The organism is Acetobacterium paludosum (assembly GCF_008086595.1).
In the GTDB taxonomy this organism is placed as follows: domain Bacteria; phylum Bacillota; class Clostridia; order Eubacteriales; family Eubacteriaceae; genus Acetobacterium; species Acetobacterium paludosum.
Window position 1 is genome coordinate 57,672 of record NZ_RXYA01000012.1, and the last position, 57,671, is coordinate 115,342.

50 protein-coding genes, 1 tRNA gene and 1 other annotated feature (1 of these 52 only partly in view) are annotated in these 57,671 nt (G+C 39.6%); of the genes, 41 read left to right on the top strand and 10 right to left on the bottom strand.

What is annotated here, in order from left to right; translation table 11 throughout:
* The 5 genes from FZC41_RS12500 to arsD form a co-directional block, all read left to right on the top strand.
* Nucleotides 1-318, top strand: the 3' end of a protein-coding gene (locus tag FZC41_RS12500) for an isocitrate/isopropylmalate family dehydrogenase (RefSeq protein WP_148567745.1). 885 nt of this gene lie to the left of the window's left edge; only the last 318 of its 1,203 coding nucleotides appear in the window; its start codon lies off the left edge, out of view; its stop codon occupies nucleotides 316-318.
* A gap of 84 nt (nucleotides 319-402) precedes the next feature.
* Nucleotides 403-1,884 (top strand): polyphosphate:AMP phosphotransferase, encoded by a 1,482-nt coding sequence (gene pap / locus FZC41_RS12505; RefSeq protein ID WP_148567746.1) that lies wholly within the window; start codon nucleotides 403-405, stop codon nucleotides 1,882-1,884.
* A gap of 179 nt (nucleotides 1,885-2,063) precedes the next feature.
* Nucleotides 2,064-5,588, top strand: a complete 3,525-nt coding sequence (gene nifJ / locus FZC41_RS12510) for a pyruvate:ferredoxin (flavodoxin) oxidoreductase (RefSeq protein WP_186855152.1) — start codon at nucleotides 2,064-2,066, stop codon at nucleotides 5,586-5,588.
* 289 nt (nucleotides 5,589-5,877) lie between these two features.
* Entirely contained in the window at nucleotides 5,878-6,867 is a 990-nt protein-coding gene (gene galE / locus FZC41_RS12515; protein ID WP_205737076.1) for a UDP-glucose 4-epimerase GalE, read from the top strand.
* 21 nt (nucleotides 6,868-6,888) lie between these two features.
* Entirely contained in the window at nucleotides 6,889-7,272 is a 384-nt protein-coding gene (gene arsD, locus FZC41_RS12520; protein WP_148567748.1) for an arsenite efflux transporter metallochaperone ArsD, read from the top strand.
* Nucleotides 7,273-7,375: 103 nt separating this feature from the next.
* On the opposite strand, the gene FZC41_RS12525 is transcribed toward arsD, so the two are convergent.
* The 3 genes from FZC41_RS12525 to coaBC are packed head-to-tail and all read right to left on the bottom strand — an operon-like array spanning nucleotide 7,376 to nucleotide 9,832.
* Nucleotides 7,376-7,864 (bottom strand): threonine/serine exporter family protein, encoded by a 489-nt coding sequence (locus FZC41_RS12525; protein ID WP_148567749.1) that lies wholly within the window; start codon nucleotides 7,862-7,864, stop codon nucleotides 7,376-7,378.
* A gap of 4 nt (nucleotides 7,865-7,868) precedes the next feature.
* Nucleotides 7,869-8,633, bottom strand: a complete 765-nt coding sequence (locus FZC41_RS12530) for a threonine/serine exporter family protein (protein ID WP_148567750.1) — start codon at nucleotides 8,631-8,633, stop codon at nucleotides 7,869-7,871.
* Nucleotides 8,633-9,832 (bottom strand): bifunctional phosphopantothenoylcysteine decarboxylase/phosphopantothenate--cysteine ligase CoaBC, encoded by a 1,200-nt coding sequence (gene coaBC / locus FZC41_RS12535; protein ID WP_148567751.1) that lies wholly within the window; start codon nucleotides 9,830-9,832, stop codon nucleotides 8,633-8,635. The genes FZC41_RS12530 and coaBC overlap by 1 nt, the downstream gene beginning before the upstream one ends.
* A 182-nt stretch (nucleotides 9,833-10,014) precedes the next feature.
* Between coaBC and FZC41_RS12540 the strand changes: the two genes are divergently transcribed.
* From FZC41_RS12540 to FZC41_RS12600, 13 genes are all read left to right on the top strand, one after another.
* Entirely contained in the window at nucleotides 10,015-10,644 is a 630-nt protein-coding gene (locus FZC41_RS12540) for an ECF transporter S component (protein ID WP_148567752.1), read from the top strand.
* Between the two features lie 233 nt (nucleotides 10,645-10,877).
* Nucleotides 10,878-12,734, top strand: coding sequence for a bifunctional metallophosphatase/5'-nucleotidase (locus FZC41_RS12545; protein ID WP_148567753.1), 1,857 nt, complete (start codon nucleotides 10,878-10,880; stop codon nucleotides 12,732-12,734).
* Nucleotides 12,735-12,762: 28 nt separating this feature from the next.
* Nucleotides 12,763-13,263, top strand: coding sequence for a nucleoside deaminase (locus FZC41_RS12550; protein ID WP_148567754.1), 501 nt, complete (start codon nucleotides 12,763-12,765; stop codon nucleotides 13,261-13,263).
* Between the two features lie 14 nt (nucleotides 13,264-13,277).
* Nucleotides 13,278-14,414: a DUF362 domain-containing protein gene (locus FZC41_RS12555; protein WP_148567755.1), complete on the top strand. Its 1,137-nt coding sequence runs from the start codon at nucleotides 13,278-13,280 to the stop codon at nucleotides 14,412-14,414.
* 100 nt (nucleotides 14,415-14,514) lie between these two features.
* Nucleotides 14,515-14,790: a binding site (T-box leader), on the top strand.
* A gap of 226 nt (nucleotides 14,791-15,016) precedes the next feature.
* A complete protein-coding gene (gene ilvC, locus FZC41_RS12560; RefSeq protein ID WP_148567756.1) occupies nucleotides 15,017-16,009 on the top strand; it encodes a ketol-acid reductoisomerase in 993 nt (330 codons plus the stop codon).
* A gap of 109 nt (nucleotides 16,010-16,118) precedes the next feature.
* Nucleotides 16,119-17,660, top strand: coding sequence for a 2-isopropylmalate synthase (locus FZC41_RS12565; RefSeq protein WP_148567757.1), 1,542 nt, complete (start codon nucleotides 16,119-16,121; stop codon nucleotides 17,658-17,660).
* Between the two features lie 15 nt (nucleotides 17,661-17,675).
* Nucleotides 17,676-19,274, top strand: coding sequence for a citramalate synthase (gene cimA / locus FZC41_RS12570; RefSeq protein ID WP_148567758.1), 1,599 nt, complete (start codon nucleotides 17,676-17,678; stop codon nucleotides 19,272-19,274).
* A 41-nt stretch (nucleotides 19,275-19,315) separates the two neighbouring features.
* Nucleotides 19,316-20,596 (top strand): 3-isopropylmalate dehydratase large subunit, encoded by a 1,281-nt coding sequence (gene leuC / locus FZC41_RS12575; protein WP_148567829.1) that lies wholly within the window; start codon nucleotides 19,316-19,318, stop codon nucleotides 20,594-20,596.
* Nucleotides 20,593-21,081 (top strand): 3-isopropylmalate dehydratase small subunit, encoded by a 489-nt coding sequence (gene leuD / locus FZC41_RS12580; protein ID WP_148567759.1) that lies wholly within the window; start codon nucleotides 20,593-20,595, stop codon nucleotides 21,079-21,081. Before leuC ends, leuD begins: the two co-directional genes overlap by 4 nt.
* 48 nt (nucleotides 21,082-21,129) lie before the next feature.
* Nucleotides 21,130-22,191, top strand: coding sequence for a 3-isopropylmalate dehydrogenase (gene leuB, locus FZC41_RS12585; RefSeq protein ID WP_148567760.1), 1,062 nt, complete (start codon nucleotides 21,130-21,132; stop codon nucleotides 22,189-22,191).
* 217 nt (nucleotides 22,192-22,408) lie between these two features.
* On the top strand, nucleotides 22,409-24,073 hold the full coding sequence (gene ilvD, locus FZC41_RS12590; protein ID WP_148567761.1) for a dihydroxy-acid dehydratase: 1,665 nt from the start codon (nucleotides 22,409-22,411) through the stop codon (nucleotides 24,071-24,073).
* 46 nt (nucleotides 24,074-24,119) lie between these two features.
* A complete protein-coding gene (gene ilvB / locus FZC41_RS12595) occupies nucleotides 24,120-25,781 on the top strand; it encodes a biosynthetic-type acetolactate synthase large subunit (RefSeq protein ID WP_148567762.1) in 1,662 nt (553 codons plus the stop codon).
* Nucleotides 25,782-25,934: 153 nt separating this feature from the next.
* Nucleotides 25,935-27,164 carry a chloride channel protein gene (locus FZC41_RS12600; RefSeq protein WP_243136716.1) on the top strand — a complete coding sequence of 410 codons (1,230 nt, stop codon included), beginning with the start codon at nucleotides 25,935-25,937 and terminating at the stop codon, nucleotides 27,162-27,164.
* A gap of 8 nt (nucleotides 27,165-27,172) precedes the next feature.
* Here the strand turns inward: FZC41_RS12600 and FZC41_RS12605 are convergent, their stop codons facing one another.
* The 4 genes from FZC41_RS12605 to FZC41_RS12620 form a co-directional block, all read right to left on the bottom strand.
* Entirely contained in the window at nucleotides 27,173-28,417 is a 1,245-nt protein-coding gene (locus FZC41_RS12605; RefSeq protein ID WP_243136717.1) for an MFS transporter, read from the bottom strand.
* A gap of 118 nt (nucleotides 28,418-28,535) precedes the next feature.
* Nucleotides 28,536-29,609, bottom strand: coding sequence for an HD-GYP domain-containing protein (locus tag FZC41_RS12610; protein ID WP_148567764.1), 1,074 nt, complete (start codon nucleotides 29,607-29,609; stop codon nucleotides 28,536-28,538).
* A gap of 88 nt (nucleotides 29,610-29,697) precedes the next feature.
* On the bottom strand, nucleotides 29,698-30,453 hold the full coding sequence (locus FZC41_RS12615) for a flagellar motor protein MotB (RefSeq protein ID WP_148567765.1): 756 nt from the start codon (nucleotides 30,451-30,453) through the stop codon (nucleotides 29,698-29,700).
* 19 nt (nucleotides 30,454-30,472) lie between these two features.
* Nucleotides 30,473-31,303: a flagellar motor protein gene (locus FZC41_RS12620; protein WP_148567766.1), complete on the bottom strand. Its 831-nt coding sequence runs from the start codon at nucleotides 31,301-31,303 to the stop codon at nucleotides 30,473-30,475.
* A 690-nt stretch (nucleotides 31,304-31,993) separates the two neighbouring features.
* Here FZC41_RS12620 and FZC41_RS12625 point away from each other — a divergent pair.
* Genes FZC41_RS12625 through FZC41_RS12635 form a run of 3 tightly spaced genes read left to right on the top strand, consistent with a single transcriptional unit; the run spans nucleotide 31,994 to nucleotide 35,118 of the window.
* On the top strand, nucleotides 31,994-32,251 hold the full coding sequence (locus FZC41_RS12625) for a (2Fe-2S) ferredoxin domain-containing protein (protein WP_279235185.1): 258 nt from the start codon (nucleotides 31,994-31,996) through the stop codon (nucleotides 32,249-32,251).
* Nucleotides 32,252-33,955 (top strand): [Fe-Fe] hydrogenase large subunit C-terminal domain-containing protein, encoded by a 1,704-nt coding sequence (locus FZC41_RS12630; RefSeq protein WP_148567768.1) that lies wholly within the window; start codon nucleotides 32,252-32,254, stop codon nucleotides 33,953-33,955.
* A complete protein-coding gene (locus FZC41_RS12635; protein ID WP_148567769.1) occupies nucleotides 33,955-35,118 on the top strand; it encodes a SpoIIE family protein phosphatase in 1,164 nt (387 codons plus the stop codon). Before FZC41_RS12630 ends, FZC41_RS12635 begins: the two co-directional genes overlap by 1 nt.
* 132 nt (nucleotides 35,119-35,250) lie before the next feature.
* Here FZC41_RS12635 and FZC41_RS12640 read toward each other — a convergent pair whose 3' ends face one another.
* The gene (locus FZC41_RS12640; RefSeq protein ID WP_148567770.1) at nucleotides 35,251-36,594 is read right to left on the bottom strand and encodes an APC family permease; all 1,344 of its coding nucleotides are present in this window, start codon (nucleotides 36,592-36,594) and stop codon (nucleotides 35,251-35,253) included.
* A 28-nt stretch (nucleotides 36,595-36,622) separates the two neighbouring features.
* Complete coding sequence (upp, locus tag FZC41_RS12645) at nucleotides 36,623-37,252, bottom strand: uracil phosphoribosyltransferase (RefSeq protein ID WP_148567831.1); 630 nt, start codon at nucleotides 37,250-37,252, stop codon at nucleotides 36,623-36,625.
* Between the two features lie 167 nt (nucleotides 37,253-37,419).
* Here upp and FZC41_RS12650 point away from each other — a divergent pair, with 167 nt between their 5' ends.
* Together FZC41_RS12650 and FZC41_RS12655 are read left to right on the top strand one after the other, a co-directional pair.
* Nucleotides 37,420-37,674, top strand: a complete 255-nt coding sequence (locus tag FZC41_RS12650; RefSeq protein WP_148567771.1) for a glutaredoxin domain-containing protein — start codon at nucleotides 37,420-37,422, stop codon at nucleotides 37,672-37,674.
* 14 nt (nucleotides 37,675-37,688) lie between these two features.
* Nucleotides 37,689-37,913 carry a YdbC family protein gene (locus FZC41_RS12655; protein WP_148567772.1) on the top strand — a complete coding sequence of 75 codons (225 nt, stop codon included), beginning with the start codon at nucleotides 37,689-37,691 and terminating at the stop codon, nucleotides 37,911-37,913.
* A 50-nt stretch (nucleotides 37,914-37,963) separates the two neighbouring features.
* On the opposite strand, the gene mog is transcribed toward FZC41_RS12655, so the two are convergent.
* A complete protein-coding gene (mog, locus tag FZC41_RS12660; protein WP_148567773.1) occupies nucleotides 37,964-38,467 on the bottom strand; it encodes a molybdopterin adenylyltransferase in 504 nt (167 codons plus the stop codon).
* Between the two features lie 266 nt (nucleotides 38,468-38,733).
* Here mog and moaA point away from each other — a divergent pair, with 266 nt between their 5' ends.
* The 18 genes from moaA to FZC41_RS12740 all read left to right on the top strand — a co-directional run bounded on the left by moaA (nucleotide 38,734) and on the right by FZC41_RS12740 (nucleotide 57,668).
* Nucleotides 38,734-39,693, top strand: coding sequence for a GTP 3',8-cyclase MoaA (gene moaA / locus FZC41_RS12665; RefSeq protein WP_148567774.1), 960 nt, complete (start codon nucleotides 38,734-38,736; stop codon nucleotides 39,691-39,693).
* A gap of 2 nt (nucleotides 39,694-39,695) precedes the next feature.
* Nucleotides 39,696-40,199 carry a cyclic pyranopterin monophosphate synthase MoaC gene (moaC, locus tag FZC41_RS12670; RefSeq protein ID WP_148567775.1) on the top strand — a complete coding sequence of 168 codons (504 nt, stop codon included), beginning with the start codon at nucleotides 39,696-39,698 and terminating at the stop codon, nucleotides 40,197-40,199.
* 189 nt (nucleotides 40,200-40,388) lie between these two features.
* Nucleotides 40,389-40,565, top strand: a complete 177-nt coding sequence (locus FZC41_RS17330) for a hypothetical protein (protein WP_170253980.1) — start codon at nucleotides 40,389-40,391, stop codon at nucleotides 40,563-40,565.
* 28 nt (nucleotides 40,566-40,593) lie between these two features.
* Nucleotides 40,594-41,844 (top strand): serine hydroxymethyltransferase, encoded by a 1,251-nt coding sequence (locus tag FZC41_RS12675; protein WP_420797224.1) that lies wholly within the window; start codon nucleotides 40,594-40,596, stop codon nucleotides 41,842-41,844.
* 162 nt (nucleotides 41,845-42,006) lie between these two features.
* Nucleotides 42,007-42,288, top strand: a complete 282-nt coding sequence (locus FZC41_RS12680) for a DUF1294 domain-containing protein (protein ID WP_148567777.1) — start codon at nucleotides 42,007-42,009, stop codon at nucleotides 42,286-42,288.
* A gap of 134 nt (nucleotides 42,289-42,422) precedes the next feature.
* Nucleotides 42,423-42,507 (top strand) — tRNA-Leu (locus FZC41_RS12685).
* Between the two features lie 213 nt (nucleotides 42,508-42,720).
* Entirely contained in the window at nucleotides 42,721-43,641 is a 921-nt protein-coding gene (locus FZC41_RS12690) for a serine/threonine-protein kinase (RefSeq protein ID WP_148567778.1), read from the top strand.
* Between the two features lie 278 nt (nucleotides 43,642-43,919).
* Nucleotides 43,920-45,881, top strand: a complete 1,962-nt coding sequence (locus FZC41_RS12695; RefSeq protein WP_170253981.1) for an Eco57I restriction-modification methylase domain-containing protein — start codon at nucleotides 43,920-43,922, stop codon at nucleotides 45,879-45,881.
* Nucleotides 45,882-45,888: 7 nt separating this feature from the next.
* Nucleotides 45,889-47,217, top strand: a complete 1,329-nt coding sequence (locus FZC41_RS12700) for a replication-associated recombination protein A (protein WP_148567780.1) — start codon at nucleotides 45,889-45,891, stop codon at nucleotides 47,215-47,217.
* 25 nt (nucleotides 47,218-47,242) lie between these two features.
* Nucleotides 47,243-50,197, top strand: coding sequence for an insulinase family protein (locus tag FZC41_RS12705; protein WP_243136718.1), 2,955 nt, complete (start codon nucleotides 47,243-47,245; stop codon nucleotides 50,195-50,197).
* A 17-nt stretch (nucleotides 50,198-50,214) separates the two neighbouring features.
* The gene (locus FZC41_RS12710; protein ID WP_148567781.1) at nucleotides 50,215-51,654 is read left to right on the top strand and encodes a D-alanyl-D-alanine carboxypeptidase family protein; all 1,440 of its coding nucleotides are present in this window, start codon (nucleotides 50,215-50,217) and stop codon (nucleotides 51,652-51,654) included.
* A 98-nt stretch (nucleotides 51,655-51,752) separates the two neighbouring features.
* On the top strand, nucleotides 51,753-51,911 hold the full coding sequence (locus FZC41_RS17335; RefSeq protein ID WP_170253982.1) for a hypothetical protein: 159 nt from the start codon (nucleotides 51,753-51,755) through the stop codon (nucleotides 51,909-51,911).
* Between the two features lie 24 nt (nucleotides 51,912-51,935).
* Nucleotides 51,936-52,955 carry an energy-coupling factor ABC transporter permease gene (locus FZC41_RS12715; RefSeq protein WP_148567782.1) on the top strand — a complete coding sequence of 340 codons (1,020 nt, stop codon included), beginning with the start codon at nucleotides 51,936-51,938 and terminating at the stop codon, nucleotides 52,953-52,955.
* 129 nt (nucleotides 52,956-53,084) lie between these two features.
* Entirely contained in the window at nucleotides 53,085-53,882 is a 798-nt protein-coding gene (gene cbiQ / locus FZC41_RS12720) for a cobalt ECF transporter T component CbiQ (protein ID WP_148567783.1), read from the top strand.
* Between the two features lie 11 nt (nucleotides 53,883-53,893).
* Nucleotides 53,894-54,643 carry an energy-coupling factor ABC transporter ATP-binding protein gene (locus FZC41_RS12725; protein ID WP_148567784.1) on the top strand — a complete coding sequence of 250 codons (750 nt, stop codon included), beginning with the start codon at nucleotides 53,894-53,896 and terminating at the stop codon, nucleotides 54,641-54,643.
* A 182-nt stretch (nucleotides 54,644-54,825) separates the two neighbouring features.
* The gene (locus tag FZC41_RS12730) at nucleotides 54,826-56,109 is read left to right on the top strand and encodes a 5-bromo-4-chloroindolyl phosphate hydrolysis family protein (protein WP_148567785.1); all 1,284 of its coding nucleotides are present in this window, start codon (nucleotides 54,826-54,828) and stop codon (nucleotides 56,107-56,109) included.
* A 10-nt stretch (nucleotides 56,110-56,119) separates the two neighbouring features.
* Entirely contained in the window at nucleotides 56,120-57,271 is a 1,152-nt protein-coding gene (locus FZC41_RS12735) for a toxic anion resistance protein (protein ID WP_148567786.1), read from the top strand.
* A 1-nt stretch (nucleotide 57,272) separates the two neighbouring features.
* Nucleotides 57,273-57,668 (top strand): hypothetical protein, encoded by a 396-nt coding sequence (locus FZC41_RS12740; RefSeq protein ID WP_148567787.1) that lies wholly within the window; start codon nucleotides 57,273-57,275, stop codon nucleotides 57,666-57,668.
* The last annotated feature ends 3 nt before the right edge of the window (nucleotides 57,669-57,671 follow it).

The window sequence follows — 57,671 nt, forward strand, 5'->3', positions numbered from 1 at the left end:
AACATTGGGAAACAATATGCAATGTTTGAAGCTGTTCATGGTTCAGCACCAAGGATGGTAGCGGAAGGTCGCGGCCAATATGCCGATCCTTGCAGTATTATCCGTGGCGCCGGCATGCTCCTGGGACATATTGGATATCAGGAAAAAGCGGATCAGCTTCAGAAAGCTTTGGATATTTGTGGCTTATATGAGAAAAAGTTAGTCCTTACTGGTCGGGATACTGGTGCAACCGGGGCAGAGTATGCGGATTATGTCATGGAAACTTTATCTCATCCTAATTTAGATGAGAGTTATGCAAAATGGTCAAAAACAAACTAATTTAATCTTACTTACAACAGGGTGTCTCTCAGACGCCCTTTTTTTCTAAAATTTATTCAAAATTAGATTTTACAGGAGGTTGTTATGCTGGAGAAAATTGATTTAGGTGTTACGATTGACAAAGAGACTTATCGTTCTGAAAAAGAACGGCTGTCGATACGACTGGGAGAACTGCAACGGACGGTTCATGATATGGGTATACCGGTTTTAATGATCTTTGAAGGGTGGGATGCGGCCGGCAAAGGGACCTTAATTAATGAACTCCTGATGCCGATGGATCCCCGTACATTCAGAGTTTATAATTTTAAAAAGCAGGAAAGTGAAGATGAAATATTTCGTCCGTTTTTGTGGCGTTATTGGACGAAAACTCCGGAAAAGGGACAGATCGCTATTTTTAATCAAAGCTATTATAGTGACCTTATTTACCGCAAATCCATTGATGACCTGAATTTGCGGGGACTGATGAGACAGTGCAATGAATTTGAACAAACCTTATCTGATGATGGTATGATTATTATGAAGTTTTTTATTCATATCAGTAAGAAAGAACAAAAAAAGCGTTTTACCAAATTGCTTGGAAATGATGCCACCGCCTGGAAAGTAACGCCCCGGGATAAAAAAGAGAATAAACACTACGAGGCGCTTTATGAAAAAGCGAATCGAGGGCTTGAACAAACGGATAGTGAGTGCGCCCCCTGGATCATTGTTGAAGGGGAACAAAAAGATTACGCTTTAATAAAGGTCTTAACTGCATTGGAAACCCGTTTGGAAAAAGCGATTGAAAAAGTTAACACCGAACCGAAAATAGAACTAAAACCACTGATTCATAGCGGTGATATGCCATTTCATTCCAAGGTGCTTGATGGGGTTGTTTTAGATCAAATCATCAGTGAAGAAGAGTATGAGAAAGAGATTAAGGACTGTCAAAAGAGAATCAGGCTATTGCAATATGAACTCTATAAAGAAAGAATTCCGCTGATTACTGCATTTGAAGGCTGGGATGCGGGTGGAAAAGGGGGCTGTATCAAGCGACTGACACGAAACCTAGATCCCCGGGGATATACGGTGTATCCGACCGCAAGCCCAAGTGATATTGAGCGGCAACATCATTATTTATGGCGGTTTTGGCGGGATATTCCTAAAAATGGACATTTGGGGATATGGGATCGTACCTGGTATGGTCGTGTAATGGTTGAACCAATTGAAGGCTTTTGTACACCGGAAGAGTATGACCGAAGTTACCGGGAAATCAATGAATTTGAGAAACAACTCTCTGATTGGGGCGCGGTGGTCATTAAATTTTGGCTGCAAATTGATCAGGATGAACAGCTGAAACGTTTTACTGAAAGACAGGATAACCCGCATAAAGGTTGGAAAATAACTGATGAGGACTGGCGAAACCGAGAAAAATGGGAAATTTATAAAATTGCTGTTGATGAAATGTTGCTGAAAACGTCAACCGTAAATGCGCCCTGGATTATTGTGGAAGCAAATAATAAATATTTTGCCCGGGTTAAGGTTCTGAAAGAAACGATTGCGGCGATTGAAAAACGTCTTAATGCTTAAAAAGTATAACATTAAAAAAGATTGGTTAAACAAATCCGATTTTTACAGTTTTATAGGCTAAAAATTACCTTTAATAAAGTGTATACACCCAAAAACTATTATGATATAATTCTGTTGATAAAATTTTGCTATTTTTCAACCAATAAAAATAATCTGTTTTAATTTCAAGGAGGAAAATCATGACAAAAAAAATGATGACAATGGATGGAAACAGCGCAGCTGCACACGTTGCTTATGCGTTCACAGAGGTTGCTGCTATTTTTCCAATTACACCTTCGTCCCCAATGGCAGAATATGCGGATGTTTGGGCTTCACAAGGTCGAAAAAATATTTTTGATGAAACGGTAAAAGTTTCTGAAATGCAATCTGAAGGTGGTGCGGCCGGAGCTGTTCATGGTTCTTTAGCTGCTGGTGCACTGACAACGACGTTCACCGCTTCCCAGGGATTGTTGTTAATGATCCCCAATATGTATAAAATTGCCGGTGAACTATTGCCTGGTGTTTTTCATGTAACTGCTCGTACGATAGCAGCGCATGCATTATCCATTTTTGGTGATCAGGGTGACGTTATGGCTTGTCGTCAAACGGGCTTTGCTTTATTGGCATCCGGCGGCGTTCAGGAAGTTATGGATTTAGCGGGGATTGCCCACTTGTCAGCCATTAAATCAAGAGTGCCTTTCATGCATTTCTTTGATGGATTCAGAACGTCTCACGAAATACAAAAAATCGAAGTGATTGACTATGATGTTTTCAAAAAATTAGTTGACTACGATGCGATACAGGAATTCAGAAATCGGGCCTTGAATCCTGAACACCCGGTCACTCGCGGAACAGCTCAAAATCCTGATATTTATTTTCAGGCCCGTGAAGCTTGTAATCCGTTTTATGAAAAAGTTCCTGGAATTGTTGCCGACTACATGGAAAAAATCTCTGCTGAAACAGGTCGAGAATATCATTTATTCGATTATTATGGTGCATCGGATGCCGAAAATATTATTATTGCAATGGGATCTGTAACAGATGCTATTGAAGAAACCATTGATTATCTAACTGCTAAAGGTGAAAAAGTCGGTTTAATTAAAGTACGACTTTTCAGACCTTTCGCACCGGAATATTTATTTAAAGTGCTGCCAAAAACAGTGAAAAAAATAGCAGTATTAGACCGAACTAAAGAACCTGGTTCTACAGGTGATCCTTTATTCCTGGATATTTGTACGGTTTTTTACGGAAAATCAGTTCAGCCACTCATTGTTGGGGGCCGTTATGGACTAAGTTCAAAAGATACAACACCAGCACAAATTAAAGCAGTTTATGACAACTTGAAATTAGATGTACCTAAAAATAAATTTACCATTGGAATCGTTGATGATGTGACCCATACAAACTTGGAATTAGGCGAAAATATCGATACCGTTTCAGAAGGAACAACTGCCTGCAAATTCTGGGGTCTTGGTTCTGACGGAACCGTTGGAGCGAATAAATCAGCCATCAAGATTATTGGTGATCATACTGATTTATATGCTCAAGGGTATTTTGATTATGACAGTAAAAAATCTGGCGGGGTTACCGTTTCACACTTGAGATTTGGTAAAAAGCCAATTAAATCGACCTATTTAATTTCTAATCCGGATTTCGTATCGTGTTCAACCCAAGCCTATGTCAATCAATATGACATGTTAAAGGGTCTGAAAAAGGGTGGAATCTTCCTGATTAATACCGTTTGGAGTGCTACAGAGTTAGAAGAAAAATTACCGGCTTCCATGAAAAAATACATGGCAGAAAATGATATTCAGTTCTATACCATCAATGCAACCAAAATAGCTGAAGAGATTGGCTTGGGCCGTCGAACAAATATGATTATGCAGTCAGCATTCTTTAAATTAGCCAAAATTATTCCGATAGAAGATGCCGTAACTTTCTCTAAAGCCGGCATCCAGAAATCGTATGGGAAAAAAGGCCAAAAAATTGTCGATATGAACAATGAAGCAGTGGATCAGGGAATTAATGCACTGGTCAAAGTTGAAATACCGGCAGCTTGGAAAGCGCTTAAAGCTGAAGAAGCGAAAGCAGAAAATGTACCGAAATTTATAAAAGATATTCTTCGCCCGATTAGCCGGTTTGAAGGAGACAGCATCAAAGTTTCGGCATTTACCGGAGCTGAAGATGGAACCTTTATGGCAGGATCTTCTGCTTATGAAAAACGCGGTATTGCAACGAACGTGCCTAAATGGATACCTGAAAATTGTATTCAATGTAATCAATGCTCATTTGTTTGTCCTCATGCAGCGATTCGACCGGTCTTAGTGGATGCAGACGAAAAAGCAGCAGCTCCAGCAGGATTTACAACTGTTGAAGCGAAAGGAAAACAACTTGAAGGGTTGGAATACCGTATCCAGGTAAGTACGCTGGATTGTACCGGCTGCGGTAATTGTCAGGATATTTGTCCGGCTAAAACAAAAGCACTGATGATGGAACCAATTGAAACACAAACAGCACAAATTCCATATTGGGATTATGCGATGAAAGTAAAAGTAAAAGATCGTTTATTGAACAAATCTTCTGTTAAAGGAAGCCAATTCTGCCAGCCGCTGCTTGAATTCTCAGGCGCTTGTGCTGGATGTGGGGAAACACCATATATCAAAACCATTACGCAATTGTTCGGAGACCGTATGATGGTGGCCAATGCAACCGGTTGTTCATCAATTTGGGGCGCATCTTCGCCATCAACACCTTATACTAAAAATGCCGAAGGAAAAGGCCCGGCTTGGGCAAATTCGTTATTTGAAGATAATGCCGAATTTGGATTTGGAATGCTCCTTGCCACTGAAAAAATGGGCGACACCATCGGAAATTATCTCAAGGAAATCATTGCGGGAGATTCTCCGGATGGCGTTAAAACGGCAGCTAATGCATGGATTGACGGCAGAAATGATCCGGAAGCTTCAAAAATAGCAGCTACTCAACTTATTAAAGCGTTAGCAGGATATTCTCCTGACGGACTGCTGGCAAAACGGGTTAAATTCATCCTTGATAATAAGGCTTACCTAGTCAAAAAATCCCAATGGGTATTTGGCGGCGATGGTTGGGCTTACGATATTGGATATGGCGGTTTAGACCATGTTCTGGCATCACATAAAAACATTAACGTATTTGTAGTGGATACGGAAATCTACTCCAATACCGGTGGTCAGGCTTCTAAATCGACACCAACGGCCGCAGTTGCTCAGTTTGCTTCCGCAGGCGAAAGAGTTAAGAAAAAAGATTTGGGTATGATGGCAGCTACCTATGGTTATGTCTATGTTGCCCAGGTTGCAATGGGCGCAGATAAAAATCAGTTTATCAAGGCAATCACTGAAGCAGAAGCTTATGATGGTCCTTCATTGATCATTGCTTATGCACCTTGCATCAATCATGGGATTAAAGGTGGCATGAGTCGAACTCAATCCCACGAAGCTTTTGCAGTGGAATCGGGTTACTGGCATCTATACAGATTTAACCCGACCTTAAAAGAAGAAGGAAAAAATCCATTTATTTTAGATTCAAAAGCACCGGATATGGATAAATTTACTGATTTCTTAGATTCAGAAGTTCGTTATACCTCATTAAAATTAACTTTCCCGGAAGTTTCGGCTACGCTTTATAAAAGAGCAAAAGAAGAAGCTTACGAACGTTATATGGGTTACAAACAAAAATCAGAAATGTAGTAAAAAAGAACAATCAATTTTGGAGCCCCTTTGGGGGTTCCTTTTTTTAAAGAAATATTTTAATCAGCGTTTGCAATTGTATTACCATGACAGAAATTTCAGTTGATGAGGTTGTTTTCCTAGTTATTGTTAGTCTGTTTTGATATAATCAACTATAATAATATTTGAGGCACCAATAACAAGAAAACAATTGGTCGGTCCAGTAGTTTTTGAAGTGCCGGAAAAAGATAGTTTGATTTAAAGATAAAAGCAGATGATTAAATTACATTCTGCTATAATAGGAGATATCATGAAAATACTAGTATGCGGGGGTGCCGGTTATATTGGCTCTCATATTGTCAGGGAATTATTGAATAAAAATTATGAAGTGGCGGTGTTAGATAATTTTTCAACTGGACATATCGGATCAGTTCCCAAAGCGGCGATAATTGAAACAGGAGACATTCGGGATAAGAATTTTTTAAAAGAAGTGTTTGAAAAACACCAGTTTGATTGCGTCATGCATTTTTGTGCCAATTCCCAGGTTGGCGAATCCATGGAACGGCCCATAAAATATTATAACAATAATGTCTACGGAACACTGTGTCTTTTAGAAACTATGGTAGAATTCAAAGTGAAAAATTTTATTTTTTCTTCTACAGCGGCAGTATATGGGGAACCGGAGGAGTTGCCAATTACCGAAGCAACAACAAAAAAACCGACAAATACCTATGGTGAGACAAAATTAGCAGTGGAAAAAATGTTGAAGTGGATTGGCGAAGCACATGGATTGAGTTATATGATTTTTCGATATTTTAATGCTTCTGGTGCTTACCCCTCTGGTGAAATTGGCGAGGATCACACGCCTGAGAGTCATTTAATTCCATTGATATTACAGACGGCCTTGGGACAGCGGGAAAAAATATCTATATTTGGTGATGATTACAAAACATTCGACGGAACGTGCGTTCGAGATTACATTCATGTGATGGACATCGCAGCGGCCCATATTTTGGGAATGGAAAAATTGTTCCAGGGTGGTCAAAGTGATGTGTTCAATTTAGGTAATGGCAATGGATTTTCGGTGAAAGAAGTGATTGAACGTGTGAAAAGTATTACCGGAAAAGAATTTGAAGTTGAAATGACTGGTCGGCGACCGGGTGATCCGGCGATGCTCATTGCTTCTTCAGCAAAAGCGCGGAATCAGTTGGGGTGGACGCCAGCGTATGCCGATTTAGATACCATCATTAAAACGGCATGGGAATGGCATCGAACCCATCCTCAAGGTTATGGAAAATAAAGAATAAAAAGGAGAATTGAAATGAGTAAAGTAGAAATATTTGAACCGGCAATGTGTTGTTCAACGGGAGTATGTGGACCGGGTGTGGATCCGGAATTATTGCGAATCGCGACATTTATCAGCGAGCTGGAAGGAATGGGCAAAAAAATTGTGAGATATAATCTTTCAAGTGCGCCGGAGGCTTTTGTTCAAAATATAAAAGTAAATGATGCTTTAATCAACGTCGGGATGGGAGCGCTTCCAATCACGGTGGTGGATGATGAAATAAAAAAAATGGGAGACTATCCAGCAAATTCAGATCTTGCCACCTGGGCCGGAATGACCAGAGAAGATATTATTGAGATGATTAAGAAATCACAAAGTTCATCAGGATGTGAAGGCTGTGGCGGCGGGAATTGCTGCTGATTTAAAAGAATGAATTTAAAGGCCCCTTACTGATCAGTGGATATCAGTAAGGGGCCTTTAATGAGGTCATTTAATTATTCCTTGTTGGGTATAAAAATTATAATCATGATAATGGTTCATTTTTATCCTGTTTAAATTGTTTTCTTACGGCAAGTTTTCTTCGAATCATAATCTTTCGTGTCAGCATCACTGAGGAGGAAACCAGGATAATGCCGACAGCTACGGCACCTGAGATAAGAAGGGTATGGATACCAGTTGAAAGCCCCAGATCAGCATCACCATTGATAAAATATAACATGGTATAGTACATGCCACCGCCCGGAACCAGTGGAATCAGGGCAATCGCAAGATAAATCGTCGTTGGTGAACTGGTCGCCCGGGCCATGATTTCGGCGTAGAGAGAGATGGCGATGGCAGCAAGCATCGATAAGATAATATCATTGCCAATGATTAATTGAAAGAGCGCAAAGGTCAATTGGCCGACAAAACCGCCAAGCGCAGAAAAAAGAAGTTTGTTTTTTTTGATATTAAATACAATTGCAAAAGCATAAGAGGCACCAAAAGCATAAAGACACGGTAAAAAATAAGTCATTGGATCATCCTCCCCAAAAAGGTCTTAGTAGACTAAGTGGTACGGCAACACCCGCTGCGATAGCTGCGGCAATAAGCAGAGCTTCGATACCTTTTGTCAAGCCGGCAAGGTAATCACCGGCAATAATATCTCGGATTGCATTGGTAATAACAAGTCCTGGTACAAGCGTCATGATCGATCCGATGATAATGGTATTCATATGGGTGGTCAATCCCAGTCCGGACGCAATGACTGCAACGGTGGCGGCAATGAATCCACCGACCATGTTAATAAAAAAAATGTTTGTCTCCAGACGAATCATAACATCCATTAATAGTTTAGTGCCGATTCCAATAATAAAACCAATGCAGCTGTCTAGAAAATTTCCGCCAAAAAATAAGGTGTACATTTGGGCAATAAAGGCAAAGGCTAAAACCTGCAAAAGGTATGGATAGGCAGGCGCATTGTTAATGCGCTTAATTTCCGAGAGTAGATCATCATAAGAAATGGCCTCGTAACAAATTTGCCGTGATAAATGATTTAATTCATCAACCTTTGTTAAATCCGTTACGCGGGTATGAATGCGCCGGGTTAGGGTAAGGGTTTCGATATCATCCATCGTGATTGAGATAATAATCGTTGTCGGAACACAAAAAATTTCAGCTTCCCGTGCGCCTAAAGCAATGCAGATGCGGTGCATCGACTCCTCTACTCGATAGGTTTCGGCACCGTTTGAAAGCAAAATCAAGCCCATTTCCATGGCAATATGACTGAGTTGCGAAATGGTCATTACAGTTCATCTATAATCGCATCGAGAACACGATGAGCCACATCATCCTTTGATAAGAGCGGAAGTTCTTCTACTCTATCCGGGGTTATAATCGTGACCCGGTTGGTGGATGTATTAAAACCAGCGCCTTTTTCTTTGAGGTTATTGGCAACCATCATATTGACATTCTTATGTTCAAGCTTTTCCTTGGTGTTTTCAATCATATTTTCGGTTTCCATTGAAAAACCGCAAATAAATTGATCAGACCGTTTTTTTTCACCGATCGTTTTTAAAATATCGATGGTGGGAGTTAACTGTATTTCCGGAAGACCAGCTCGCTTTTTCAGTTTTTCGTCAGAATAGGTTTTGGGCTTGAAATCAGCGACGGCAGCAGATTTAATGACGATGTCGGTTGCTTCAAAATGATCCATCACTGCTGCACACATTTCACTGGCGGAAAATACGGAGATGAGATTAACGAAAGCAGGTGGAACAAGAGCTGTTTTCCCACTTATCAATGTTACCTTGGCACCGCGAAGCATAGCCGCGGTTGCTAAAGCATAACCCATTTTACCGCTGGAGTGGTTGGTGATATACCGAATCGGATCAATCGCTTCGCAAGTGGGCCCAGCGGTAATCAATATATTTTTACCCGAAAGATCCTTATGATAGGCAATTTCACGGAGAATATGAGCAACCAGTAAATCTTCTTCGGGAAGTTTTCCAGTTCCAAAATCTTTACAGGCAAGAATGCCAACGGCGGGATCAATGATTTTATAACCAAATCCCTTTAATTGTACTAAGTTGTTTTGGAGAATGGGGTTTTCGTACATGGCCGTGTTCATGGCAGGAGCAATAAGTTTTGGACACCGACAAGCCATAATGGTGGTCGTCAGCATATCATCGGCGATACCATTGGCAATTTTACCGATGATATTGGCAGTGGCAGGTGCGATCATAAAGAGATCGGCCTTTTTTGCCAAACTAACATGGGCGATATCATAACTCATATTGCGGTCAAATGTATCGACGATGCATTTGTTCCCGGTCAAACTTTCAAAAACAAGAGGTGAAATGAATTCTTGTGCATTTTTTGTCATAATGACTTGCACATCACAGTCCATTTTTGCAAGGCGGCTGGCAACATTTGCCATTTTATAAGCGGCAATACTTCCGGTAATACCAAGTACCACCGTTTTATTCTTCAATAGTTTTTTCATCTAGATTCCTTTTTGAACTTTATTTAAGACAGTTCCGTTATTATTTGTATTTTATGGTTCTATTATATCAAAGATAAGTGATAAGAGTAAACACAAGTTTTCCTTGAATTTTAGTTAGAAAGAAGTTAGAATATAGATGCATTGTATCCGGCATGACTGGAACGATAGCGGGAGGTAATCAAATGAAAAACGTAAAGACCAACGATTTGGTCAAAGTATCCTTTTTTGTAGCGATCATTGTTCTTTTGGCCGCAACACCGTTTCTGGGGTATATCCCTCTGGGATTCACGCGGGCGACCATTATCCACATCCCGGTTATTATCGGTAGTATTCTTTTGGGACCATTTTATGGTGCTTTTCTGGGATTTGTCTTTGGCTTGACGAGTTTAATTAATAATACGTTTAATCCGACGGTCACATCTTTCGTATTTACTCCATTTTATTCCATTGGAACTAGTTCCGGAAATTTCTGGAGTTTAGTTATTTGTTTTGTACCCAGAATATTAGTGGGGGTTGTTCCTTATTATCTTTACAAAGGGATGAAAAAAATTAAAAATAATGATGTGTTGGCACTGAGTGTTGCCGGAGTGGGTGGATCGCTCACGAATACCCTGTTAGTTATGAATGGTATCTATCTGTTTTTTGGCCAAAGCTATGCTCAGGCTAAGAATGTAGGCTTTTCAACGCTCTATGGCGTAATTTTAACGGTCATTGGAATCAATGGGGTTCCGGAAGCGATCGTGGCAGGCATTTTAACCACCGCTATCTGTAAGGTTTTATTAAAATACACAAACCGGGCGCTATTGTCATAAACTGAAAATAATTAAGTTCAAAAAAATATTTGCTCAAAATATAGTATGGAAATTTAAGAAAAACTGTCTTCTGGTTTAAATCAGGAGGCAGTTTTTTATTTGATCGAAGGTTTATTGACAAGCGGAATATCAAAGGGTGTTTCTGATACTTTGAGCTTTTCAAAAAGTTGAAAAGAATATATAATGAACATCAAGATATAGGAATGTAAAAAAAGAAACATCAAGGAGAGAAGATGAGAAATTGCAAACAGGCCTTTAGTCTATTGCTGATGATTTTAATGGTTTTTGGACTATGGGGATCAACAGTTTTCGGAGCGACTGTAAATAATGATGAAACGATTACGCTTAAGATTATCCATACCAATGATACCCATGCCCGGTATGATTACAACATCGGTAAAACCATTGGGTATGCCAAGCTTAAAACCATCATCACCCAGGAGAGTCCGGATTTGACCGTGGATGCCGGGGATACCTTTCATGGACAATCCTTTGCGACCATTGAAAAAGGGGGAAGCATCGCTGAAATCATGGCGGCTGTCGGATTTGACGCCATGGCGCCGGGAAATCACGACTTCAATTATGGAAGCGCCAGGCTTTTAGAACTTGGAGCACTGGCAAATACAAAAATATTAGGCGCCAATGTGCGTTATACCGATTCCGGAGAGCCGTTTTTCAATGATTCATATCTGATAAAAGAAATAAATGTCAACGGAGAAATCATAAAAATCGGGGTATTCGGCTTGATCAGTCCTGATATTTATTCTGATACGGCTCCCAGTAATGTTGAAGGCCTAACCTTTGGAACTGAGGAATCGATTATTGAAACGGCCAAGACTTCCGTTGCGGCTCTGAAGGCTCAGGGCTGTGATGTGATTGTGGCACTGACCCATATGGGAGATTCTAATAATGGTGAATTGATGCGAAGTGAAGTTGTCGCTCAGGAAGTCCCAGGAATTGATGTCATTGTGGATGGACATACTCACGATATTGAGAATTCGGAAGTCAACGGAACCTTAATTGTTCAAACCGGTTGTTATTTCAGTGCGGTTGGTGAAGTTGAGATTACCTTAAAAGAACATGATCTTGAAGAAGCAGCGGTTAGTGGAGCTGAAGGTGATAAGGACCAGATTTCAGGACAAGCGGAAATTCCAACGAATGACACTGAAGGCGTCGTGACACAGGTGGATGAACCGTCATATACGGTCGAAAATAAGACCGAATCGCTGATTACGGCAAGTCAGGCAACGGATGAGCTCATTCCTGCAGATCCAACAGTAGCCAATCTAATCGCGACAATTGAAGCCCGGGAAGATCCGATAAAAAATGAAGTCATTGGAAATACGCCGGTAAAACTTGGCGGAAACAACGGGAATATCTGGGAAGATGTCCGTTTGGGAGAAGTGAACTTGGGACGCGCCCTTGCCGACAGTTATCTTTTTGGAACCGGCGCTGATGTTGCCATTGAAAATGCCGGTGGAATAAGAGCTGAAATAGCGGCAGGTGATATTACCAAAGGCCAGGTCATTGATGTCCTTCCTTTTGGCAACTATTTAGTGACTAAAAAAGTTTCCGGCGCCGATATATTAAGGATGATGGAGACCAGTATCGAAATTGGTGTCAACAATCAAGTTGCGATGGATAAAAATGACAACTCCTGGCCGGGTAATAGTGGCAGTTATTTGCAATGGGGGGGCATTAAAGCCCAATACGATCTTAGTAAAGCAAAAGGGAATCGCGTTTTTTCAGCAAAAATTGGCGGCGTGGATTTAGATCCCAATCAAATGTATACCATCGCCTGCAATAACTATTTAGCAACCAGCAGCGATTATCCAGAGTTAAAAACAGCCAGCATCCTTAATGAATATTCGGCATGTGATGAAGTATTTACGACATATTTACAGGAAGCTGGAAGCGAACGCTTTTTAGCGGCAGTCAACAATTTAAACATTACCGCAGGAACAACGCCGGAATCGCTATCGGATCCTCAGCCGATTGCAACGGCCCAGAAACAGTCTTCAAATAATCCTAAAACAGGTTATGGTGAAGGGGATTGGTTTAGAGCATTATTGGGAGTGCTTTGTTTTTGAAGTTGAAGATGACTGGCAAACTGAGTCAATGCGTTTGACCGATCATACAAATGATAAAGGAGGTGCCAAAATCTCTAGACATAAAAGATTTCAGGATTATATGGCGATGGCAATTGAGATCGCTCAGGCCGGGGCAGAAAAAGGAGAAGTGCCCATCGGGGCAGTTTTAGTATGCGAAGGAAAAATTATTGCCAAGGCCCATAACCAAAAAGAAACGCGGCCAGATCCAACTGCCCATGCAGAAATGCTGGTTATCCGGGCCGGGGCAGAAAAACTAAAACGCTGGCGTTTAAATGACTGTCAATTGTATGTAACAGCGGAGCCCTGCGTCATGTGCATGGGTGCGATTATACAAGCAAGAATACCAATGCTTGTGTATGGCGCCACTGAAAAAAAATTCGGTGGGGTTGAGTCCACAGCACGTTTAGGACAACATCCCATGCTGCCAGGAAAAATGGAAATATATGCCGGTATTTGCGAAAAACAGTGCGAAGATTTATTAAAAGATTTTTTCGAAAAAAAACGATAAGAGGAGGAACACACATGAATCAAAAATCAAAAGTTTACTTTACAACATTTCGAACGACTGGGGCAAACAATATTTTGCAGAAACTGAAAAACCTTGTGTTGGAGGCAGGATTAGCAACGATTGATTTCGAAAATAAATTTGCCGCCATTAAAATCCATTTGGGCGAACCGGGAAATCTCGCTTACTTAAGACCAAATTACGCGAAGGTAATTGTTGATCTGATTAAAGAAGCCGGCGGAAATCCATTTTTAACCGATTGTAATACCCTCTATGTCGGTCGTCGAAAGAACGCTTTGGAACACCTGGACGCCGCCTATGAAAACGGCTATAATCCGTTTGTGACCGGTTGCCATGTGATAATTGCAGATGGTTTAAAGGGAACAGATGATATTGAGGTACCGGTAGAGGACGGAGATTATGTTGAAAATGCGAAAATCGGTCGGGCCATTATGGATGCGGACATCATCATTTCCATGACTCACTTTAAGGGGCATGAAGATACCGGTTTTGGAGGAACTCTGAAAAATATTGGAATGGGTTCGGGATCTCGGCGTGGAAAGATGGAAATGCATTCGTCCAGCAAACCTTATGTTAAAGAAAAGAAATGTCGCAGCTGCGAGATGTGTTCGAAAATCTGTGCAATGAAAGCAATATCATATGGCGGTGATGAAGGTAAAGCAAGTATCAATCCTGATCTTTGTGTTGGGTGTGGACGTTGTGTGGGTATTTGTCCCTTTGATGCAATTTCACCGAAATTTGATGAAAGCAGAGAGATACTCACAAAAAAAATCGCCGAATACACCAAGGCCGTTGTCGCTGGCCGTCCGCAGTTTCATATTAGTTTTGTGATGGATGTTTCACCCAACTGTGATTGTCATGTTGAAAATGATTTGCCAATTATTCAGGATGTTGGTATTTTTGCATCCATTGATCCTGTTGCGCTGGATGTTGCATGTGCTGATGCCTGTAATAAAGCTCCGATTATCAGTGGCAGCTATTTAGACGAGCAGATTCATCAGCAGCATGTGAGTGATTCGAGGGAAGAAGACTGTTTTGCTTTGACCCATCCGGGAACTGACTGGAAAGTATGCATCGACCATGCAGTTAAATTAGGATTGGGAAGCAAAGAATACGAAATTATAGAAGTTTAAAACTAGAAATCGATATCATGATTTCTTTCCTATTTAGTGATTGACAAAGATAATAGAAATAGATATAATGACAAAAAGATAAGCAAAGTAAACAAATAAAACAACGGCGATGACCAAGAGAAAGATACCAAATATTGTTTTTAAGAGAGTTGGAGACTGGTGTAATTCCAATAATTCAATGGTATGTAATACTCGCTTGCGAGCTGCCAACCTGAAAATTTACCAAATTAGTAGGGAAGGCCGTAATCCTTTTTGGAAAGTCAGCGTTAAATGACTATGGTTAGGTTCGCGCTATGCGTTCAGACCAGAAGAGGGAATAGCTGTGAGGCTATTTCATACTTAGAGTGGTACCGTGGATAATATATCCGCCTCTGTTATAACAGAGGCGGATTTTTTGACGTTTCATCCAAATCTATGATTTGGCTAATGAAACTAATACAGGGTGAACGGTCACCTTATGGACTGTGAATCTCGTAGACGTTTCATCCAAATCTATGGTACTATTTTTAAGCCAATCATGGTATCCGTTGTATATAATAATCACTTTAAAAGTGGATTTATATAAATTAAGAAAGATTAAAAATTTAGGAGGAAATTAACAAATGGCAAAAATGTTTTATGATGTGGATTGTAATCTTGGATTATTAGATGGAAAAACTGTTGCGATAATTGGATATGGAAGTCAGGGACATGCACACGCGCAGAATTTAAAAGATTCTGGGGTAAATGTCGTTGTCGGTCTTTATAAAGGTAGCAAGTCCTGGCCAAAAGCAGAAGCTGATGGGTTAAAAGTCCTGACATCTGAAGAAGCTGCTAAAGTTGCAGATATCATTATGATTCTTCTTCCCGATGAAAAACAAGCCAGTATTTACAAAGAGAGTATTTTACCAAACCTTGAAGCAGGAAATTATCTGGCATTTGCTCATGGCTTCAACATTCATTATGGACAAATCAAACCACCAGCAGATGTCAATGTCTTTATGATTGCACCAAAAGGACCAGGTCACACGGTAAGAAGTCAATATCAAGAAGGCAAAGGGGTTCCAAACTTAATTGCTGTGCAGCAAGATCCCGATGGAAATACACATGATATCGGATTAGCATATGCTTCAGGAATCGGCGGAGGCCGTGCCGGTATCCTGGAAACAACCTTTAAAGAAGAAACGGAAACTGATCTATTCGGTGAACAAGCGGTTCTTTGCGGTGGGGTAACTGCCTTAATGAAAGCTGGCTTTGATACATTAGTTGAAGCTGGCTACCAACCTGAAAGTGCTTACTTTGAATGTGTTCATGAAATGAAATTAATCGTTGATTTAATCAATAGCGGCGGATTTAGCTTCATGCGTTATTCTATCAGTGATACGGCTGAATATGGTGACTATATTACCGGAGATAAGATCATTACCGATGAAACTAAAAAAGCAATGAAGGGTGTTCTAAACGATATTCAAGATGGTACATTTGCACGAAACTGGCTTCTTGAAAACCAGGTCGGTCGTCCATATTTCAATGCAAAACGTCGAATCGGAAGCGAAACACAGGTCGAAAAAGTTGGAGCAGATTTAAGAACGATGATGTCCTGGATCAAAAAATAACTCAGACCGATTAAATTTATAATTTTTCACATGATCAGGGCAGAAGACCTTCTGCCCTTTTTTAAAACATAAAATAAATCATTATTTTTAAATAATAGGAGGAGATGCAATGAGCAGAACAATTAAAATATTTGATACCACCCTTCGGGATGGGGAACAATCGCCAGGCTGTAGCATGAACTTAAAAGAAAAATTAGAGATGGCAAAACAACTCGAACGTCTTAATGTTGATATCATAGAAGCGGGTTTTGCCATTGCTTCTCCCGGTGATTTTGAATCCGTAAAACTGGTTGCCAACGAAATAAGAGATGTGACAATTGCAAGTTTGGCAAGAAGCACAGAAAAAGACATTACGGCAGCTCACGAAGCCCTAAAAGGAGCTGCCAATCCGAGACTTCATTATTTTCTGGCAACGTCAGATATACACATGGAGTACAAGCTGCGAATGTCTCCTGAGGAAGTATTGGCACAGGCCATCGCAATGGCACGATTTGCCAGAAATATTTTTGGTGAGATTGAATTTTCAGCGGAAGATGCCTCCCGGACTCGTCCGGAATTTTTGTATCGGATATTGGAAGGCGTAATTAATGAAGGCGTGACAATTGTTAATGTCCCTGATACAGTGGGTTATGCAACTCCTGAGGAACATTTTAAGTTTATTGAAGGTATTCGAAACAATGTGCCAAACATCGATAAAGCGACAATTTCGGTCCATGTCCATAATGACTTGGGTTTGGGTGTCGCAAATACGTTAGCGGCAATCCAGGCAGGCGCCGGACAGGTTGAATGTACGGTGAATGGGATTGGCGAACGGGCAGGAAATGCAGCGTTGGAAGAAATCGTCATGGCGTTAAAAACGCGTAAAGATATTTACCAGGTCGAAACAAACATTAAAACGACTGAGATTTATCGTTCCAGTCGATTGTTAACCAAATTAACTGGAGTAAAAGTTCAACCCAATAAAGCGATTGTCGGAGAAAATGCTTTTGCTCATGAAGCCGGAATTCATCAACATGGTATGATGGCCAATAAGGAAACTTATGAAATTATGACACCGGAATCGATTGGCTTAAAAGAAACAAAAATGGTCTTAGGCAAGCATTCCGGAAAGCATGCTTTTGTCGAAAAACTGGATTCTTTGGGATACAACAATTTTACAGCTGAAGAAGTGATCGAGATTTTTGAACAGTTTAAAGTTTTAGCGGATAAGAAAAAAGATATTTCGGATAAAGATATCTTAGCCTTAGTGGAACAAAAACAGTTGGCTATTCCAGAAGTCTATTCTCTCGATCGTTTCATTATCAGTACCGGAAATACTATTTCAACAGCTGCAACCATTCGATTAAGGAAAAATGGCAACTTAATAGAAGGGGTTTCTTTGGCAGATGGCCCCATCAGTGCTGGATTTAAAGCCATCAGCGAATTGGTGGAGTATGAGCTGACATTAATTGATTATGGCGTTGAGGCGGTTACCGATGGTACCGATGCTCAGGGCGAAGCGCATGTAAAAATATCTGACGGTACCCATGTTTATCATGGCCGGGGTTTAAGTACGGATATTATTGATGCCAGTTTAAAAGCTTATGTCGATGCAGTCAATCAAATGCTGTATATTAAAGAAACCGAAGATCAAAATCGTTCAAATGCCTGATAAAGGAGGATTGGAATGTCTGAAAAAATATTAATCTTCGACTCAACACTGAGAGACGGCGCCCAGGCAGAAGGGATTTCTTTTTCTGTTGAAGACAAAATTCGAGTTATGGAAACCCTGGATAAAATTGGGGTAGATTATATTGAAGCCGGCAATCCCGGTTCCAATCCAAAAGATATAGAATTTTTCAATCGTATCAAAGGGATGCAATTGCAACATGCCAAACTGGTTGCTTTTGGCAGCACCCGTCGCGGTGGCATTGCGGTTGAAGACGATGCAAATCTAAAGGCGATACTGGAAACCCAAACCCCGGCAGTGGCAATTTTTGGGAAGAGCTGGACGTTTCACATTACCGATATTATTAAAACAACACTAGAAGAAAATCTTCTGATGATCGAAGAAACAATGGCTTATCTTAAGGCAAAGGGCAAAGATGTGACCTTTGATGCTGAGCATTTCTTTGATGGATACAAAAACGATCCCGTTTATGCGATTGAATCACTATTGGCGGCGCAGGCAGGTGGAGCCGATTGTCTGGCCTTGTGTGATACCAATGGCGGAACCCTTCCCGTTGAGATTCAGGAGATCGTTGCTGACGTGCGAAAGAAACTGGATATCCCATTAGGCATTCATTGTCATAATGACAGTGGAGTGGCCGTGGCCAACTCCCTTATGGCGGTTCAAGCCGGTGCGAGACAGGTCCAGGGGACTTTCCTTGGGTATGGCGAACGTTGCGGAAATGCGAATTTATCCTCAATTATTCCGAATCTTCAATTGAAGCTGGGATACAATTGCTTGGCCGAAGATGAACTTTTAAAGCTGACATCATCAGCGATCCGGATTGCCGAAATTTCAAATTATATTTTGAGTGGAAGAGAACCTTTTGTTGGAAAATCCGCCTTTGCCCACAAGGGTGGAATGCACATTGATGCCGTCATGAAAAATCCGGCATCTTTTGAACATGTTCCCCCGGAATCAGTTGGCAATGAACGGCGGATATTAATGTCTGAAGTTTCCGGCCGGAGCACCATTATTCAGCTAATTAACGAAGTGGATCCCAGCTTAACCAAAAAGTCTGAGGAAACAACTCGGGTGATGGATCGAATTAAGGAATTGGAATACCAGGGCTATCAATTTGAAGGAGCCGAAAGCAGTGTGAAACTCTTGATTCGCAAGGAACTTGGTAAATACAAACCGTTTTTCACACTGGAAGACTTCAAAACGATTGGCGAACAGCCACATACGAAAGAAGGCCTCAGTTCTTCGGCCGTGGTTAAAATCAATGTTGATGGACAATCCGAAATCAATGCAGCTGAAGGTGATGGACCGGTGAATGCCTTGGACAAGGCATTGAGAAAAGCTCTGGAAGTATTTTTTCCCAAAATAAGCGAGGTTCGGTTGACCGACTTTAAAGTTCGGGTCATCGATTCGAAAGCAGCTACTGCTTCAAAAGTACGGGTCCTTATCGAAAGTTCCGATGGCGTCGATATCTGGACAAATGTCGGTGTTTCTACGGACGTTATTGAGGCTAGTCTGATCGCCCTTATTGATTCCATTGAGTATAAACTTTTAAACGATATGGAACGCAAGCTGAAAGAATATAAATTAATGTAAATTGAAACAATTTTTTCGAAATTAGAAGGAGATGAGTGACATTGGGAATGACGATGACTCAGAAAATATTAGCAGCCCATGCCGGGTTGAACGAGGTAAAACCAGGAGATTTAATCATGGCAGATTTGGACCTGGTGTTGGGAAATGATATTACAGCACCAGTAGCGATTGATGTATTTGAAGGTATCAATGCTGAAACGGTATTTGATAACGATAAGATAGCGCTGGTTCCAGACCATTTTGCTCCAAATAAAGATATTAAAGCAGCAGAACAATGTAAAAAAATGAGACTATTTGCGAAAAAACATGACATCACAAACTATTTTGAAATTGGCCAAATGGGCGTGGAACATGCACTTCTTCCTGAAAAAGGACTGGTGGTTGCCGGCGATTTGGTAATCGGTGCAGATTCCCATACTTGTACTTACGGTGCCTTGGGAGCTTTTTCAACCGGTGTCGGCAGCACCGATATGGCGGCCGGCATGGCAACGGGAAAAGCTTGGTTTAAAGTTCCCGCCGCAATAAAATTTGTGCTCAAAGGAAAATTTAATAAGTATGTTTCAGGTAAAGATTTAATTCTTCATATCATTGGCATGATTGGCGTGGACGGCGCTCTTTACAAATCCATGGAATTTGTTGGCGAAGGAATTGCAAATCTTAGGATGGATGATCGTTTCACCATTGCAAACATGGCGATTGAAGCTGGTGCGAAGAATGGCATCTTTATTGTGGATGAGCAAACCATTGAGTATATAACCGCGCATTCTCAGAAAGAATACACGGTTTATGCAGCCGATGACGATGCCGAATACGATAAGATCATCGAAATTGATTTATCAACGATTAAACCCACTGTTGCTTTTCCTCATTTGCCTGAAAACACCAGGACAACAGATGAAATCACTGAACCTGTTTATATTGATCAAGTTGTTATCGGATCTTGTACCAATGGTCGATTGTCAGATTTTGCGAAAGCCGCAAAGATTTTTGAAGGACGTAAGGTGGCCAAAGGAATTCGCACAATCATTATTCCAGCAACCCAGAAAATTTATTTACAGTGTATGGAACTTGGCTATTTTAAAACGTTTGTCGAAGCAGGAGCCACGGTGAGTGCACCAACTTGTGGACCTTGTTTAGGCGGTCATATGGGTATCCTTGCCAGTGGTGAACGTTGTGTTTCCACCACTAACCGAAATTTTGTTGGACGGATGGGTCATGTGGACTCAGAAGTATATTTGGCAAATCCTGAGGTAGCGGCAGCTTCTGCTATTTTAGGCCGGATTGCAGATCCAACGGAATTATCGGAAAAGGAGAAATTATGAAAGCAAAAGGAAAAGTATTCAGATACGGAAATAATGTTGATACCGACGTCATTATTCCAGCACGTTACCTTAATACCAGTGACCCGAAAGAATTAGCTGAACATTGTATGGAAGATATCGATGCCGATTTTGTCAAGAATGTAAAAGAAGGGGACATCATTGTCGCAGATAAGAATTTCGGATGTGGATCGTCCCGAGAACACGCCCCCCTTGCCATTAAAACAGCTGGGATTTCTTGTGTCATTGCTGCAGATTTTGCCCGCATTTTTTATCGAAATTCAATTAATATTGGGTTGCCCATTTTGGAATGTCCTGAAGCAGTGGCTAATATTGAAGCCGGTGATGAAGTGGCAGTGGATTTCGCTACGGGGATCATTACCAATGTTACGAAAAGCAAAACCTTCCAGGGGCAGGCATTCCCTGAGTTTATGCAAAACCTGATTGCCGTCGGCGGTTTGGTTAATAGCATTAACAAAAAATTATAAAATAAAGACGAAAAAAATCAATCAAAAACGAAAATAGGAGAATTATATATGAATTATAAAATAGCTGTTATCCCAGGTGATGGAATTGGTCCTGAAATTGTTGGGGCAAGTACTAAAGTACTTGACAAAATTGGCGAAAAATTCAACCATTCCTTTGATTATACTGAAGTTCTTGCCGGTGGTGTTGCCATTGATGCTTGTGACACGCCATTACCGCAGGAAACGATTGATATCTGCAAAGCAAGCGATGCAGTTTTACTTGGTGCACTTGGAGGTCCTAAATGGGACAATCTTCCTGGTGACAAACGTCCTGAAGCCGGATTATTGGGAATAAGAAAAGCCCTGGGTCTTTATGCAAACCTGCGCCCGGCCATTCTGTATGAAGAATTAAAGGCATCCTGTCCATTAAAACCAGAAATTGTTGGCGATGAATTGGACCTGATGGTTGTTCGTGAATTGACGGGAGGCATTTATTTTGGCGAAAAAGGCCAGGACGGTGACAATGCCGCTTGGGATGTTATGAAATATACCAGACCGGAAGTGCTGCGGATTGCCCGAAAAGCTTTTGAAATTGCGATGAAACGCCATAAAAAAGTAACCAATGTCGACAAAGCCAATGTTCTTGGCGTCTCTCGTTTCTGGAGAAGCATTGTTTTAGAAGTTGCCAAAGATTTTCCGGAAGTCGAGTTGAATCATTTATATGTAGATAACGCTGCGATGCAATTAGTCATCAATCCCAAGCAATTTGACGTTATCGTAACAAGCAATCTGTTTGGCGATATTCTATCCGATGAAGCCAGCATGATTACCGGTTCAATCGGAATGCTGCCATCAGCCAGTTTGTCGGATGGAAAATTTGGTATGTATGAACCGATCCACGGTTCAGCTCCCGACATTGCCGGTCAGGATATTGCCAATCCAATTGCGACCATTATTTCCGTGGCTATGATGCTGCGTTTCTCTCTGGATTTAACCGAAGAAGCAGATCTCATTGAAGCTGCGGTAAAGAAAACATTGTCTCAAGGATATCGTACTGCGGATATTTATTCTGAAGGAATGAAAAAGGTTGGAACGGTTGAAATGGGTCAACGTATTATTGAAAATCTCTAGGACAATATAAAAAATTCAAATAAGACCAGTTTAAAAGCTGTTGCTTTATCAGGTTGAGTGGCCTCATGGCAGACAGGCGCAGTCTGTTTGAGCTGGGTGCATCGGTTGATAAACGATGGCTTTTAAAATTCTTTAATCGATAATTGAGTTTACCGATAAGGTGAAGGAGGCTTCAATGTAAGCCTCAATATTTTTAACAGTGTAGAAAGGATATCAAATGAAAAGTGATCAAGTAAAAAAGGGAGTAGAAACGACTCCGCAACGTTCATTATTTAAGGCCATGGGTTATATTGATGAAGAATTGGAACAACCACTGATTGGGGTTGTTAATTCATTCAATGAAATCGTTCCCGGACATATCCATCTCAATACGATCACCAAAGCGGTTAAAGAAGGGGTCCGAATGGGCGGCGGAACGCCCATTGAATTTCCTTCAATAGCGGTTTGTGACGGGATTGCCATGGGACATTCCGGAATGAAGTATTCTTTGGCTTCCCGAGAACTCATTGCGGATTCCATCGAAGTTATGGCGACGGCCCATGCTTTAGATGCGTTGGTGTTGATTCCTAATTGTGATAAAATAATTCCGGGAATGCTCATGGCAGCGGCACGGTTAAATATTCCGGCCGTTGTTGTCAGTGGCGGAGCCATGTTAACAGGCAAAGCATTTGGACAGAAAGACCAGGATTTGAATACGGCGTTTGAAGCGGTTGGCGCATTTAATGCCGGAAAAATTAATGAAGCCGGATTAAAGTCGTTTGAAGATTCAGTTTGTCCCGGATGTGGTTCCTGTTCCGGCATGTTTACTGCCAACAGCATGAATTGCCTCACAGAAGTATTGGGAATGGGACTGCCTGGAAATGGAACGATCCCAGCTGTTTTTGCAGAGCGGATTCGGCTGGCAAAAAAGGCCGGAATTCAGGTTATGGAGCTGTTGAAACGAGATATTAAACCGCGAGATATTTTAACGGAAGCCAATTTTAAAAACGCTTTGACCTGTGATATGGCGATGGGTGGTTCGACCAACAGTATTCTGCATTTACCAGCGATTGCAAATGAAGCTGGAGTCATTATTGATTTACAGGAAGTGAATGAAATTTCTGCAAAAACGCCTCATTTATGCAAACTCGCGCCTTCTGGAGATCATCATATTGAAGATCTTTATTATGCCGGGGGAATTCAGGGGATGATGAAGACCCTGGCAGATGGGAATCTCATTGATGACACGCTCCTGACCGTGACGGGAAAAACCATCGCCGATAATCTTGTTGGCGTAACGGTTAAGAATCCGAATGTCATTCATCCTTTGGATAATCCTTACAGTAAAACAGGTGGATTAGCTGTATTATTTGGCAATATGGCACCTGATGGCTGCGTGGTGAAACAGGCAGCGGTTGCACCGGAAATGCTTACCCACGAAGGTCCGGCAAGAGTTTATAATTCAGAAGAGGATGCAACGACCGCGATTCGCGGCGGAAAAATCAAGAAGGGCGACGTCATCGTCATCCGTTATGAAGGTCCTAAGGGCGGTCCGGGAATGCGCGAAATGTTATTTCCGACATCCGCCATTGCCGGAATGGGTTTAGATAAAGATGTGGCATTGATTACCGACGGTCGATTCTCTGGTGCTACCCGAGGTGCCAGTATTGGACATGTCTCTCCGGAAGCCGCCGCCGGCGGGGTCATCGGTCTTATTGAAGAAGGTGATCGCATCAGCATTGATATACCGGGCCGTTCGATTAAATTGAATGTGAGTGATGAAGTCCTGGCTAAACGTAAAGCCGCCTGGATACCGCTTGAACCAAAGATTAAAACTGGTTATCTGGCACGTTACGGGAAACTGGTAACCTCGGCATCAACAGGCGCGGTATTTGAAAAATAAATAAGACCAAATTATAAATGAATGTTATTAGGAAGGAAGTGAAAATTTGGAAGAGAAAAATTTGTTAATGGGATCAGAAATTACCGTTCGTTGTTTGGAAGAACAAGGGATAAAGCATGTCTTTTCATTTCCTGGTGGGGTTGTTATTCCCTTGTTTGATGCCTTTTACCGAATGGATCATAATATTACTGAAATTGGCCCCTGTCATGAACAAAATGGGGTCCATGCAGCGGATGGCTATGCCAGAACCAGTGACACGGTGGGGGTTGCGATTACAACCTCCGGACCGGGGGCAACAAATGCTGTGACCGGTATTGCCAATGCCTATATGGATTCCGTGCCGTTGGTTGTTATTACCGGACAGGTGGCAACTCCGCTTCTGGGTAAGGACTCTTTTCAGGAAATCGATATTACCAGTGTCACGATGCAGATTACCAAGCATAATTATTTGGTCACTAATGTTGCAGATTTAGCGGAAACCATTCGGGAAGCATTTGTGATTGCCCAATCCGGACGGCCAGGTCCGGTTGTTATTGATATCCCCAAAGATATATTCACGTCAAAAACCGAATATGAATGGAAAGACATTCCGAAACTGAAACCGGTGTATCCTGAAATTGATCAGTCCAAAATTGAAGAAGCAATTGCGGCCATCAATGCGGCTAAAAACCCCATGATTTATACGGGTGGGGGCGTTTTAAAATCAAAAGCGCATCAAGAGCTGTTGGCTTTTGCTGAAAAATCCGGGATACCGGTTGCAAATTCACTGATGGGGTTAGGCGGTATTCCCAGAGATCATCATCTGTCACTGGGGATGGTTGGCATGCATGGTTTTCAGGAAACCAATATGGCGGTAATCAATTCGGATTTGCTGATTGGTATTGGCGCCCGGTTTAGTGATCGTGTAACTGGAAACTGCGAGGCTTTTGTAAGAAATAAAAAATTGATCCACATTGATGTAGATCCAACGGAATTTGCAAAAAATGTGAAAACAGACATTGCCATTCATGGAAATATTAAAGATGTTCTGCCCTTGATTACCAAAGGAATAGCGAAAAAGACCTATCCGGAATGGTATGAAAAAATTAAGAGTTGGGCGATTCCGTATTGTCCAAAGGACAATTATAATCCTAAAAGTATTATTAATGCCATTAATGCTGCTTATCCGGAGGCCTTTGTGGTTACTGAAGTTGGTCAACATCAAATGTGGGTGGGCCAATATTGGAACGTCAAACGTCCGGCTCAGCTTGTTACCTCTGGTGGTCTAGGCACCATGGGCTTTGGTCTGGGTGCCTCCATCGGCGTTCAGCTGGCAAATCCTGACAGCGATGTCATTTTGATTGCCGGAGATGGCAGTTTTCGCATGAACTGTCAGGAATTGATCACCGTGAGCAAGTATCAAATCCCCCTAAAAATCTTCCTTTTTGACAATGAAGCTTTGGGGATGGTTCGCCAGTGGCAAAAGTTGTTTAATGAAAAACGCTATGCACAAACGGATATTGTTCAATGTACCGATTATTTGATGTTGGCGGCTGCCAGTGGCATACCTGGATATAAGGTAACCAACTTGGAAGAACTGAAAAATGTTCTGACAATAATTAAAGATAAAGAAGGCCCATTATTGGTTCATATTAAAATTTCCAATGAAGAAGGCGTTTATCCGATTGTTCCGGCCGGATGTGCCATTGATGAAATATATTACGAATAGTTAAATTAAAAAGACAAACCTGAATTTGGGGGTTTGTCTTTTATTTTTGCGGCAGTCCGGGGAGGCTTTTATTAAAGTATCCTTAAACCATTCCATTGATTATAATAAATGGAAAAGATATAATATATTTAATACTAAAAACGGGAGGTTGCTGTGGGGATTAAACTAAAAAAGATATTAATTATGAGTTTCTTTGTAGCTTTATTGGGCGGCGTTGTCGGCGGAGTCACATGGATATTGCTGTATATTATGGATCTGGGTATTGGCTTTGTCTGGGATTTTGTACCAAGTCATGTAAATTTTACCCTTTATCCGGTTGTTATTTGTGCCCTCGGCGGGGCGCTCATCGGCATCTGGTCAAAGCGATTTGGACCGTATCCTCATGAAATGAGTGAAATTATGGTTGAGGTTAAAAAAGGCAATAAAGTACCATATAATAATATTCCGGTTGTGGCAGTTGCCGCCTTATTACCTTTGATTTTTGGAGGAAGTATTGGACCCGAAGCCGGGCTGACCGGTGTGATTGTGGGTTTATGTTTTTGGTTTTCAGATCGATTTGAATTTATCTTTTCTGAGGTTGAAGAGCTGGCTCAAATTGGGATGGCGGCTACCGTTGGAGTCATATTTGGTTCCCCTTTATTTGCTTTTGCGAATCAGATTGAGGACGAAACCAAACCCACTGTGATTCCCAAAAACACAAAAATATTCATGTATTTTGTTGGGATCCTCGGGGGCTTTGGAGCTTTAAATCTACTGACTGGTATCTTTGGAGGGGGCATGGGCTTAGGGCGCTTTCCGGCCATTGAGAGCGTATCTGGAGGTGAGTGGCTGGCGGCCATTCCTTTGGCGTTGATTGGTGTGATTGCCGGAATGCTCTATTTTGTTTTCCAACGGGTTATGAAAGTAATCGTGAGGCCTTTAAATAAATATATCATCCTAAAAACCATCCTGGGAGGAATGATTCTTGGCGGAGTGGGGATATTTCTGCCATATACCATGTTTGCCGGTGAACAGCAAATGACCGTTGTGATGAACTCATGGCAGAGTATCGGTTTTGGCGTGCTGCTCCTGACTGGCGCAGTGAAATTATTAATGGGAAACATTTGTGCTGAAATGGGCTGGCGCGGTGGTAATATCTTTCCAACAATTTTTTCAGGGGTTGCCATAGGTTATGCCTGTGCCTTTGTGATTCCAATTGATCCTGTTTTTTGTGTGGCAGTTGTGACAGCCGCGTTAACAGCTACGATTATGCGAAAGCCGATGGCAGTTATCTTCCTGCTGCTTATTTGTTTCCCGATTAACGGAATTATTCCAATGACGATCGGTGCTGTTATCGGGGCAGCTATTCCCTTGCCAAAATGGAGAGAAATGGGAAAAGCGTAAAATTCAGTTTACCGATTCTTTTCGGTTGCCAGCGACTTGTTTTTAATAATTGAAAAACCGCATAAGGTCGTCAGAATTCCGGTAATAATGAGCAAAAATTCAATGGGAATATAATCAGCCATGGGGCCGAAGATAAGCATACCCAGAGGGAGTGCCGTGGTACCAATCAGTTGTAAAATGCTGAAAATACGTCCTTGAATATCAGCATCAACCTGTTCCTGCAACAGTACGGTAGTTGGTACTGAGAAAAACGGAATTGCTAAACCAGATGCAAAAATAAACAGTAAATAGAGAATAAAATTTGGAGCTAATCCCATGGCCGCAATTGCGAGACCGAAGACGAAAGATCCGACCGAAATAGTCTTGATTCGACGGTTATAACCGCCCCAGATGGTGATGATGATTCCGCCAAACATCGTGCCGCCACTGAAAAAAACTTCATTGAGGGTTAAACGCCATATCTCACCGCCGTAAAGACGGGTAATGAGAAGCGGTGTTAAAAAAGCCGCCGGGGTGATGAAAAACATGATTAGGGCATAGTAAATAAAAAGAGTCTTAATAAATCGATCATGATGAATGAAATTCAGCCCTTCTTTTAAATCAGACAGGACTGAGGCTACCCTTTTTTCCAAAGCTTTGGAATGAATGGGAATGGGAATGAAGAATAGAATTCCCACGGCGATCATTGCAGTGATGATATCAATCAGAAAAGTATATTCAAGGGGAAAAACAGTAAGTAAACCGCCACTAATGGCAGGAGCGACAATAAAGGTTAGGGATTGAATGCTGCCATTGATCCCATTGATTTTCATCAATTTATTTTCTGGAACGAGTTGAGGAATCAGTGCATTAACGGCTGGGGCTTGAATTCCGGCCCCAAATGAGCGAATGCCCGAAACTAAAAAAAGCAGCCAGAGCTCCTGATAACCCATAAAAAAAAGAATTGCCAGAACGAGTGTTGCCAGGGAAATGAGGGCATCGGCCAGGATTATCAAGTATTTTCGATGATAGCGGTCAGCCCAGACGCCGGCAAAAAGAGACACTAAAATTTGCGGGAGAAAACTGCACAGGGTAGAAATAGTCATCATAAAACCGGAAGCAGTCGTTAGCGTTACATACCAAATAATGGCATAGGCTACGATAGAAGAGCCAAACAGGGAAATGGTTTGACTGGTAAGAAAAAGGATGATTTGACGAAGGCTATGTGAATTATTACGATTAATAGGGGGATCATTATTGAGTGCTGTCATCATAACTCCTTTTTTGAGATAGTATGATTATGTTTCCGAAGATTCTACCGTAATTTAAAAGAATGTAAAATAAAAAAACCCAAGTTCTACCTAGGGTTATTGAAACAATTTAGTATTTTTTCTATATTTCAATCACTTTGGTGATGGTCACATTAAGAAAATGTTTATCTGCTAAATTTATATCATACATCTCAACATCTTGATTTCCATTTTTATAAATCCTGATTTTAGGTCTCATACAGTAGTTTTCATAATTTTCGGTGACAATACCGGATAAACCATTGCTCAATTCCACACAAGTTCCGGTCGGATAGGGGGCGATTTTTTTAATGAAAATATTGACCAGCTCTGGATCAAAAAGAATTTCGGAATTTCCCATAATGTACTCGATCACTTCCGAAGGTATAATTGCTTTTCGGTAGGATCGGTCGGAAGTCATCGCATCATAAACATCTGCAATGGCGATGATGCGGCCAAACAATGAAATATTTTCGCCCATTTTACTGTTTGGATAGCCGCCGCCTTCATATTTTTCATGATGTTCAAGAATTCCCAGTTTGGAAGACTGATTCATATTGAATTCTTTTTTTATATAGTCATAACCATACTGACTGTGTTTTTTAATCTCACCAAACTCATTATTGGTTAGTGCACCGTTTTTGAGTAGAATCTCTTTATTAACAAATATTTTCCCGATATCGTGCAATATGGCACCAATACCAAGATCACTCAATACTTGTTTTTTCAAACCCATGGATACACCCAGTACAATTGATAGAACGGCAACGTTGACGGAATGAAAATAAGTATAGTCATCAAAAACTTTTAAATCGATCATGTTAACCATGGTACTTTTATTATTCAAAATTTCGTCAACAATGGTTTCAATTTGATTTTGCATTTCGGTGAAGCTCTGCTTTGTTATTGTAGTTGTATTTTCAGCACAAATGAATACATCTTTAACACAACTAACAGTATGAGCCTTAATACGATCATCGATAATATTTGCAATTTCTAAATCTCTTGATACAGCATCCTCAACATAAATACCATTATAATTAAGATTTCCGATTCTACGGATATATTCTTGTGTCAGGACAACGTCTTGTGCCAGTACCAGTTCTCCGTTTTTACCCCAAAGGTTATTACCCAGGGTCATTCCTTCTCGCAAGCAAGATGTCGGTACAAATCTCATAAAGTGGGCCTCTCTTTCAATTTACAATAGTATAGGTATAATGAAGTCTGTGTTTACATTTCAGGGGAAAATATAGTCAGTGTGATAACTAATGAACTGCTTCAGTGGCATTAAAATCTGTTCTTAAGATGACAATATCAACTCTTCTGTTTTTAGATCGTCCGTCTTCGGTATCATTTGTCGCCACCGGTCGATATTCCCCGTAGCCGATGGCACTGATCTTTTCTGAAGGGAAACCGGAATTTGTTACAATTAGATCTAGAACTTTCGAAGCACGCATGACAGAAAGATCCCAATTATTGCTGTAGATGCTATTTTGTATAGGTACATTATCAGTATAACCTTCGATTCGGACATAATTGTTCACCGTTTTCAAAATTCCTCCAAGATCGGTTAAAATATTCACCGTTTCAGGTTTTATCGCTGTGCTTCCGGAATCAAACAGGACATAATCTTTAAAGGTAATCCAGACACCGATATCACCCATGTTTACGGTAACCTGATTTTGAAGACCTTTTTCGGTGATTAACGTGTTTACTAAATTAACAATATTTTGAAGATCTTCTTCTACTGTATTTCCTTGATCAGCAGTTGAGTCGTTCGCAGTTGTCGTAATGCCGGCAAGCATTTCCTCAGGACTGCCTTGTTGTGCGCCGGCAATACTCTGTTGATCACCAGCCAGGGCAGAATTGAGTGATTTTGCCAATGCTTCATATTTTTGTTGGTCGACATTACTCATGGAATACAGAAGTACAAAAAAAACAAAGAGTAATGTAATAAAATCCAGGTAAGAGAGCATCCATCGCTCACTGTTGTCTTTTTCCGGTTCTTCTTGGTGTTTCATTGATTAGCTCAAACTCCTTTTATTTACCTTTTTTCTTTGATTTACCTGAAGATTTTTTTGCGTCTTTAGAGTCTTCGCCGCCGGCTTTTGCTAAATCTTCTTTGGATAGATATCCCTTAAGTTTGTCTTCAATAAAATTAGGATTTGCACCTTCCTGGAGAAGAATTAAACCTTCGATGATCATTGAATTACGAACGATTTCTTCTTTGCTTTTCATTTTAAGAGTACTTGCAATAGGAAGCCAAATAAGGTTTGCCGTTGCAATACCATATAGAGTGCAGATAAAGGCTACCGCAATAGATTCGCCTAACCCATCCGGGTTAGAAGACATTTGACCCAATACATTGATCAGACCCATAACCGTTCCGATGATACCCATGGTAGGCGCATAACCGCCGGCGGCTTCAAAAATTGCCGCCCCAGCTTTATGCCGGTGCGACATCATTTCAAGATCTGATTCCAGTGCTTCCCTTGTTTTCACCGGATCGAGACCATCAAGAATAAATTCTAGTCCGCGTTTGGTAAAAGGGTCAATATCGGTTTGATCAACAATTTCCTTTTCAAGACTTAAAATCCCTTTTGTTCTCGCCGTTTTTGACATGGCCTTAATTTGTTCAATTAAAGACAGCAGATCATTCTTATCATTTTTAATGAGAACTTTAAATAGTTTGGGAACGTGTTTTATGTCGGACAAAGGGAAAGACATAACAGTAGCGCCAATCGTTCCGAGGATTACAATCATAAATCCGGTTGGTGATAGTAAAGATACAATGCTTCCACCTTCAATAAGAAATGCAGCGATAATGGATGCCCAGGAAAATACAAAAGCAATTATATAACCAATGTTCAAAAACTGATCCTCCTTTAAATTTAACAAAGACAATGCATTATGGTCTATAAAAGATTAAGACCAGTTAATTTATTTCTTGTTTAACATATTAATCTTCGTCAAATTTGTTTTTTTCTTTAGTGGAAAGTAAATAATATTCAGATGAAAAAGGAACAGTTAATTAATTAAATACGATAAAAAAACAGTAATTCCATTGGTTCAAAATCGCCACTAAATATGTGCAAAAGGGAAAGTGGAAAAGTAAAATAACTGCTTTAAACAGTCTGAAATTTTATCAATACTATCAGTTCTCATAATAATCAAAAGCATGGACATTTTCAACGAACATTTACTGGCAAAAAAATAAAAAGCACTGAAAGGATTGGTTTTTATTTTGTCAATAAATTAATATTCAATTAGTATGATTTTAGCAAATAATATGCCTAACGTCAAGGAAGAAGAGAATTTAGAAACAAATTAAGGAATAGCTTATATTCATGCTTGTAAGGAGGATAAAAATATTGTTTAAGTTAAAAAATACAGGGTAAATAAAAGTGCATATAAATAGTCATAGATTGAAAGAAGATAAATATAATAAGCAATAATTTATCTGAATTTGAAAAAGCAACTAAGATAAATTATTTATCATGACATTTTTGTTGAACTGTTGACAGTCGATTTTTCTGATGATAATATGAAGTAATTAGATTTTTGGAAGAGGAACGTGAGATGAAAACAATAAGAGTTTGTGTTGGCAGTGCTTGTCATGTAAATGGATCTTATAAGGTGGTACAGGCATTCAATCGACTGATTGACGAGCGGGGCCTAAAAGAAGAAATTGAACTGGTTGGTTCCTTTTGTATGGGTCATTGTGCTGAAGGTGTTTCGGTTGAATATCGTGATGTTATTTATGCTGTTTCAATGAAGAATGTTGAAAAAATATTTAATCAGATAATGGGAGAGAATTAATTGGGTATTATTAATTTTTCAAAAGAAAAATGTCGAAATTGTTATAAATGTATTCGAAATTGTCCCATCAAGGCCATAAAACTGAAAGATAAACATGCGCAGATCATAGAAACGATGTGTATCGGATGTGGAAACTGTATTAAAATTTGTCCCCATAATGCAAAGGAAATTCAAAGCGATGTTTCAGTTGTCAAACAATGGTTGAAAAATGAAAAAGTGGTATTGAGTTTAGAAGGCGTTTTTCCGTCAACATATTATATGGATCATCCCAGACAATATATTGGAGCGCTTAGAGAACTCGGGTTTAGCATTATCGAAGAAACATCGATTGGAGGAGATACCGTCGCTAATTCCTATATAAAAGATTATTATAGTGATAATCAGTTTGTCATTGCGTCTTCATGTGCTGCTATCAAAAATCTGATCGAAATATATTATCCTCAATTTGTTTCCTCTTTGAGTAAACAAGTTTCACCCATGATTGCCCACGGAAAAATTTTAAAAGAAAAATATCCTGATGCAAAGATCGTATATGCGGGAGCCTGCCTTGCAAAAAAAATGGAGGTTCTTGAAGAAGAAGTAAGTGGAATCATTGATGCCGTGCTGACGTTTGATGAAATTGATGTTTGGATGAAGGAAAGAAATATCGATGCCACTAAAGCAGATGTGGAAGCATTCGATGCCATCGGAACAAACATTGGAAGATTATATTCTCAAATTGGCGGACTTTCAAAAAGTTGTGTTGAAGATTTAGACGGCAGTCGAAAGATTTTACAAATCGATGGAGTAGCAGACTGTATTCTATTTATGGATGAAATACAAAATTTGGACAAAAAATATTGGATCGAAATGAATGCCTGTGAGGAAGGATGTATTAATGGCCCGGGGAATATCCATAGTCAGTTATCCAAATATGAAAAGGTGGAAATGCTGCAAACTTATATTGACATGAACAAAAACAAATTATCAGTGGAAAAGATTCCTGAAATCGATACGAAAAGAAGTTTTCATAAGCGTCCGGTTCATCATCTTGGGAAAGTGCCGGAAGAGGAACTTGAAAAAATTCTAAGACAAATGTCAAAATTCAACAAGCGGGATGAATTGAATTGCGGAACCTGCGGATATGACACTTGCCGAGACAAGGCCAGGGCTGTTTATTGGAATATGGCAGAAATCGAGATGTGTTTGCCATTGATATCGAGTCAAAATGAAGCCATTTCGAATATCATTGTGACAACAACCCCAAATGCAATTGCGATTCTTGACAAAACTTATCGTATTATTGAATTTAATGGTGCGGCGGAGAAACTGTTTAAAGTTAAAAAGGAAGATGTTTTCCATTATAATTTTATGGAAGTTCTGGATTATGATCCATTTAGAAAACTGAATTATGAAAAAAACTGCCTCTATACAGGAAAAGGGATTTATGAACGTGAAAACCTGGTCTTTATGGAAATACTGACCTATATACCGAAAGAAGAATTGTATATGGGAATTTTTATTGACATTACCAAACAGGAGCAACGGGAACAGGATTTTCTAAAAATGCAGGAAGAAACCCTTAGTATGGCACAGCGAGTCATCGACAAACAGATGCGGGTTGCTCACGAGATTGCCGGGCTTCTTGGAGAAACAACGGCTGAAACCAAGGTAACCTTGACAAAACTGCAAAAAATTGTGGGAAATCGGGAGGATGAATTTTAATGTCTTTATTTATGGATATTGCCCATGACAGCGTCAATAAAGTTAATGAAGAACTTTGTGGAGACAATGTCGAAATTCGGATTAATGATGAAAGTATCATCGTGGTATTGGCGGATGGTTTAGGGAGTGGGGTTAAAGCCAATATATTGGCAACAATGACTTCGACCATTACCGCAACGATGCTGGAAGAAAAAATGGGAATTATGGATGTCCTTGAGACATTGGAAGAGACCTTGCCCAAATCCAAGGTTCGTAATCTTGCTTATTCTACTTTTACTATTGTCCAGGTTTTTCGCAATCGAACCGCCTATATTCTTGAGTTTGACAATCCGCCACTGATATTCATTCGTGATGGAGAAATTATTGAATTGGATAGAAAACCCATACAATTTCAAGAAAAATCCGTTTTTGAAACGACGATAAAAATTGAAAAAGATGATATTTTGGCTTTCTTTAGTGACGGTGTCATTCATGCCGGAATAGGGAATCTTTTAAACTTTGGATGGCAATGGGAGGAAGCGTCAGATTATATATTGGCACGAACCTATGAAAACAAAAACGCTAAGGAAATTTCCATGGCGCTGATCGATACCTGTTACAACCTTTACGGAGAGGAACCGGGAGATGATACCACAGCAGTTGTCATTAGAGCGGAAGAGAGAAGTTATCTAACGATATTCTCAGGGCCGCCTCTTGACAAGTCAAAGGATGCTGAAGTCAAGAGGCTGCTTGATAAGGCCCGTGGAAAAAAAATTATCTGTGGAGGAACGGCTGGAAATATTGTGTCGCGGGAATATGGGGAAGAAATTGAAATTGATCTTTCCACCATTTCTGAAAGAGTCCCACCGGTTGGGTATATGAAAGGTGTGGATTTGGTAACGGAAGGAGTTTTGACGATTAGAGAAACGGTTCACTTACTTAAAGAATACTTGAATAACCGATGCGGCCATGAAATATTCGAAGCAAAAAACGGGGCTTCAATGCTGGCAAATTATCTAATTAACAAATGTACGACGATTGATATCATCATGGGAAATTCGATTAACCCGGATCATCAAAATCCGGATTTTCCCGAAGAGTTGACTACAAAATGGCGGATTACCCAAGAGTTGATTGATTTACTTCGCTGCTTTAACAAAGAGGTCAACATCGTATATGTGTAAATCAGTCAGGTTATAAATAGAAAGAGGCCATCCCTAATAAAGGGATGGCCTCTTTCTATTGTATATGCTTTGAGGAGAAAAGCTATATTAACTATGTACCCTAATATTTATAATCTAACATAAAATAGAAATTTATTTTATTTGTATTTTCTTTTTTAAAACGCCAAAGCGGTAATAAGCGTAGCCGGATCCAAAGGCAATCAGGCAAATGCTAAGATATAATCCGAATAGTGGGTTTTGAAGACCGCCAGAGAAAATAATCAAGGAACCAATAGATGCAAAAATCGGACAGATAAGTCCTCTAAATAAGCTTTTTATTTCTTTCTTTTTCCATAAAATAAAAACTTTATAATATAAGCCCAGATACAATAGATAACTGGTAACAATGGCGATTTCAGAAATATCAGAATTTGGGAACAACGCAAATTTTTGAGTGAAATAGTGAACGACCATCCAAAAGGCAATAAGTACGAGGGAAAAGAGTGCTGAATTCACTGGAAAATCGACTTTGGGAGAAATGCGTGCAAGGATAGCTGCTTTTGGAATCATGTTATCCAAACCCAAAGCATACGGCAGGCGGATCATACCCATGACCAATCCGTTTAAGGTGCCCAGAACAGAAATAAAAACAAACAACATGACGATCTTTGCTCCGCTGGGACCAAAAATCATATTCGCGGCAAAATCCAGATGAGCATCCCCCATTTTCATAATGGTGGTGGGTCCGACTAAATTGGAAATGCCAACAAAGTAAATGACATAGAGGACCAGAATGATGAGCGGACTAATTGAAAGAGCTAAAGGGAGGTTGCGTTTGCTGTTCTTTATTTCATAGGCAACTGTTGTGGAGATAATCCATCCGTCAAAAGAAAAAGCAATTGGAGCGATGGCGCCGAGCCAGCCTGTGGATGAAACTTGGGAAAGGGCATCATTAGCAAAGGTGGTGCCAGTTCCGCCAAATATTAGACCGACAATCCCAATGACAATAAGGGGGAGAAGTTTAATAATCATGGCAATACTTTGGAACTCTCCGCCGATTTTAGCTGAAAGGATGTTTATGATATAAAAAACAAAAAAACAGCAAATCCCTGACAGAATTTGAATTTCCAGAGTTTGGGTCACATTAAACAGAATACAAAAATAGATGCCGGATACCCAGATTAAAATGGCTGTGATAGTTGGCAGATAAATAAAAGTCTGGAACCAACCATAGGCACAGCCGATACTCGGGCTGATAAATTCTTTAGCATAGGTAAGGATCCCTCCGGGCAGATCTGTTCTCGCTGCCAGTTCGGCAATGGTCAAACACCCAAATACGATACTGATCGCAGCGACAACAAAGATGAGAATTCCCAAAAAAACATTTCCATTGGTGGCAATAAGAATATTATCACTTTTAAAAAAGATACCTGATCCAACGACGATCCCAACGATAAGAGCTATTGCAGTGAATAAGTTATATCCTGATCGTTTCAAGGTAGCCTCCAATTAAATAAAATGAGTGTTATTTTGTTCCGAAAAGCCGATCTCCGGCATCACCTAAACCAGGAACAATATAGGAATGTTCATTAAGGTGATCATCGATGGCCGCGCAGAAAATCGGTATCTCCGGATAAGCGGTTGTAACGGCCTTAATTCCCTCGGGACAGGCAAGAATATGAACAACTTTGATATTCTTACAATTGGCTTCTTTTAAAAGTCGAATGGTATGGATGACAGAGACACCGGTAGCAAGCATGGGATCGACGATAATGGCTTCTCTCTCGGCTATATCAGACGGGAGTTTCTTATAGTACTCAACCGCCTGTAGGGTTTCAGGGTCTCGATAAAGCCCGATATGGCCAATTTTCGCTTTGGGAATAATATTGGTGAATCCTTCGACCATCCCCAGACCTGCCCGCAAAATAGGAACAATAACGACATCCTTTTCAGCCAGAACTTTTTGCGTAGTTTTGCATATGGGGGTTTCAATGTCAATGTCTTTCAATGGAAAGTTTTTAGTCACTTCCCAAGCCATAAGGCTGGATAGTTCTTTGACCAATTCTCTGAATTCTCGGGAAGAGGTTTCTATCTTTCGAAGGTGGGTTAATTTGTGTGTGATGAGTGGATGATCCACGACGGTTACATTTTGCATCATTATCTCCTTTTATTTGTTGTTAGAATAATAATACGATAAATAACTGAATAATTCTACAAAATTTTAAGAATTATTTGTTGACAGTTAGAAAATAAGCGTTAAAATGAATGAATGTAGAGAAAAATGAACTAAGAACGGACTATGAGAGTTGGAAAGGATGACCGATGAAAAAGGAAATTAAGTTATACACCTGGGCACACTGTCCATATTGCAATGGTGCAAAAAAACTTCTGGATGATAAGGGACTAAAATATACAGATATTGATATTTATAATGATGATAAAACCCGGCGACAATTACAGGAACAAACGAATCATTATACGGTACCTTTTATCTTTATAGGCGAGACTTTTATCGGAGGTTTTTCAGAACTTAAAGAAATTGATTTTAGTGGAAAACTAGATGAATTATTACAGTAAAAAGTGAGGACGAGATGGCAGCAGCAATTACTTTTAAAGTTGTAGAAGAAATAGGTGTTTTAAGCGAATTGCCGAATGGGTGGCAAAAAGAATTAAACTTGGTTAGTTGGAACGAACGTGATCCAAAATACGATCTGAGAGATTGGAATGCGGATCATGAGAAAATGCGAAAAGGGATCACATTGACAGCGGATGAGCTGGTACAATTACGTGATATTCTTAATGGGCTAGAGCTTTAAAAATAAAAAAACGTACCTCGGTTTAGTGAGATGCGTTTTTTTTATACAGATTATTTGATCGGTTCGCCGCAATCAGCGGAACCGGAACTCAACAGCATTTCCAAGCCATGGTCAAGTGCGGGTAAAATGGCTTCAAGGTTTTCTTTAACAGCTTTCGGGCTGCCGGGAAGATTGATAATGAGTGTTCTTTTCCGGATCCCAGCGGTTGCTCTGCTTAACATGGCCTTTGGTGTTATTTGCAGGCTATAATATCGCATTGCTTCTGGAATGCCTGGGGCCATTCGATCACATACGGCTGCCGTGGCTTCCGGTGTCCAGTCTCGTTGAGAAAATCCCGTACCGCCGGTGGTTAGAATTAAATCCAGATTATCCGCATCAACCCAGGTAATCAGAGATTCTTTGATGGTGTCGACATCATCAGGGAGTATCGTCGTTTTTACGACATCATAATTCCCCAATGATTCCAGCATCGTTTGAATTAAAGGGCCGCTTTTATCTTCTCGTTGACCTTGGGAGCCTTTATCGCTTAAGGTCATTATTCCTGTTCGATACATTGTTTTCTCCTTAAATATTAAATGTGAAAAATTCATTTGATAATACCACATAAGAAAAATTCACACTTTAAAAGATTTTCTCCTACAGTATAACAATTTTTAATGAATAATTAAAGAGCGTAATTCATGTTGTTTTTTTAAAGAAAAATCGTTAGAATAGAAATAACAGAAAAATATGTTGAAAAACTAAGAATCAGGGTTATGATATTGAAAAGCTAAGAGACAGAAAAACCCTTAGAAGACACAGGGGAGAAAGCAGGAAACTGATGAAGGATCATTATGGTAGAAAAATTAATTACATGCGTCTCTCCATAACAGATTTGTGTAATTTGCGATGTGTGTACTGTATGCCGGAAGAGGGGGTTGAGAAACACGCTCACACTAAGAACCTATCTTTTGAAGAAATGCTCGACCTAATAAAAGCTGGCGTTGCGTTAGGCATAGACAAGGTTCGGTTGACTGGAGGGGAACCATTGGTTCGTCATGGTATTGTGGACCTGGTCCGAGAGATTGGCAGGATTCCAGAAATAAAAGATTTAACGATGACAACGAATGGTATTTTATTGCCAAAATATGCAAAAGAATTAAAAAAAGCGGGATTAACACGAGTGAATATCAGTTTGGACACCTTTGATCCGGATAAATATCATCAAATAACTCGCTGGGGGCATATTGAAGATGTGCTGGCAGGAATTGAAGCGGCAAAGGAAGTGGGAATGCATCCCATAAAAATCAACACCGTTCTGATTAAGGGATTTAATGATGATGAAATCGGTTCCTTTGTTAACTTTACAAAAGATCATGAAGTGGATATTCGCTTCATTGAGCTGATGCCGTTGGGAGAATCAATCAGTTTTGCTGAAAATAAATACCTGTCAAATGATGAGGTTTTAAGACAAGTGCCAGAATTGCAGCCAGTTGTTGAACTGGACAAATCAGGGCCAGCCATATATTATCGGCTGCCTGGGGCAAAAGGAAAAGTCGGTCTGATTAATCCGATCAGCAAACATTTCTGTAAAGAATGCAATCGCATTCGGGTTACCTCCGACGGCAAGATTAAACCTTGTCTTCATTCGGACTTCGAAATTGATATCGTAGCCCTTCGAAAAGAAGGCAAGAGCTATGAAGAAATATTGAAGCAGGCCATTGGCGAAAAACCGGAACAACATCATATTGATGAAAATGAAAAACAATTATTGAGAAATATGAATGAAATTGGAGGTTGAATATGGAAAAAGAGAATTTAGAGTTTACCCATTTTAATGAAGCTGGAAGAAGCCGAATGGTGGATGTTACAGAAAAACACACAACCGAACGGGTTGCCATTGCCAAGGGCTCAATTGCTATGAAAAAAGAGACTCTGCAAAAAATAATTGATGGACAAATGAAAAAGGGGGATGTCCTGGGAGTTGCGCAAATCGCTGGAATTATGGGTGTTAAGCACACCGCTGATCTCATCCCCATGTGTCATAATATTTTTATTTCAGGAAGCGATATTGCTTTTGAAATTGATCAGGATCGTTCAAAAATTTTGATTGAGGCGACTGTTAAAAATACCGGACAGACCGGTGTGGAAATGGAAGCGCTAATGGCGGTATCCATAGCAGCCCTTACAATTTATGATATGTGTAAAGCAGTTGATCGGGAAATGACGATTGAAAAAATATATTTAGCAAAAAAATCAGGCGGAAAATCAGGCGTGTTTGTTAATCCGAAGGAGAGTCAAAAATAGCCACAAAAGTAACTGCCGTTAATATATTAGTGAGTAAGTTGAATGAACAGTAATTTGCTCAAATCACACGAATAAATAAGAAAATATCCTATAATGTATTGCAATGTCAAAATAAAGTGTTACAATAGTAAATGTTATTGCCGTACAAGTGTCGCCTATAGGAGGACAGTTTGCCTGTTGGAGGACAATATGAATGAATTTGTTAATAGTATGGCTGGTGTGGCATGGAATATTATCCCGATACTGCTTATCTTTTTTTTAATGTCAGGCATAATGTTTGTATTTTATTTTAAGAAAAAGACTGAAGAATTATCGAGCTATATGAAAAGTATTGCTGCATCCTTAGAGAGGCTATCAAATCGGTAAATGACAATAGAAAGAGTTTTTATGGAGGATAAGTATGTTTTTTGAAGAAGTGAAGGTTGCAGATCCAGAGATTTACGAACTCATGGAAAAGGAATTACATCGGCAACAAAGTCATTTAGAGTTAATAGCCTCTGAAAACTTTGTGTCAGAAGCGGTTATGAGTACCATGGGAAGTCATTTAACCAATAAATATGCAGAAGGTACCCCGGGACATCGATTTTATGGGGGATGTGTTCATGTGGATAAGATTGAACAGATTGCCATTGATCGAGCAAAAGCTCTTTTTGGTGCCGAACATGCCAATGTTCAACCTCATTCCGGTGCTCAGGCAAATACAGCTGTTTATATGGCTATTTTGGAACCAGGTGATACGGTTTTAGGTATGCGTCTGGATCAGGGTGGGCATTTAACTCACGGCAGTCCAGCTAATCTTTCTGGAAAATATTATCATTTCGTTTCTTACGGTGTTGATCAGGATACGGAAATGATCAATTACGATGAAATAGAAAAACTTATAAAGGAACACCATCCTAAATTAGTGGTTGTTGGCGCAAGTTCATATCCAAGAGCTATTGATTTTGAGCGCATTTCCAAAATGACGAAAGCGGCAGGTTGCTATTTAATGGTGGATATGGCACATATTGCAGGACTTGTTGCAGCAGGACAGCATCAAAGCCCGGTGCCTTACGCAGATTTTGTAACCACGACGACGCATAAAACATTGAGAGGCCCAAGAGGCGGCATTATTTTATGCAAAAAGGAGTATGCTAAACTCATCGACAAAGGGGTTTTCCCCGGAACACAGGGTGGTCCTTTAGAGCATATGATCGCAGCAAAAGCGGTTGCATTCAAAGAAGCGGCAACTCCAAAGTTTAGGGCTTATCAGGAACAGGTTGTTAAAAATGCCAAAGTCCTGGCAGCGGCTCTCGAAAAGCGTGGATTTAGAATTATATCTGGGGGGACAGATAACCATCTGATGCTGCTGGATGTCAGCAAAGTGGGATTAACCGGAAAAGAAGCTGATGAAACATTGAGTAAAGTTAATATTACAGCCAATAAAAACGCCATTCCCTATGATAAAGAAAGTCCTTTTGTGACCAGTGGAATTCGAGTGGGAACACCTGCAATAACTACAAGAGGTTTAAATGAGGATGATATGGAAATAGTTGCTGATGCGATTGAAGCGGCTTTAATTAAGAAGGATTTAGATTTAGCTCGTGAAAAAGTTGCTTATCTAACTGGAAAATATCCTCTCTATCCAGGATTAATGGAAAAATAGAGAGTAAGCTAAAGTCTAATTTAAGGCTAATTATTTATTATTGGGTATAAATTGTGCCACAATCAGATAAAATAATTAGCCTTAAAGAAGTTGGCGATGATCTTCTTTTAACTGCCATGGATCACAGATTAAAACACAAAATAAATTTAGAAAGATAATGTCATGAAAAATTTTATTCTTTACTTGATTTTATATCTCATAATAATCAATTTCGTCACCTTTTTTTTGTTCTGGAAAGACAAAAGACGGTCAAAACGTGATGCCTGGCGAATACCAGAAAAAACCTTGCTGATTTTTAGCGTAGTGGGGGGAAGCGTTGGCGGAATAATGGGTATGAAGGTTTTTCATCATAAGACAAAGCACTTGCAATTTTCGCTGGGATTGCCGGTAATACTACTTTTTCAGGTGGGGATTGCCGCCGTTGCTTTTTTTAAGTTTGGCTGAGTTTTGTTTAGGCGGCATTAGAATAACTGTTGAATTGTGATTAAGTTGATTATTATGCGAGAAAAAACAAGGAAGAACTTGACAATTTATAAAAAAAAAGGTAACCTATAACGGTACTTGAAAATGAATGTCATGCGAGAGTGTTGGAACTGGCAGACAAGCACGTTTCAGAGGCGTGTGCCGAAAGGCGTACGGGTTCGATTCCCGTTTCTCGCACCAATAAGGAATTAAAAGCTGTGGAAATTTTAAATTTTCACAGCTTTTTTTGCGTTTTTTACTTTAGATGAAAAAAATCAGAGGTTTATGAAGTTTAAAAAGGGTAAATAAAATTGTGTGAAATAATAACGAAATAAAAAAAGAGCGGCACTTTCCGGTTGAAAATTAGAAAGTTGTGTTTTCGCAACTTGAAAGTAAAGCTGTTAGGATTGAAAAATGAAAAAAGAAATACATATTAATGTCGCTGATATAGAAGAAAATATCCATAAAATATTTGATGAGCGTTATGTTATAATCGGAATTTTAGGAAGTGGTGGAATGGGAAATGTATTCTATGCGAAGAGTAATGATGCATTAATGAAAAAGTATGCAATAAAAGTTTTGGATAAAAATATTTATCGCGAAAATATCAATATTTTAACTGAGGCCAAGGTTCTAAAAAAACTAGATCATCCATGCATTCCAAAGGTGATTGAACTGAAAGAGAATGAGTGTTATGTGTATGTTGTTCAAGAATATATTGAAGGAGAATCACTCAGCAATTTTATTAAACGAAATGGAAAGATAAAAGAAAAAACGCTGATGATCTGGATGAACAGCATTGCTTCAACCTTAAATTATCTTCATGGGCAGGGAGTAATCCATAGAGACATAAAACCAGATAATATTATGATCAATAAGGATAGTCAAATGAAAATTATTGATTTTGGTTTGGCACGAAAAATATGTGATATTGATAAAGCAGATGAACGGGTTATTGGTACGTTATCATACACTGCACCTGAACGTTTTATAAAAAAAAAGGCGACGACCCAAACGGATATATATGGATTTGGAACCACGATGTATTTTTTAGCAACCGGCATGAAACCAGAAGATATGAAGACAGAGTCAAAAAAAAGCTACGAAATTATGAAGAAGAATTTAACGGAAATGACATCACCCTGGTTGGCCTATATGCTGATAAAATCGATTGCTATCAATCCGAGTCAACGTTATGTCAATTTTGATGAAGTTTTGTATGATCTTGAAGAAGAACCATTTAAAAAATTGGAAGAACAGCAAAAATCGAAACAACAAATTGCTTTAGTTATGTTGATTTTTTGCTTTTTGTTTTTATTTGGCATCACTCTTTGAATTTCAGGTATTTCTGAAGAAAGTAGTTATAAAACCTGAGCACATCGATTTTTATTCGTTGTGTTTTTTTTGTTGTACATAAACAATAAACCGCTAAATCTTATTCTTTTTGTCATAAAAATGTTATAATAAAACCAAAAGCCAAACAAACATTCTAATCGAAAGAGGTAATTATGAATCTCCAATGCATCGCAGATAAAATGTCTATTTTTTTCAATCAATACAATTATCTTACCCACACGAGAGGTAATACACTTTTTTTATTGAAGTGTATTTTTTTGAAGTATCTCGTTAACAATCATCATATTGATTTTATTCAATATGAAAAAGAATTAAAAAAGAATTTCACTTTCGATTGTTTTATCGATTTATGGCAAGGGAAAGCCATTGAAAAGATATTCTGGGAAGAGGAAGATCAGGATTTAGAACCCCTTGGAAACCTGATATGGGAGTGGATCTGTGATTTTGTGACGGCGGCGCCTTCATTTGAAGGAGAAAATCCCAGAATTATTGGCGATCTCTATGAAGAGAGTATGATGTTAAACCATAAAAAAAACCACGGCGTTTTTTATACCCCAGAAAATTTAGCGGATTATATGGCATCAAAAGCACTGGGAAAGTGCGAAGTGGATGAAAAATATAAAAAAATTCGCATATTTGACCCGGCATGTGGGAGTGGATCCCTTTTAAATGCTGTATACGATCGAATGTTTGAAATTTATGGAGAGAACATGTGCGACGAAGAAAAAGAAATACTTCATCGATTACTGCTGGAAAAAATTCTGGTTGGGGTTGACCGGGATTCCGTCGCTTGTCTGGTAACTCGGCTCATTCTTGTTTTAAAGGGAAATACTTATGTCAGACCATTGGGGATTCAATGTGGAGATATTCTCACCGAAGAGCTAATTATTGAGAAATCAGTGGATATCATTATTGGGAATCCCCCCTATGTGGGTCACAAAGAAATAGACAGTGCCTATATGAAAAAGCTGAAGAATCGATATCCGTTAGTTTATCAGGATAAGGGGGATCTGTCCTATTGCTTTATCAATCGGGGCTGGGAATTGTTGAAACAAGATGGAATATTAATTCACATCACTTCCCGCTATTTTTTAGAAGCCTATTATGGGAAACCCCTTCGCAATTTTATCAAAAGTGCTTTTGAAATTGAAGAAATTGTTGATTTCAATGGTATCCGGATTATTCCGGGAGTGGGGATCGACCCGGCGATTATCAAGCTGATAAAAAATGAAAAGACAGAAAAAAACTGCGAGATCAGTATAAAACGCTTTTTAATAAAAAATCATAAATCGGACACCTATTCCCATTTAATCAATTCATTGGATGAGAGAAATAAGTTAGAAGAGAAACCTTTTGAATCTTATTTTGTTTCTCAGAATTCTTTGAGTGATGATCTCTGGCGGCTATATTCTCCGATTACAAAAGCGATCATCGAAAAAATCGAAAAAAAGACACCGTTTACTTTGGATAATATCGTTCATAGTTTTCAGGGGATTATCACCGGAAATGACAAAGCATTCATTTTTGATAATAATGATGAAAACCTGAACAATTTTGAAGAAAGTCATCTGAAACCGTGGATAAAAAATAAAGATGTCAGAACTTTTACCATTGCCGAGCCGCAGAAAAAAATTCTTTACACCAACGAAATTGATGCCATAGAATCCGATTCTGTTGTTCTGAAGCATTTAGGAAAATATCGGGAAAAACTGGAAAAACGCAGGGAATGCCAGAACGGAAAGCTGCCTTGGTATTTTCTTCAATGGGGCCGGGATCCCAGCCATTTTGAAAGAAAAAAAATTATTTATCCTTATAAGGCGACAAAAAACCGCTTTGCCATTGATGATAAAAAAAGTTATTTCAGTGCGGATGTGTATGGATTGATTCTGAAACCCCGGCTTTATCATAAGGTGACGGAAGAACTTTTGGTGGTGCTTTTAAATAGCCGCCTTTATAACTATTATTTTAAATCCTTTGCTAAAAAATTGGGAGACAAGCTTTATGAATACTACCCTAATACCTTATTAAAACTCAGAATACCGGATCTGGATGAAGAAAGCACTAGGCTATTTAATCGATTCTATGATAAAATCATAAAGATTAACTTACTTGAGAATGAATTGAATCGTTTAGAAATTCTCAATACGGTTGATCAATGGTTATATCAATATTTTGAACTAACAGAAACTGAAATTGAAGAAATAGAGAAGGAAGGGTGAGGGTAACATGCAGGAAAGCTTTTTTGGAATCAATTATCAGGAAAAAATGGCTGATAATGCGCCATTAGCGGTCCGAATGCGCCCCCGTACGCTAGAAGAATTTGTGGGACAGAAACATATTATTGCAAAAGGGAAGCTGCTGTATCGACTCATCGAAGCGGATAAACTGTCTTCAGTCATTTTTTACGGCCCCCCGGGAACCGGAAAGACATCCCTGGCAAAAATTGTTGCAAACCGCACGAATTCATCCTTTTATGAATTGAATGCGGTAACTTCCGGGAAAAAGGAAATTACCGAGGTTTTAGAAAAAGCAAAAAACAATCTGGGCGTTTACAATAAAAAATCCATTTTGTTTATCGATGAAATTCATCGTTTTAACAAGGCTCAGCAGGACGCCTTGTTACCCAGTGTGGAAAGAGGCTTGGTGACGCTGATTGGGGCAACCACTGAAAACCCCTATTTTGAGATTAACTCGCCACTGCTTTCCCGGTCAACCATATTTGAATTTAAAAAACTCACCCCAGAAGATATCCGGAGCGTTATTTCCCGAGCAATTACCGACAAAGATAACGGTTATGGCGTTATGAAAGTAAAATGTGACGAAGCGGCCATCAGCTATTTGTCGGAAGTGTCCAACGGGGATGTACGCAGGGCTTTAAATGCCTTGGAACTTGGCATTCTTACCGTTGATAAAGATAAAGATGGTGTGATTCATATTGATCTGGAAACGGCCCAGGAATGCATTCAGCAAAAAGCCGTTCAATATGATAAAGACGGGGACAATCATTATGATACGATTTCGGCGTTTATAAAAAGCATTCGGGGTTCTGATCCCGACGCAGCGTTGTATTGGATGGCCAAAATGATAACGGCGGGGGAAGATCCTAAATTTATTGCCCGCCGGATTGTTATTTCGGCTTCAGAAGATATCGGCAATGCCGAACCGATGGCGCTGCCGGTGGCAATGGCGGCGGCAGATGCTGTTTCATTTATCGGCATGCCGGAAGCACGAATCAATCTGGCACAAGCAGTTGTTTTTCTGGCCTGTGCCCCTAAGAGCAATGCTTCGTATGTGGCAATCGATGCGGCACTTTCAGCCGTTCAGCATGCATCCAACAGCAATGTCCCGGCTCACTTACAGGATACGCATTATTCTGGAAGTGAGAAACTGGGGAGAGGACTGACCTACAAGTACCCTCACAGTTATCCAGGGCACTATGTGCTGCAGCAATATCTTCCCGATGATTTGGTGGGAACTCATTTTTATGAACCGACCGAAATGGGTCACGAACGAAAAATGAAAGAATATCTTAAGAAAAATGGAATAATAGAATAAAAATAGATAAAAAAAGGAGAGGCATTTGAAAGAAGAATTAATGAAACAACAAGAAAAAATGTTTGAATTAGAAGAGAATGTTCATGGGTTTATTCTAAAAAAAGAAGAATTTGTGGAAGAAATAGATGGGTTTGCACGGATGTTTATCCATGAAAAAACCGGTGCCCAATGTTTATATGTTTCAGCAGAAGACGACAATAAAGTCTTTTCCATTAGTTTTAGAACACCATCAACAGATAGTACCGGAGTGCCGCATATTATTGAACATTCAACCTTATGCGGATCCAGAAAATATCCGGTTAAAGAACCTTTTGTAGAACTGGCCAAGGGCTCGCTCAACACGTTTTTAAATGCCATGACTTATCCGGATAAAACAATGTATCCGATTGCCAGCACAAACGCCAAAGATTTTATGAACCTCATGGATGTCTATATGGATGCGGTATTCTACCCCAATATTTATGAAAATCCTTATACCTTTTATCAGGAAGGCTGGCATTATCATATCGAAAACAGTGAGGACCCCATTATTTATAACGGCGTTGTTTATAATGAAATGAAAGGGGCTTTTTCAAATCCGGAAGAGGTTCTTCAGAATAAAGTTTTTGAATCCCTCTATCCCCAGTCCTGTTATCGATTCGAATCCGGCGGGGATCCAGAAGTTATTCCGGAACTGACGTATGAAGACTTCCTGGCATTTCATAAAAAATATTACCATCCATCCAACAGCTACATCTACCTGTATGGAGATGGTGATGTCAGAGATCATTTAAAATATCTCAATGATGAATATTTATCTGATTTTGAAAAACAAACGGTGGATAGTGATATAAAAGAACAGGCACCATTTAAAAAGCAGCAAAATCTGGTGGCTTCTTATGGCGTTTCAAAAGAAGAACCGCTGGAAAACAGGGCTTATCTGGCACTCAATGTGGTTCTGGGAAATACACTGCCTTATGAAGAAGCATTGGCTTTCGATATCCTATCTCATATTTTATTAAGCAATAATTCATCACCATTAAAGGAAGCCCTATTGGCACTTCAAATTGCAGAAGACGTGAGTTATCAATATAGCAATTCATTAAAACAGCCTTGTTTTTCAATTACCCTTAAAAATACGGAAGCAAAACATGGAGAACTATTTGTAAAAACGGTTGAAGATGTTTTAAAAAAACTTGTCAAAGATGGTCTGGATCCCCTGAGTGTGGAAGCGGGGATAAATATTTATGAATTTTCCCATATTGAGGGAGAATACGGTTCGTATCCAAAAGGCTTGATCTATGGCATAGATATTATGGATAACTGGCTCTATGGAAATGATCCAACGGATTATCTAAAATATAAGGCAGTTTTTAAAAAGTTTAAATCCAGCTGGAAAGACGGTTACTTTGAAAAATTGATCCAACATTTACTGATCGACAACACCTTTAAATCATTGGTGACCATTGTTCCCGACAATAACCTTCAAGAACAGGCAGATAGAAAACTGGAGGAAAAGCTTGCCGCCTACAAGGCGGGATTATCTCAGGAAGAACTGCTGAATCTGATTAACGAAACCCAGATACTGATGAAAAGACAAAACGAGGAAGATAGTCCTGATGATTTAGAAAAGATTCCCAAGCTTTCCTTAGATGACATCAACAAGGAAGGGCGAAAATATCCCATAGAAGTTGAAAAAGCTCTGGATACCACATTACTTTTTCATCCCGGATTTACAGGCGATATTTCATATTTAAAACTCTATTTTGATTATAGTGATATTCCCCAGGAAGACTTGAAATATCTGTCGCTTATGTGTAAAATGTTAGGTGGATTGAGTACCAAGAATATGGATTTTCATCGATTGAGTCAAGAAATTGAAATCAATACCGGCGGACTTTCCTTTGGCATTGAGTCTTACGATGATGTTCATCATTTAGGTGATTTTCGATCCAATTGTTATATCAAAGGAAAAGCCATTACTGAGAAAATACCAACCTTGATCAATCTGATGACAGATGTGTTGACGCAAACTCAGTATAATGAAAAAAACCTGATCTATGATATGATTAGAGAGATTAAAACGCAAAAGGAAACGCAGTTTTTAACCGCCGGACATGTGGTAGGCGTTCAGCGGCTGCAGTCTTATTATTCACAATCGGCGCGCCTTTTTGAAGAGTTCGGCGGGATTGAATTCTATCGTTTTATTGCCGATCTGGAAGCTAGTTTTGATGAAAAATTCGTTGCCCTGGCAGAAAAGATGACGCGAATTTCAAAGCGGATATTTACTACCCAAAAACCGATTATCAGTATCACCGGAACAAACGAAATAAAAGAGAAAACCCTGAGTGCGTTAGAAACGTATCTATCACAGCTTCAGCAGCGAGAAGATAAAATAAATCCCTTTAATTTCAAATTAAGTATTGGTAATGAGGGCTTTTTAACGGCGGCAAAAATTCAGTATGTCTCTCAGGGATATAATATCCGGGAGTTGGGCTTTGAATATTCAGGAGCGCAACTTGTTTTAAAAGGTATTTTATCAATGGATTATTTATGGAACAAAGTGAGAGTTCAAGGGGGTGCCTATGGTGCGTTCTTCAGCATTGGCCGAGGCGGTGATTTGTATTTTGGCTCCTATCGGGATCCAAAGTTAAAAAAGACTTTGGATGCTTATGCCGGCACTATTGACTACATTAAAAATCTTGATCTTTCAAAGCGAGAATTGGAAAAATATATTATTGGTACCATCAGCAGTAAAGATGTACCGCTTAGTGCTTCGGTAAAGGGTGAAATTTCGGATAATTTCTATTTTAGCGGAGTAACGAATGAAGATCTGCAAAAAGAACGAAAAGAAATTTTAGAAACGTCGGTTGAACAATTAAGAAGCTTTTCCGATATGATTTCAAGTGTCCTTGAGAAAAATGTCTTGTGCGTCATGGGAAGCGAAGAAGCAATTAAAGAAAACAAGGAATTGTTTAAGGAAACACGCTATATTAAATAGAAGATTTGGGAGGGGATATGAGACGAAAAATAGGACTGTTAGTAATTCTTAGTCTTGTCTTTTTTACACCCAACATTTTTGCAGCTGGTCTTCCGACCTTTGGTACAAATGAAGGGGTAATAGTTTTAGAAAAGAATAGTGGAGATATTCTTTATCAACAAAAACAGGATCAAAAATTTTATCCGGCAAGCACCACAAAACTCATGACCGCTTTGGTGGCGGTTGAAAACGGAAATCTTGATGACACCATTACGGTGGGAGATGAAATAGAAAATATTGATGCAGACAGCAGTGTGGCAGGTCTGGAAGTTGGGGAAACCATTACCTTAAGGGAACTCCTCTATGGTTTGCTTTTGCCATCAGGGAATGATGCAGCAGAAACCATTGCCGTTAACATTGGCCGGAAAATAGCCGGGAATACGACGCTTGATTCGTCAAAAGCATATGATCGGTTTATTAAGACCATGAATGACAAAGCAAAAGAACTGGGAATGACAGGGACTAATTATGTAAATCCTCATGGTTTGCAGGACGCTAATCATTATACAACTCCGGCAGATATGCTGAAGTTGGCCGAAGTAGCATTTAGCGATGATACGGTAAGAATGGTAACCCGGGCTAAGGTCCATGAGATCCAAACGAATATGGTCAAACATAAATGGAACAATACAAACCTTCTGCTGTACAACAGTTTTGATGAGTTATCAGACGATTATCGGGTGACGAATAATCTTTCGGCAGGAACCAATCCTCTTTTTAATGGTTATGCTACGAGTGGTAAAACCGGGTCTACAGATGAAGCGGGAAAATGTTTTGTTTTTGAAGGCGAAGGAAATGGAGAAAACATCATCGGCATTATTCTTGATGCCGATGAAACGACGGTTTTCAAAGAAGCCAGCGATACGATTAATACCTTAATCAAGGAATACAAGTTTATTGATTGGACCGGCGATAATAATTATTACGGTGAGGTAAAAGTAGAAAATAATCATATATTCGATGGTAATACATTAAAGTTGAGGACAAATGAACCACTGATCAGCCTCGTTCCGGAAGCAAGCATGGATGGATACACATCTAAAATTAAATGGGATGGCAACCGCTTGATTGGAGATAAAACCATTGCCAGTCTCAAGGGCGATGTGAAGGAAGGCGATGAGATTGGTGAAGTCGATGTTTATAATGGGGATAAACTCGTAGAATCCACGCCCATCTATGCGGCCAATACCATGCAGACTCGAAAATGGGTAGACTATCTCATCATGTACTGGTATATCACAATTGTGGTGTTAATAATCATTGCCGCAATTCTGAGAATAATGTATGTCGATTTTATGCGTAAAAATAAAATTAAGTATAAAAAAATAAAAATTAAAAACGGTAACAGTAATGATGGCAGATCCGGAAATGGTAACGAGAAGAGAAACAGAAATGAAAATACCAGAAATAGACGATGACCTGAAAAAACACCTTTGCAGCCTAAAATAATTTTACTCTTGACAGCAGTGACAAAGATTGTTTATAATTAAACAAAGATCTTCTGAAGATCTTAAATATGAGAAATTTAAAAATTAACGATGCCATGAAGGTATTTTCTCTGCAGAAGCAGGGCTTATTACTTCATGGCATTTTTTTGTACGAAGGCAGGGAGCTAAACGGATACCTTATTCACTTAGCAGTTGCCGAAGAAACTCATGAAGCGCATTTCTTGTAGTTTCAAAAAAAGGAGGACTTCATTATGCATATGGCAGACGCACTGGTTTCGCCAGTAGTAGGAGGAATCATGCTTGCAGCAAGTGCTGGAGCAATCGCTTATTCAGCTTATAAATGCAAGGACGATTTAGATGAAAAAAAAATACCCCTAATGGGTGTTATGGGAGCGGTAATCTTTGCTGGTCAAATGATTAACTTTACAATTCCCGGGACTGGTTCCAGTGGACACATTGGCGGCGGTATTCTGTTGGCGGCTCTGCTGGGACCGTTTCCAGCTTTCTTAACAATCACGGCAGTATTATTGATTCAGGCTTTGTTCTTTGCTGACGGAGGTTTGCTGGCATTAGGCTGTAATTTATGGAATATGGGATTTTATTCGTGCTTGGTGATCTATCCTCTAGTTTTTAGACCGATTGTCAAGAAAGGATTGACGCCAACTCGAATTACGACCGCATCAATCCTTTCAGTCGTGATTGCTTTATCACTTGGTGCTTTTTCGGTTGTAGTTGAGACCCTTTCATCTGGGATCACAGAACTTCCATTTGTAACGTTCCTGGGATTAATGATACCAATCCATTTGGCTATCGGCCTTGTGGAAGGGATTGTTACCGGAGGGATACTGGTTTTCGTTTATAAAATGCGACCGGAATTACTGGAAACATCAGTGGAAAACAAGAAGTTGGCCAAGACGGTATCGATTAAGAAAGTTGTGGGAATGTTACTGGTGTTTGCCGTAGTTGTCGGTGGCGGAGTTTCCGTCTTTGCTTCTACAAATCCAGATGGTTTGGAATGGGCAATGAAAAATGTAACCGGTACAACTGAATTGGCAGCCGATGGCAGCGTTTATGAAACAGCAGCGGACATTCAGAAAGCAACTGCCTTTTTACCGGGGTATGGCTTCAAATCCACCAGTGAAGAGGGTTCAGTTGCTGGTACCAGTCTCTCTGGGATTATCGGCGGAGGGATTACCTTGCTATTGGCAGGTGGAACAGGACTGTTGATTTATGCCATTAAGAATAAAAAGAAAAATCAGCCGGATGCTTAAAAAAGCAAAATTTTATTTATCTTTTATAGGTACTTGTGATAAACTAATAAAAGATTCTGCTGGTAACCTCTGCTGAAAAGTAGAGGTTATTCTTTAGTTAGACTATAAATTACCGGGAAGGAATTACTTATGGCAAATATTTCGGATTCCATGAATACCATCAACTCGCTTGAAGAAATGGCCGAAGGAAAAACGATTATTCATCAGTTACATCCTATGGTTAAGCTGGTGATCACGCTTTTATATATTGTTCTTGTCGTGTCGTTTGACCCTTATAATATTACCGGATTGGTGGTTTTAGCATTTTATCCGGTTATTTTAATGGCCCTGGCTGAAATTCCCTATAAGCCATTATTGACTCGAATGCTGGTTGCCTTACCTTTTTCTTTTTTTGCAGGGATTTCAAACATCATATTTAATCAGAAGTTGGCATTAATGATTGGCGGAATTCCGATTACATACGGTGTGATCTCCTTCTTTTCCATTACAATCAAAACGGTTTTCACTGTGATGGCGGTGCTTATTTTAATAGCGACAACTTCATTGCCGCAAATTTCCTATCAGTTATTGTCCATCAAGGTTCCCAAACTGATTGTTGAACAAATTATGCTGACCTATCGATATATATCAGTACTACTTGAACAGGTTTCAAATATGTATACCGCTTATATGTTAAGGTCGCCGGGAGGCAAAGGTATAAAGATGAAAGATATGGGGATCTTTGTGGGTCAATTATTGTTGAAAAGTTTTGATCGTGCCGAAAACATTTATTACGCCATGAAGTGTCGGGGTTATGATGGGCATTATTTATATGCAAAACCAGATCCGATTAAGTCGGCTGATTGGATATTTTTGCTGGGAACCGCTTTTTTATTGATAATGATGCGATTTTTTGATTTAAGCCAGATTATTGGCAGCTTTTTATAGAGAGGTAAACTGTGTTAGAAATAGAAAAATTAAGCTATGCCTATCCCGATGGACATATTGCCATTCGAGAAATTGATTTAAAAATAAATGATGGCGAAAGTGTTGCTTTAGTGGGAGCCAATGGAGCAGGAAAATCCAGCCTTTTTAAGCTGATTATTGGAATATCCCAAATAAAGGAAGGTTCCATAAAAATCGGTGATTTATCGGTAGAAAAGAAAACCCTGAAAGATGTTCGAAAAAAGGTTGGGATGGTATTTCAGAATCCCGATGATCAACTGTTTATGACCAAAGTTTATGATGATATTGCTTTTGGTCCCAGAAATGAACTTTTATCTGATGAAGAAGTGGAAGAACGGGTCAACAATGCTTTGGAAATGTTGGGCGTAACCCATCTTCGGGATCGTATGCCTCATCGTCTTTCGGGAGGGGAAAAACGGGTTATTGCCATTGCATCGGTGTTATCCATGAATCCTCAGATTATATTATTTGATGAACCTACTTCGTTTTTGGATCCCAGTGCAAGACGCAACGTCATCAATACGCTGGAAAAACTGGAAATGACAAAAATTATCGCAACCCATGATTTGGATATGGCTCTTGATATTTGCGATCGTGTCATTATTTTACATCATGGCAGTGTTTTTGCAGATGGAAAAACAGATGATATTCTTCTTAATGAAGAACTATTGCTGGGATGTCATTTAGAATTGCCTTTTTGTATGCAAAAACGAAAGGTTAGGAAACAAGATTCTGACAAATAATTTGCAAATATAATTCAAATTTTTCGACAATCCTAAGCTTGATTGAATCAGGCTTTTTTGTTGTGGGTACAAATACCTACAATTTGAGGAGTTATCTTAAGATTAAGCATAAAGGCTTGCATTGATAATTGTATTTTGATATTTAATAAGATATAATTAATAGAATAGCTGGAGGTTACGCAATGGGAAAAAAGGAATACTCGAATATAGGGGATGATATTAAAGATATCATACAGGATGCCCTAAGTTCAACTGACTTCAAAAAATTGAATCAGAATATCACAGAGACAGTGAATCGAGCATTGGAAGAAGTCAAAAAAAGCACTCGTAATTGGAATGAAGGCAAAGATTATTCAAAGCAATATAAAAACATTAACAATAAAAGCAAAACGTATGATCGACCAATGGAGTTTACAGATTATGAAACCGTAGAAACTAAGGAGTTAAAACAGAATAAAACAGTGGAAAAACAAAATAATTATCGAAGTATTGCCAACAAAAAGACAAATCTTATCACAAAATCACCTCATGGCCGAATCTCCGGAATGCTGCTGATCGTTTTTGGAAGCATCGGAATGGGCTTGGCGATTGTTTTTTCGCTAGCGGTTCTTATTTTGGCCAATGTGATTCATGCCTCAATGGGATCATTGGAGGTATCTTTAGGAACGCTTTTGTTTATTTTAGCATTATGTATTGGCATGGTGGCAAAAGGATCGAGTTTAAGAGGCAGAGTCAAGCGTTTCCGGCAATATGTGCAACGTCTCAAAGATCATCCATTTTGTGAAATCAAAGAATTGGCCGAACCTTTGGGACGCAATTCAAAATATGTCGTTAAGGATCTGAAAAAAATGATTCAAGTGGGGATGTTTCTCCAGGGACACATTGATGAGGACGGACTTTACCTGTTGATCAGCGATGAAGCTTATGAAGCCAATCGGAAAATGAAAGAAGGAAAGCGCCTTCAGGACGAAGAACAGAAACGCCAAGAAGAAGTACAACGACAAAGAGTGATTGATCGGAGTAACCCTGATATGAAAGCGGTACAGGATGTTATCGACGAGGGACAACAGACCATCAGACAGATCAGAAAGGCCAATAACGACATCCCCGGAGAAGCCATTTCCAACAAGCTTGACCGATTGGAAATTGTAATTACGAAAATATTTGTTTACATTGAAGAAAATCCCAAGGAAGTTCCGGAAATCCGAAAATTTATGAACTATTATCTGCCAACAACCCTTAAACTGGTTAAGGTTTACCAGGACATGGATGCGGAGCCGATTCAGGGAGCCAATATTATGGCCACCAAAAAAGAAATTGAAGAGACAATGGATACCATTAATCACGCGTTTGAAAATCTCTTAGATGGTTTTTACGAAGATACAGCATTAGATGTTTCAACGGACATTTCAGTATTAAATACCATGTTGGCCCAAGAGGGACTGACAAAAAAAGATTTTGAATAAGGAGACAAATATGGATGATGGACTGAAAGATTTTGACCAGGTAACCCCGACCCTGACTTTTGACCCTTTTGACGAGGGAAAATCATCGGTGGTCAATCAAAAAAATCAGATGGCAACCGAAGATAAAATTTTCGATGAAGCTCGCCTATCCCCGGAAGAGCAGAAAATGGTCAATGAATTTGCAGAAAAAATTGATCTCAGCAACTCGGCGCTGATTATGCAGTACGGTGTGGGTGCTCAGAAAAAAATTGCGGAGTTTTCTGAGACCGCTCTGAGCAACGTCAGAACCAAGGATTTAGGAGAAGTCGGTAAAATGCTTGGGGACATGGTTTCAGAGCTGCGAAACTTTGAATCCGCAGAAGAAGAAAAAGGCTTTTTTGGTTTCTTTAAAAAAAATGCTAATAAAATCAGCTCGATGCAGGTTAAATATGCCGCCGCAGAAACCAATATCAACCGGATCTGTGAATCTTTGGAAAAACATCAGGTTCAGCTGATGAAAGATGTGGCTATGATGGATAAACTATATGAAGTCAACAAAACTTATTTCAAAGAGTTATCGATGTATATTTTGGCGGGAAAGAAAAAGATCCAGCAGATTCAAAGCACCGATTTGCCGGTCCTTATACAGAAATCCCAAATGAGTGGATTGCCCGAAGATGCCCAGGCAGTGAATGATTTTTCGGCAATGGCCAACCGTTTTGAGAAGAAGCTTCATGATCTCGAATTGACCCGCATGATTTCTATTCAAATGGCGCCGCAAATCCGATTGGTTCAGAATAATGACACCTTGATGGCGGAAAAAATTCAGTCCTCTATTGTTAATACCATTCCCTTATGGAAAAGTCAGATGGTGCTGGCTCTGGGCGTGGCTCATTCCGGTGAGGCCGCCAGAGCTCAGCGGGAAGTAACGGATATGACCAATCAGCTGTTACGAAAAAATGCCGAAACCTTAAAAATGGAAACCATTAATACGGCCAAAGAATCTGAACGGGGAATTGTGGATATCGAAACCCTCAAGATAACCAACGAATCGTTGATTACAACCTTTGATGAGGTGTTAAAGATTCAGGATGAAGGCCGACAGAAACGAAAGGCAGCCGAAGCCGAACTTCAGAAACTTGAAAATGATTTAAAACTGAAAATGCTGGAAATTAGACGATAAAATGAATATTATTGAGCAAGCGGTTTTGCAGTATGTTATTTTCATCCTGAGTTTAGTCGTTGGGATCCTGTCAATTGTTTATTATGGTAAATATCAAAAACAACTGATAAACGGTGCATTAGAAGGGTCTGTCGCAGGATCGTTCAAAAACAAATTCAATCTTTATGGTGTTCTTTATGTTGTCGCGGCATTTCTGGTTATCTTGGAGTCTTATGCCCGGATGAGCGAAATTGTGATCATCATCATGGTCATTGTTATCGGCGGGGGCATTTACAATCTGATGTTAATCAATAAAAAAGAAATGTTTGATTTATCCGATATAAAGTTGCTGAGATGGAATGCCATTATTTTGCTTACCATCGCTCTGGTTTATATTCTGACAATCCTAAATATTTAATTT

Excerpts from the sequence above, each read along its gene's own strand:
- pap (WP_148567746.1), top strand. The coding sequence starts at position 403 with ATGCTGGAGAAAATTGATTTAGGTGTTACGATTGACAAAGAGACTTAT.
- nifJ (WP_186855152.1), top strand. The coding sequence starts at position 2,064 with ATGACAAAAAAAATGATGACAATGGATGGAAACAGCGCAGCTGCACAC.
- galE (WP_205737076.1), top strand. The coding sequence starts at position 5,878 with ATGAAAATACTAGTATGCGGGGGTGCCGGTTATATTGGCTCTCATATT.
- arsD (WP_148567748.1), top strand. The coding sequence starts at position 6,889 with ATGAGTAAAGTAGAAATATTTGAACCGGCAATGTGTTGTTCAACGGGA.
- FZC41_RS12525 (WP_148567749.1), bottom strand. The coding sequence starts at position 7,864 with ATGACTTATTTTTTACCGTGTCTTTATGCTTTTGGTGCCTCTTATGCT.
- FZC41_RS12530 (WP_148567750.1), bottom strand. The coding sequence starts at position 8,633 with ATGACCATTTCGCAACTCAGTCATATTGCCATGGAAATGGGCTTGATT.
- coaBC (WP_148567751.1), bottom strand. The coding sequence starts at position 9,832 with ATGAAAAAACTATTGAAGAATAAAACGGTGGTACTTGGTATTACCGGA.
- FZC41_RS12540 (WP_148567752.1), top strand. The coding sequence starts at position 10,015 with ATGAAAAACGTAAAGACCAACGATTTGGTCAAAGTATCCTTTTTTGTA.
- FZC41_RS12545 (WP_148567753.1), top strand. The coding sequence starts at position 10,878 with ATGAGAAATTGCAAACAGGCCTTTAGTCTATTGCTGATGATTTTAATG.
- FZC41_RS12550 (WP_148567754.1), top strand. The coding sequence starts at position 12,763 with ATGCGTTTGACCGATCATACAAATGATAAAGGAGGTGCCAAAATCTCT.
- FZC41_RS12555 (WP_148567755.1), top strand. The coding sequence starts at position 13,278 with ATGAATCAAAAATCAAAAGTTTACTTTACAACATTTCGAACGACTGGG.
- ilvC (WP_148567756.1), top strand. The coding sequence starts at position 15,017 with ATGGCAAAAATGTTTTATGATGTGGATTGTAATCTTGGATTATTAGAT.
- FZC41_RS12565 (WP_148567757.1), top strand. The coding sequence starts at position 16,119 with ATGAGCAGAACAATTAAAATATTTGATACCACCCTTCGGGATGGGGAA.
- cimA (WP_148567758.1), top strand. The coding sequence starts at position 17,676 with ATGTCTGAAAAAATATTAATCTTCGACTCAACACTGAGAGACGGCGCC.
- leuD (WP_148567759.1), top strand. The coding sequence starts at position 20,593 with ATGAAAGCAAAAGGAAAAGTATTCAGATACGGAAATAATGTTGATACC.
- leuB (WP_148567760.1), top strand. The coding sequence starts at position 21,130 with ATGAATTATAAAATAGCTGTTATCCCAGGTGATGGAATTGGTCCTGAA.
- ilvD (WP_148567761.1), top strand. The coding sequence starts at position 22,409 with ATGAAAAGTGATCAAGTAAAAAAGGGAGTAGAAACGACTCCGCAACGT.
- FZC41_RS12605 (WP_243136717.1), bottom strand. The coding sequence starts at position 28,417 with ATGATGACAGCACTCAATAATGATCCCCCTATTAATCGTAATAATTCA.
- FZC41_RS12610 (WP_148567764.1), bottom strand. The coding sequence starts at position 29,609 with ATGAGATTTGTACCGACATCTTGCTTGCGAGAAGGAATGACCCTGGGT.
- FZC41_RS12615 (WP_148567765.1), bottom strand. The coding sequence starts at position 30,453 with ATGAAACACCAAGAAGAACCGGAAAAAGACAACAGTGAGCGATGGATG.
- FZC41_RS12635 (WP_148567769.1), top strand. The coding sequence starts at position 33,955 with ATGTCTTTATTTATGGATATTGCCCATGACAGCGTCAATAAAGTTAAT.
- upp (WP_148567831.1), bottom strand. The coding sequence starts at position 37,252 with ATGCAAAATGTAACCGTCGTGGATCATCCACTCATCACACACAAATTA.
- FZC41_RS12650 (WP_148567771.1), top strand. The coding sequence starts at position 37,420 with ATGAAAAAGGAAATTAAGTTATACACCTGGGCACACTGTCCATATTGC.
- FZC41_RS12655 (WP_148567772.1), top strand. The coding sequence starts at position 37,689 with ATGGCAGCAGCAATTACTTTTAAAGTTGTAGAAGAAATAGGTGTTTTA.
- mog (WP_148567773.1), bottom strand. The coding sequence starts at position 38,467 with ATGTATCGAACAGGAATAATGACCTTAAGCGATAAAGGCTCCCAAGGT.
- moaA (WP_148567774.1), top strand. The coding sequence starts at position 38,734 with ATGAAGGATCATTATGGTAGAAAAATTAATTACATGCGTCTCTCCATA.
- moaC (WP_148567775.1), top strand. The coding sequence starts at position 39,696 with ATGGAAAAAGAGAATTTAGAGTTTACCCATTTTAATGAAGCTGGAAGA.
- FZC41_RS17330 (WP_170253980.1), top strand. The coding sequence starts at position 40,389 with ATGAATGAATTTGTTAATAGTATGGCTGGTGTGGCATGGAATATTATC.
- FZC41_RS12680 (WP_148567777.1), top strand. The coding sequence starts at position 42,007 with ATGAAAAATTTTATTCTTTACTTGATTTTATATCTCATAATAATCAAT.
- FZC41_RS12690 (WP_148567778.1), top strand. The coding sequence starts at position 42,721 with ATGAAAAAAGAAATACATATTAATGTCGCTGATATAGAAGAAAATATC.
- FZC41_RS12700 (WP_148567780.1), top strand. The coding sequence starts at position 45,889 with ATGCAGGAAAGCTTTTTTGGAATCAATTATCAGGAAAAAATGGCTGAT.
- FZC41_RS12710 (WP_148567781.1), top strand. The coding sequence starts at position 50,215 with ATGAGACGAAAAATAGGACTGTTAGTAATTCTTAGTCTTGTCTTTTTT.
- FZC41_RS17335 (WP_170253982.1), top strand. The coding sequence starts at position 51,753 with ATGAGAAATTTAAAAATTAACGATGCCATGAAGGTATTTTCTCTGCAG.
- FZC41_RS12715 (WP_148567782.1), top strand. The coding sequence starts at position 51,936 with ATGCATATGGCAGACGCACTGGTTTCGCCAGTAGTAGGAGGAATCATG.
- cbiQ (WP_148567783.1), top strand. The coding sequence starts at position 53,085 with ATGGCAAATATTTCGGATTCCATGAATACCATCAACTCGCTTGAAGAA.
- FZC41_RS12730 (WP_148567785.1), top strand. The coding sequence starts at position 54,826 with ATGGGAAAAAAGGAATACTCGAATATAGGGGATGATATTAAAGATATC.
- FZC41_RS12735 (WP_148567786.1), top strand. The coding sequence starts at position 56,120 with ATGGATGATGGACTGAAAGATTTTGACCAGGTAACCCCGACCCTGACT.
- FZC41_RS12740 (WP_148567787.1), top strand. The coding sequence starts at position 57,273 with ATGAATATTATTGAGCAAGCGGTTTTGCAGTATGTTATTTTCATCCTG.